Origin of the sequence: Isoptericola aurantiacus (assembly GCF_044769875.1) — a bacterium.
GTDB lineage: Bacteria > Actinomycetota > Actinomycetes > Actinomycetales > Cellulomonadaceae > Isoptericola > Isoptericola aurantiacus.
Genome location: NZ_JBJBAE010000003.1, coordinates 1 through 57671, shown reverse-complemented (window position 1 = coordinate 57671; position 57671 = coordinate 1). Strand labels below are relative to the sequence as shown.

41 protein-coding genes and 3 rRNA genes (1 of these 44 running past the window's edge) are annotated in these 57671 nt (G+C 71.8%); 31 read left to right on the top strand and 13 right to left on the bottom strand.

What is annotated here, in order from left to right:
- The 4 genes from nirB to ACIQLL_RS10260 form a co-directional block, all read left to right on the top strand.
- Nucleotides 1-782: the final stretch of a nitrite reductase large subunit NirB gene (nirB, locus tag ACIQLL_RS10275; RefSeq protein ID WP_402466403.1), read on the top strand. Its footprint begins 1897 nt before the window's first position; 782 of the gene's 2679 nt are visible here — the last part of the coding sequence; its start codon lies beyond the left edge, outside the window; its stop codon occupies nt 780-782.
- Between the two features lie 77 nt (nt 783-859).
- Nucleotides 860-1258: a nitrite reductase small subunit NirD gene (gene nirD, locus ACIQLL_RS10270; RefSeq protein WP_402467397.1), complete on the top strand. Its 399-nt coding sequence runs from the start codon at nt 860-862 to the stop codon at nt 1256-1258.
- Nucleotide 1259: 1 nt separating this feature from the next.
- Complete coding sequence (gene cobA, locus ACIQLL_RS10265) at nt 1260-2057, top strand: uroporphyrinogen-III C-methyltransferase (protein WP_402466401.1); 798 nt, start codon at nt 1260-1262, stop codon at nt 2055-2057.
- 31 nt (nt 2058-2088) lie between these two features.
- Nucleotides 2089-3186, top strand: coding sequence for a uroporphyrinogen-III synthase (locus ACIQLL_RS10260; RefSeq protein ID WP_402467394.1), 1098 nt, complete (start codon nt 2089-2091; stop codon nt 3184-3186).
- A 22-nt stretch (nt 3187-3208) separates the two neighbouring features.
- Here the strand turns inward: ACIQLL_RS10260 and ACIQLL_RS10255 are convergent, their stop codons facing one another.
- On the bottom strand, nt 3209-4531 hold the full coding sequence (locus ACIQLL_RS10255) for a sensor histidine kinase (RefSeq protein ID WP_402466398.1): 1323 nt from the start codon (nt 4529-4531) through the stop codon (nt 3209-3211).
- Nucleotides 4528-5184 (bottom strand): response regulator transcription factor, encoded by a 657-nt coding sequence (locus tag ACIQLL_RS10250; RefSeq protein ID WP_402466396.1) that lies wholly within the window; start codon nt 5182-5184, stop codon nt 4528-4530. The genes ACIQLL_RS10255 and ACIQLL_RS10250 overlap by 4 nt, the downstream gene beginning before the upstream one ends.
- A gap of 92 nt (nt 5185-5276) precedes the next feature.
- On the opposite strand from ACIQLL_RS10250, the gene ACIQLL_RS10245 reads away from it, so the two are divergent.
- The 3 genes from ACIQLL_RS10245 to ACIQLL_RS10235 are packed head-to-tail and all read left to right on the top strand — an operon-like array spanning nt 5277 to nt 8306.
- The gene (locus ACIQLL_RS10245) at nt 5277-6497 is read left to right on the top strand and encodes a LolA family protein (RefSeq protein WP_402466394.1); all 1221 of its coding nucleotides are present in this window, start codon (nt 5277-5279) and stop codon (nt 6495-6497) included.
- Complete coding sequence (locus ACIQLL_RS10240; protein ID WP_402466391.1) at nt 6494-7453, top strand: ABC transporter ATP-binding protein; 960 nt, start codon at nt 6494-6496, stop codon at nt 7451-7453. The genes ACIQLL_RS10245 and ACIQLL_RS10240 overlap by 4 nt, the downstream gene beginning before the upstream one ends.
- Nucleotides 7440-8306 (top strand): ABC transporter permease subunit, encoded by an 867-nt coding sequence (locus tag ACIQLL_RS10235; protein ID WP_402466389.1) that lies wholly within the window; start codon nt 7440-7442, stop codon nt 8304-8306. Before ACIQLL_RS10240 ends, ACIQLL_RS10235 begins: the two co-directional genes overlap by 14 nt.
- A 24-nt stretch (nt 8307-8330) precedes the next feature.
- Here the strand turns inward: ACIQLL_RS10235 and ACIQLL_RS10230 are convergent, their stop codons facing one another.
- From ACIQLL_RS10230 to ACIQLL_RS10215, 4 genes are read right to left on the bottom strand one after another with little or no spacing between them, the layout of a single operon-like run.
- Nucleotides 8331-9383 carry a sulfate/molybdate ABC transporter ATP-binding protein gene (locus ACIQLL_RS10230; RefSeq protein WP_402466386.1) on the bottom strand — a complete coding sequence of 351 codons (1053 nt, stop codon included), beginning with the start codon at nt 9381-9383 and terminating at the stop codon, nt 8331-8333.
- Nucleotides 9380-10225, bottom strand: coding sequence for an ABC transporter permease (locus ACIQLL_RS10225; protein WP_402466383.1), 846 nt, complete (start codon nt 10223-10225; stop codon nt 9380-9382). Before ACIQLL_RS10225 ends, ACIQLL_RS10230 begins: the two co-directional genes overlap by 4 nt.
- Nucleotides 10222-11013 carry a molybdate ABC transporter substrate-binding protein gene (gene modA, locus ACIQLL_RS10220; protein ID WP_402466380.1) on the bottom strand — a complete coding sequence of 264 codons (792 nt, stop codon included), beginning with the start codon at nt 11011-11013 and terminating at the stop codon, nt 10222-10224. The genes ACIQLL_RS10225 and modA overlap by 4 nt, the downstream gene beginning before the upstream one ends.
- Nucleotides 11010-11417, bottom strand: a complete 408-nt coding sequence (locus ACIQLL_RS10215) for a TOBE domain-containing protein (RefSeq protein ID WP_402466377.1) — start codon at nt 11415-11417, stop codon at nt 11010-11012. The genes modA and ACIQLL_RS10215 overlap by 4 nt, the downstream gene beginning before the upstream one ends.
- Before the next feature lie 129 nt (nt 11418-11546).
- On the opposite strand from ACIQLL_RS10215, the gene ACIQLL_RS10210 reads away from it, so the two are divergent.
- Nucleotides 11547-12221, top strand: coding sequence for an MBL fold metallo-hydrolase (locus tag ACIQLL_RS10210; RefSeq protein WP_402466375.1), 675 nt, complete (start codon nt 11547-11549; stop codon nt 12219-12221).
- A gap of 78 nt (nt 12222-12299) precedes the next feature.
- Here the strand turns inward: ACIQLL_RS10210 and ACIQLL_RS10205 are convergent, their stop codons facing one another.
- Nucleotides 12300-13166 carry an AraC family transcriptional regulator gene (locus ACIQLL_RS10205; protein ID WP_402466373.1) on the bottom strand — a complete coding sequence of 289 codons (867 nt, stop codon included), beginning with the start codon at nt 13164-13166 and terminating at the stop codon, nt 12300-12302.
- A 97-nt stretch (nt 13167-13263) separates the two neighbouring features.
- Between ACIQLL_RS10205 and ACIQLL_RS10200 the strand changes: the two genes are divergently transcribed.
- The 6 genes from ACIQLL_RS10200 (at nt 13264) to ACIQLL_RS10175 (ending at nt 19606) form a co-directional block, all read left to right on the top strand.
- The gene (locus ACIQLL_RS10200; protein ID WP_402466370.1) at nt 13264-14565 is read left to right on the top strand and encodes a molybdopterin molybdotransferase MoeA; all 1302 of its coding nucleotides are present in this window, start codon (nt 13264-13266) and stop codon (nt 14563-14565) included.
- On the top strand, nt 14562-15050 hold the full coding sequence (moaC, locus tag ACIQLL_RS10195; protein ID WP_402466368.1) for a cyclic pyranopterin monophosphate synthase MoaC: 489 nt from the start codon (nt 14562-14564) through the stop codon (nt 15048-15050). The genes ACIQLL_RS10200 and moaC overlap by 4 nt, the downstream gene beginning before the upstream one ends.
- Nucleotides 15047-16021, top strand: coding sequence for a molybdenum cofactor biosynthesis protein MoaE (locus tag ACIQLL_RS10190; RefSeq protein ID WP_402466365.1), 975 nt, complete (start codon nt 15047-15049; stop codon nt 16019-16021). The genes moaC and ACIQLL_RS10190 overlap by 4 nt, the downstream gene beginning before the upstream one ends.
- A 63-nt stretch (nt 16022-16084) precedes the next feature.
- Nucleotides 16085-17326: a cysteine desulfurase family protein gene (locus tag ACIQLL_RS10185; protein ID WP_402466363.1), complete on the top strand. Its 1242-nt coding sequence runs from the start codon at nt 16085-16087 to the stop codon at nt 17324-17326.
- A gap of 85 nt (nt 17327-17411) precedes the next feature.
- Nucleotides 17412-18572 carry a tRNA 2-thiouridine(34) synthase MnmA gene (mnmA, locus tag ACIQLL_RS10180; RefSeq protein ID WP_402466360.1) on the top strand — a complete coding sequence of 387 codons (1161 nt, stop codon included), beginning with the start codon at nt 17412-17414 and terminating at the stop codon, nt 18570-18572.
- Nucleotides 18569-19606, top strand: coding sequence for a uroporphyrinogen decarboxylase/cobalamine-independent methonine synthase family protein (locus tag ACIQLL_RS10175; protein ID WP_402466357.1), 1038 nt, complete (start codon nt 18569-18571; stop codon nt 19604-19606). Before mnmA ends, ACIQLL_RS10175 begins: the two co-directional genes overlap by 4 nt.
- Before the next feature lie 14 nt (nt 19607-19620).
- Here ACIQLL_RS10175 and ACIQLL_RS10170 read toward each other — a convergent pair whose 3' ends face one another.
- Nucleotides 19621-21816, bottom strand: a complete 2196-nt coding sequence (locus tag ACIQLL_RS10170; RefSeq protein WP_402466354.1) for a prolyl oligopeptidase family serine peptidase — start codon at nt 21814-21816, stop codon at nt 19621-19623.
- Between the two features lie 178 nt (nt 21817-21994).
- Here ACIQLL_RS10170 and ACIQLL_RS10165 point away from each other — a divergent pair, with 178 nt between their 5' ends.
- Genes ACIQLL_RS10165 through ACIQLL_RS10145 form a run of 5 tightly spaced genes read left to right on the top strand, consistent with a single transcriptional unit; the run spans nt 21995 to nt 26060 of the window.
- Nucleotides 21995-23455 carry an ATP-binding protein gene (locus tag ACIQLL_RS10165; protein WP_402466351.1) on the top strand — a complete coding sequence of 487 codons (1461 nt, stop codon included), beginning with the start codon at nt 21995-21997 and terminating at the stop codon, nt 23453-23455.
- Nucleotides 23452-23880, top strand: a complete 429-nt coding sequence (locus tag ACIQLL_RS10160) for a roadblock/LC7 domain-containing protein (protein WP_402466349.1) — start codon at nt 23452-23454, stop codon at nt 23878-23880. Before ACIQLL_RS10165 ends, ACIQLL_RS10160 begins: the two co-directional genes overlap by 4 nt.
- Nucleotides 23881-23891: 11 nt before the next feature.
- Entirely contained in the window at nt 23892-24248 is a 357-nt protein-coding gene (locus ACIQLL_RS10155) for a DUF742 domain-containing protein (protein ID WP_402466346.1), read from the top strand.
- Nucleotides 24229-24834, top strand: coding sequence for a GTP-binding protein (locus tag ACIQLL_RS10150; protein WP_402466344.1), 606 nt, complete (start codon nt 24229-24231; stop codon nt 24832-24834). Before ACIQLL_RS10155 ends, ACIQLL_RS10150 begins: the two co-directional genes overlap by 20 nt.
- Nucleotides 24831-26060, top strand: coding sequence for a cytochrome P450 family protein (locus tag ACIQLL_RS10145; RefSeq protein ID WP_402466343.1), 1230 nt, complete (start codon nt 24831-24833; stop codon nt 26058-26060). The genes ACIQLL_RS10150 and ACIQLL_RS10145 overlap by 4 nt, the downstream gene beginning before the upstream one ends.
- A gap of 66 nt (nt 26061-26126) precedes the next feature.
- On the opposite strand, the gene ACIQLL_RS10140 is transcribed toward ACIQLL_RS10145, so the two are convergent.
- A complete protein-coding gene (locus ACIQLL_RS10140) occupies nt 26127-27620 on the bottom strand; it encodes a flavin-containing monooxygenase (RefSeq protein WP_402466341.1) in 1494 nt (497 codons plus the stop codon).
- A gap of 96 nt (nt 27621-27716) precedes the next feature.
- Nucleotides 27717-28490 (bottom strand): hypothetical protein, encoded by a 774-nt coding sequence (locus ACIQLL_RS10135; RefSeq protein WP_402466338.1) that lies wholly within the window; start codon nt 28488-28490, stop codon nt 27717-27719.
- Nucleotides 28491-28572: 82 nt separating this feature from the next.
- Here ACIQLL_RS10135 and ligA point away from each other — a divergent pair, with 82 nt between their 5' ends.
- Nucleotides 28573-30909: an NAD-dependent DNA ligase LigA gene (gene ligA, locus ACIQLL_RS10130; protein ID WP_402466335.1), complete on the top strand. Its 2337-nt coding sequence runs from the start codon at nt 28573-28575 to the stop codon at nt 30907-30909.
- 2 nt (nt 30910-30911) lie between these two features.
- Here ligA and ACIQLL_RS10125 read toward each other — a convergent pair whose 3' ends face one another.
- Both ACIQLL_RS10125 and ACIQLL_RS10120 read right to left on the bottom strand, forming a co-directional pair.
- Nucleotides 30912-31583, bottom strand: a complete 672-nt coding sequence (locus tag ACIQLL_RS10125) for a ThuA domain-containing protein (RefSeq protein WP_402466333.1) — start codon at nt 31581-31583, stop codon at nt 30912-30914.
- Entirely contained in the window at nt 31580-32773 is a 1194-nt protein-coding gene (locus ACIQLL_RS10120; RefSeq protein ID WP_402466331.1) for an ROK family protein, read from the bottom strand. The genes ACIQLL_RS10125 and ACIQLL_RS10120 overlap by 4 nt, the downstream gene beginning before the upstream one ends.
- A 130-nt stretch (nt 32774-32903) precedes the next feature.
- Between ACIQLL_RS10120 and ACIQLL_RS10115 the strand changes: the two genes are divergently transcribed.
- The 8 genes from ACIQLL_RS10115 to ACIQLL_RS10080 all read left to right on the top strand — a co-directional run bounded on the left by ACIQLL_RS10115 (nt 32904) and on the right by ACIQLL_RS10080 (nt 50963).
- Entirely contained in the window at nt 32904-34424 is a 1521-nt protein-coding gene (locus ACIQLL_RS10115; RefSeq protein WP_402466329.1) for a sugar ABC transporter ATP-binding protein, read from the top strand.
- Nucleotides 34421-35476 (top strand): ABC transporter permease, encoded by a 1056-nt coding sequence (locus ACIQLL_RS10110; RefSeq protein WP_402466327.1) that lies wholly within the window; start codon nt 34421-34423, stop codon nt 35474-35476. The genes ACIQLL_RS10115 and ACIQLL_RS10110 overlap by 4 nt, the downstream gene beginning before the upstream one ends.
- A 76-nt stretch (nt 35477-35552) precedes the next feature.
- Complete coding sequence (locus tag ACIQLL_RS10105) at nt 35553-36620, top strand: substrate-binding domain-containing protein (protein WP_402466325.1); 1068 nt, start codon at nt 35553-35555, stop codon at nt 36618-36620.
- A gap of 114 nt (nt 36621-36734) precedes the next feature.
- Nucleotides 36735-37907, top strand: coding sequence for a Gfo/Idh/MocA family protein (locus tag ACIQLL_RS10100; RefSeq protein WP_402466322.1), 1173 nt, complete (start codon nt 36735-36737; stop codon nt 37905-37907).
- Between the two features lie 141 nt (nt 37908-38048).
- Nucleotides 38049-43964: a ThuA domain-containing protein gene (locus tag ACIQLL_RS10095; RefSeq protein ID WP_402466319.1), complete on the top strand. Its 5916-nt coding sequence runs from the start codon at nt 38049-38051 to the stop codon at nt 43962-43964.
- Nucleotides 43965-44188: 224 nt separating this feature from the next.
- On the top strand, nt 44189-44830 hold the full coding sequence (locus tag ACIQLL_RS10090; RefSeq protein WP_402466317.1) for a hypothetical protein: 642 nt from the start codon (nt 44189-44191) through the stop codon (nt 44828-44830).
- A gap of 64 nt (nt 44831-44894) precedes the next feature.
- Nucleotides 44895-45896 carry a sugar phosphate isomerase/epimerase family protein gene (locus ACIQLL_RS10085; RefSeq protein ID WP_402466314.1) on the top strand — a complete coding sequence of 334 codons (1002 nt, stop codon included), beginning with the start codon at nt 44895-44897 and terminating at the stop codon, nt 45894-45896.
- A gap of 255 nt (nt 45897-46151) precedes the next feature.
- Complete coding sequence (locus ACIQLL_RS10080; RefSeq protein ID WP_402466312.1) at nt 46152-50963, top strand: ThuA domain-containing protein; 4812 nt, start codon at nt 46152-46154, stop codon at nt 50961-50963.
- Between the two features lie 101 nt (nt 50964-51064).
- Here ACIQLL_RS10080 and ACIQLL_RS10075 read toward each other — a convergent pair whose 3' ends face one another.
- Nucleotides 51065-51631, bottom strand: coding sequence for a GNAT family N-acetyltransferase (locus ACIQLL_RS10075; protein ID WP_402466309.1), 567 nt, complete (start codon nt 51629-51631; stop codon nt 51065-51067).
- A gap of 594 nt (nt 51632-52225) precedes the next feature.
- Here ACIQLL_RS10075 and ACIQLL_RS10070 point away from each other — a divergent pair.
- The 3 genes from ACIQLL_RS10070 to rrf all read left to right on the top strand — a co-directional run bounded on the left by ACIQLL_RS10070 (nt 52226) and on the right by rrf (nt 57610).
- Nucleotides 52226-53751: ribosomal RNA gene (locus tag ACIQLL_RS10070) — 16S ribosomal RNA — on the top strand.
- A 490-nt stretch (nt 53752-54241) separates the two neighbouring features.
- Nucleotides 54242-57356, top strand: a 23S ribosomal RNA gene (locus ACIQLL_RS10065).
- 137 nt (nt 57357-57493) lie between these two features.
- Nucleotides 57494-57610: ribosomal RNA gene (gene rrf / locus ACIQLL_RS10060) — 5S ribosomal RNA — on the top strand.
- The 16S, 23S and 5S rRNA genes sit together here, the layout of an rRNA operon.
- Nucleotides 57611-57671 lie beyond the last annotated feature (61 nt).

Below are 57671 nucleotides of genomic sequence, written 5' to 3'. Positions count from 1 at the left end.
TCGACATGTTCGGCGCCCGCGTCGAGCAGCTCCCGGACATCTGGAAGCGCCTGGTCGACGCCGGCTTCGAGTCCGGGCACGCCTACGGCAAGTCGCTGCGGACCGTGAAGTCCTGCGTGGGCTCGACGTGGTGCCGGTACGGCGTGCAGGACTCGGTCGGCATGGCGGTCGAGCTGGAGCTGCGCTACCGCGGCCTGCGCAGCCCGCACAAGCTCAAGCTCGGCGTCTCCGGCTGCGCCCGCGAGTGCGCCGAGGCGCGTGGCAAGGACGTCGGCGTCATCGCGACCGACAAGGGCTGGAACCTGTACGTGGCCGGCAACGGCGGGCAGACGCCCAAGCACGCCCAGCTCCTGGCCGAGGACCTGGACTCCGCCACGCTGCTGCGCACCATCGACCGGTTCCTGATGTTCTACATCCGCACCGCGGACCGTCTGCAGCGCACCGCCCCCTGGGCCGAGGAGTACGAGGGCGGCCTGGAGGCGATCCGCCAGGTGATCATGGAGGACTCCCTGGGCATCGCCGACGATCTCGACGCCGCCATGGCCGCGCACGTCGGCGCCTACGAGGACGAGTGGAAGGCCGTCCTGGAGGACCCGGAGAAGCTGGCCCGGTTCGGCTCCTTCGTCAACGCCCCCACGACGCCGGACCCGGCGCTCGCCTACGTCCCGGAGCGCGGCCAGAAGCGTCCCGCCACGCCCGACGAGATCGCCGCCGGGACCGCCGAGCCGGCCCTCGCCGGTCCGGTGCTCGTCGCCGGACCGACGCTGGAGGTCCGCGCGTGAGCACCGTGGCGGAGACCACCCGCGCCCACACCGCCCCCGCGACCACCCGCACCGACGACCCGACCCCGGAGGCCACGATGACCGCGACCGAGCAGGACGCCGGGCCGGCAGAGCTCACCTGGAACCCCGTGTGCCGGCTGGACGCGCTCGTGCCCGAGCGCGGGGTCGCGGCCCTGCTGGAGCGCGGCGACGGCTCCACCGTGCAGGTGGCCGTCTTCCGGCTGCTGGACGATCGCGTGCACGCCGTGCAGCAGCTCGACCCGTACTCGGGGGCGAACGTCATGTCGCGCGGCATCGTCGGCACGCGGGGTGCGGAGGCGACCGTGGCCTCCCCGATCTACAAGCAGGTGTTCTCGCTGGCCTCCGGCGAGTGCCTCGAGTCCGGCGGCAAGACGCCGAAGGCGGGCCTGGGCACCCACCTGGAGCCGTTCGCCGTCGACGTGCGCGACGGCGTCGTGCACGTCGGGCTGAGCTGACATGACGTCTCACGCGGCGCCGGGCCAGGTCTCGCTCGTGGGCGCCGGCCCGGGCGCGGCCGACCTGCTCACCTACCGGGCGTGGCGTGCGATCGCGCGCGCCGACGTCGTGGTCCACGACCGCCTGGTGCCGCTGGAGGTCCTGGAGGACCTGGGCGACGACGTCGAGGTGATCGACGTCGGCAAGGCGCCGGGCCGGCACAAGGTGCCCCAGGACGAGATCAACGCCCTGCTGGTGCGGCACGCGCGGTGCGGACGGCGGGTGGTGCGCCTCAAGGGTGGCGACCCGTTCGTCTTCGGGCGCGGCGGCGAGGAGTACGCGGCCTGCGTGGCGGCGGGCGTGGTCGTCGACGTCGTCCCCGGCGTCTCGTCCGCCCTGGCGGTCCCTGCGCTGGCGGGCGTCCCGCTCACGCACCGCGGCACGACGACGGCGTTCCACGTCGTCACGGCGCACACGCGCACGGGGGAGCAGGAGCTGGACGACGTCGCCGTGGCCTGCGTCACCCGACGGGCCGCTACGCTGGTGATCCTCATGGGGGTGTCCTCCCTGCCGGCGATCGTCGCGCGGCTGCTGGACGCGGGCGCGGCCCCGGGCACCCCGGTGGCGATCGTGGAGCAGGGCTCGACGCCGGACCAGCGGGTGACGCGGGTGGCCCTCGACCTGGCGGCCAAGCGGGCCGACGAGCTCGGGGTGCGGGCACCCGCGGTGATCGTGATCGGAGACGTGGCGGCCGACGGACTGCTGGAGGGTGTGAGTGACCGAGGCGGAGAAGTCGTCCTGGGGGACGCGCGTGGCTGAGACCTCGACGAGGCCCGCACTCGGGCAGGTCATGGCGGGGTGCACCGTGCTGGTCACCGCGGACCGGCGCTCGGGCGAGCTCGCCTCCGCGCTGCAGCGTCGAGGCGCGGCCATCCGCCACGCGCCCGCCCTGAGCATGATCCCGCACGTGGACGACGACGCCCTGGTCTCCGCGACGGCCGCGCTCGTGGACGACCCGCCCGACGTCGTCGTCGCGACCACCGGGGTCGGGTTCCGCGCCTGGATCGAGGCCGCCGACGCCCACGGCCTGGCCGACGACCTGCTGCGGGTGCTCGACGGCGCCCGGATCGTGGCCCGCGGGCCCAAGGCGCGCGGTGCGGTCCAGGCCGCGGGGCTCGGCGCCGACTGGGTCGCCGAGTCCGAGACGTCGGCCGAGGTGGCCGAGGTCCTGCTCAGCGAGGGTGTCAGCGGTCAGCACGTCGCGATCCAGCACCACGGGGCAGGTGCCGACGGCCTCGACGAGGTGTTCGCCAAGGCCGGTGCCCGCGTGTCACCCCTGGTCGTGTACCGCTGGGGGCCGGCACCCGACCCGGAGGCCGTGGCGGCCTCCGCGCGTGCGGCCGCCGACGGCGAGATCGACGCGGTCGTGTTCACCTCCGCCCCCGGCGCCGAGGCCTGGATGGAGGCCGTGGAGTCCGCCGGGCTGCTCGACGACGTCGTCTCCCGGTTCGTCACCGGCGAGATGGTCGCGGCGTCGGTGGGGCCGATCACCTCGCGCCCGCTCGCGGGCCGGGGTGTGCCCACCCTGGAGCCCGAGCGCGGACGCCTCGGAGCCCTGGTGCGTGCGCTGGTGGGCCACTACGAGCACATCGAGTCCGTCGCCCTGAGCACCGTGGCCGGACCGCTGGTCATCCGGGCGCGGGTGGCGGTCCTCGACGGGCAGGTGCTGCCGCTGTCCCCCACGGGGGTGCAGGTGCTGCGGCTGCTCGCCTCCGCCGGCGGCGACGTCGTGGCCCGCGACCAGGTGCTCGACGTGCTGCCCGGTGTCTCGCGCGACGGTCACGCCGTCGAGGTCGCCATCGCACGGCTGCGGGAGGCCACCGGGCGCCGGGACCTGGTCAAGACGGTGGTCAAGCGCGGCTACCGCCTGGAGCTGGCGCACGGCTGACCGGGCGCACCGACCCGGCGGCTCAGACCGGCCGCCGGGCGGCCGTCGGCAGCGTCACCGTGGCCCGCAGCCCGCCGAGCGGACCGTCCGCCAGCGTGACGTCGCCCCCGTGCTCGCGGGCGATCTCGCGCGCGATGGCCAGGCCCAGCCCGGTACCTCCGGAGTCGCGCCCGCGTGCCGAGGAGAGTCGGGTGAACCGGTCGAAGACGCGGTCGCGGTCCGGTGCGGCGATCCCCGGGCCGTCGTCGTCGACCGTCACGACGCCGTCGCGCACCGTGATCCGGACCTCGCCCCGGGCGAACCGGCGCGCGTTGTCCACCAGGTTGCGCACCACCCGCTCGACGGCGGCCGGGTCGGCGACGGCCCGGCCCTCCCCGTGGACGTCGAGGTCCCCGGCGGCCGCGCGGGCGACCTCGGTCAGGTCGACGTCGTGCACCTCGAGCGGCGACGCCCCGACGCGGGCGAGGACGAGGAGGTCGTCCGCGAGCGCCTGCAGCCGGACCACCTCGTGGTGGAGATCGGCCAGGAGCTCGGCGCTCTCGTAGGCCTCGGGATGGGCGCGAGCCACCTCGATGCTCGTGCGCAGCGCGGCGACCGGGGAGCGCAGCTCGTGAGCGGCGTCCGCCACGAAGTCGGTCTGCCGCCGCGCGGAGGCGTCGAGCCGGTCGAGCATCGCGTTGAGCGTCCGCGCCAGCGCGGCGATCTCGCGGGGGCGGGGTACCGGCAGGGTGCCCGGCCCGCCCGCACCGCTGACCCGCGCGGCGCCGGCGCGCAGCTCCTCGACCGGCCGCAGCGCACGTCCGAGGAGCACCCACGTGACCAGGCCCAGCGTCAGGGTCAGCAGCGGGACGACGACCCCGAGCGAGAGGCGCAGCGCGTCGACCGCACCCTCGATCGTGGTCAGGGGCAGGGCGGCGACGACGCGGTCGCCGGTGGGCAGGGTGTCCACGTGCACCCGCACCGGCCCGGCACCGTAGGCGGAGTCCTGCCGGGTCGACGCGCCGTCGGGCGTCGTGCCGAGCACGGCGGGGGCCAGGACGGGCAGGGTCCGGCTCGCGTTCGGCGACGACGCGACGACCTGTCCCGAGGCGTCGACGAGCTGGACGACCTCTCCGGGTTCGTCGGCGGCCAGCACGTCGGGCAGGCGGTCCTCGGCGACGAGCGCCGCCACCTGGGCGGCCGTGCCGCGCAGGACGTCGTCGGTGGCGGCGATCCGGCTCTGGGAGACCACCGACGTCAGCGCGAACGCACCGAGGACGAGCGCGACGCCGGTCAGCCCGGCGGCGACGAGCGTGAGCCGCAGGCGCAGGGACCAGCCCTGCTCCGGCGTCTGACGGCCGGTCACCGTCCCACGACCCGGTAGCCGGCGCCGCGCACCGTCTCGATGGCGGCTCGGCCGAGCTTGCGTCGCAGGTACCCGACGTAGACCTCCACCACGTTGAGGTCGTCGCCGGCCGCGTCCCACACGTGGTCGCGCAGCTCGACCTTGGTGAGCACCTCGCCGGGGCGGCGCATGAGGTGCTCCAGGAGCGCCGTCTCGCGGGTGGTGAGGTCCACGGGCACGCCGTCCCGCCGCACCTCGCGGGTGGCGGGGTCGAGGCGCAGGGTCCCGACCTCCAGGACGGCGGGGCGCGGCGGTGCGCCGCGCCGCAGGAGCGCCCGCAGCCGGGCGACGAGCACGGTGAACGCGAACGGTTTGGGCAGGTAGTCGTCGGCGCCGACGTCCAGACCGCGGGTGACGTCGTCGTCGGTGTCCTTGGCGCTGAGGACGAGCACCGGCGTCCAGACCTCCTCGTGCCGCATCGTGCGCAGCACCTCGATCCCGGACCGCCCCGGCAGCATGAGGTCCAGCACGACGACGTCGTGGTCCCCCTCGAGCGCGAGGTGCAGACCGGTCTCGCCGTCGGGGGCGACGTCGACGGCGAATCCCTCCGCCTGCAGGCCGCGCCGCAGGGCGCGCGCGAGCACGGCCTCGTCCTCCACCACCAGGATGCGCACCACCGCAGCATGGCACCCGGGTCCGCGGCCTGCGTCCCCAGTCCCGGTGCGTTCTCAGCGTGGTCTCAGGAGCGCTCGGCCACAGTGGACCCATGGACACTCCACGCCGACTCTCTCCTCGAGCGCGGTGGACGGTCCCGGCGGTCGTCGCCGGCGTCGTCGCCGCCGCCTTCGCCGTGCCCGCCGCGGTCGGGGCGGTGGCCGGCGACGACCTGCCCGCCGTCACCGCCGACGAGCTGGTCGACCGCGTCGCGAACGCCGAGCCGGTCCCCGTCTCCGGGACCGTCGTCTACACCGCGCGCCTCGGTCTGCCGGACGTGACCGTCTCCGAGCTGCAGGGCGTCGGCCCGCTGGACCTGCTCGGCGGCAGCACGACGATGCGCGTGTGGTCCGACGGCGCGGAGTCCTCGCGCGCCGCGCTCCTCGGCGACGTCTCGGAGTACTCGGTGGTGCGGTCCGGCGCGGAGGCCTGGACCTACTCCAGCGCCGACGACGAGGCCGTGCACTACGTCGTCGCCCCGGAGGACCAGGAGCGGTACGACGAGCTGGCCGACCAGGCGGCCGGGCCGGACGTCGGCGGCGACGTGCCCACGCCGTCGGAGGTCGCGGACCTGGCGCTGGCGCAGGCGCGGATCGTCACCGACGTCACGACGACGGACCCTGTCGAGGTCGCCGGCCGTACCGCCTACCAGGTCGAGCTGACGCCGCAGACCGACGGCACGTTGGTCGACCGGATCCGCGTCGCCGTCGACGCCGAGACCTTCGTCCCGCTGCGCAGCCAGGTCTGGAGCGTCCAGGACACCGAGACACCGGCGCTCGAGGTCGGGTTCACCGACGTGTCCTTCGATGCTCCCGACGAGAGCGTGTTCGACTTCTCCGCCCCGGCCGGTGCCGAGGTTCGCGAGGTCGAGGTCCCCCTCCCGGAACCGGGCACGACCGGGCCGCCCAGCAGCTCCGCGTTCGGCGAGGACGCGGGTGTCGCGGTCTCCGGCACCGGGTGGGAGACGGTCGTCGAGCTCACGGACGTGGACGTCGAGGCGATCCTCGGCGCGACGGCCGAGGGCCGCTTGCCCGAGGGCAGCACCGGCTCCAGCGGTGCCGACGACCTGCTCCGGGAGTTCACGGACTCCGAGGACGGCGAGCTGCCGGGCATGCCGGAGCTCGACACGCAGGCGCTGTACGAGCAGCTGACGACGCCGGTGGACGGCGGGCGGCTGCTGACCTCGGCGTTGCTGTCCGTGCTCGTGACGGACGACGGCCGCGTGCTGGCCGGATCCGTCCCGCCCGAGTCCCTCGAGGAGCTGGCCGGATGACCGCTGGCGCGCCGGCCGCGGAACCCGCGGTCCGCACCCTCGGTCTGACGAAGCGGTTCCGGTCCGGGCAGGTCGGCGTCGACGGGATCGACCTGCTCGTCCCGCGCGGCGCCGTCTACGGGTTCCTCGGCCCGAACGGGTCGGGCAAGACGACGACGATCCGCATGCTGCTCGGCCTCGTGGCGCCCACTGCCGGGTCCGTGGACCTGCTCGGGACGGCGATGCCCCAGGGCGGGCCGGCGGTGCTGCCTCGCGTGGGGGCCCTCGTCGAGGGTCCGGCGTTCCACCCCTACCTGTCCGGGGAGGCGAACCTGCGGCGGCTGGACGCCGCGGACGCCACGGTGTCACCCGCGACCCGGGCGGGTCGGATCGCCGCGGCGTTGGAGCGGGTCGGGCTCACGGCGGCCGCGGGCAAGAGGTACCGGCAGTACTCGCTGGGCATGAAGCAGCGCCTCGGGCTCGCGGCGGCCCTGCTGCGCCCGCGCGACCTCCTGCTGCTCGACGAACCCACCAACGGGCTCGACCCGCAGGGCACGCGCGAGGTGCGGACGCTGGTGCGCGAGCTCGCCGACGCGGGGGCCACCGTCCTGGTCTCGTCCCACCTGCTCAGCGAGATCGAGCAGGTGTGCTCCCACGTCGGGATCATGAGCCGGGGCAAGCTGCTCGCCCAGGGGCCGCGCGCGGAGATCGCCGGCTCGGGGACCACCGAGGTGCGGGTCACGGCCCGTCCGGACCAGCGCGACCACGTGGTCCGGCTGCTCGCGGGGCTCGGCCTGGCGGACGTGCGCGTCGACGGCGAGGTGGTCGCCGCACCCCTGGGGAGCGTGGCGGTGGAGAAGGTCGCCCAGACCGTGGTCGGCGACGGCGTCGACCTGCTCGGCCTCGAGGTCCGGCGGCCCACGCTGGAGGACGTGTTCGTCCGGCTGACGGGGGAGGGGTTCGATGTCGCTCGCTGAGGCTCCCGTGGCGGAGGCGCCGGCGGCACCCGCCCGCGCGACGGCCCGCCTGCTGCGCAGCGAGCTGCGCCTGGTGTTCGGCCGCGTGCGCAACCTCGTGCTGCTGGCGGGCCTGGCGGCCGTCCCCCTGCTCGTCGGCACGGTCCTGTTCGTCACCCAGGACACGCCCGTGGCCGGGCAGGGGCCGCCCTTCCTCGACCGCGTGACCGGCAACGGGGTGTTCCTCGTCTTCGCCGCGCTCGTGAGCTGCCTGCCGTTCCTGCTGCCGCTGTGCGTGTCGATCGTGTCCGGTGACGCGATCGCGGGGGAGGCGTCCGCCGGGACGCTGCGGTACCTGCTGGTGGTCCCCGTGCCGCGCACGCGGCTGCTGCTGGCCAAGGCGGTCGCCGCGCTGACCTACGCGGGAGCCGCCGTCGCCGCGATCGCCGTCGTCGGACTGGTCACGGGGGCGGCGTACTTCGGCGTGGGTGACGTCGCGCTGCTCTCGGGGGACACGATCCCGCTCGCGGCGGGGATGCTCCGCACCCTCGGCGTGGTCGCCTACGTGATCGCCTCGCTGACCGGGCTGGTCGCCGTCGGCCTGTTCCTGTCGACGCTCACCGAGGTGCCGGTGGCCGCGATGGCTGCCACGGTGGTGGTGGCCATCGTCAGCGGCGTGCTCGACGCGCTGCCGCAGCTCTCCGCGATCCACCCGGGGCTGCTCACGCACCACTGGCTGGACTTCGGGGAGTTCCTGCGCCTCGAGGTGGACGGCTCGACGCTGCTGGCGGGGCTGGCGGTGCAGGCGGCGTGGGTCGCGATCTTCGGGACGCTGGCCTGGAGCCGGTTCACGACGGCGGACGTGTCGTCCTGACCCGTCGCGGTCTCGCGCGGCCGCTCACACCGGGTAGACGTCGACCTCGGCGGCCTTGACCGCCAGCCAGACCTCCCGGCCGGGCGCCAGCCCCAGCTCGGCCACGGATCCGGGCGTGACGTCGGCGGCGAGCCGGTCGGTGCGCACCCGGACGAGGTCGCCGTGGGGCGCGAGGGACCGCACCGTGGCGCGGAAGGTGTTGCGCGGCGAGCCGTGTGGCGCGGTGAGGTGGACGGCGACGGCCGCCGGGCGGCATACCGCCGTCATCGCGGCGCCGAGGGCGACGTCGGGGGCGCCGTGCCCGTGCACCACCTCGCCACCCGCGGTGGCGACACCGTCGGGCGTCCACGTCCCGGACAGCAGGTTGAGGCCGGCGATCGACGCCGCGAAGGCGCTCCGCGGGCGGGCCAGCACCTCCGCCGTCGGGCCGCGTTCCACCACCCGTCCGCCGTCGACGACGGCGACCTCGTCGGCGAGCAGCAGGGCGTCCAGGACGTCGTGGGTGGCGATGACCGTGGTCTGGTCGGCGAGCAGGTGCTGCAACCTCTGGCGCAGCGCCGGGGTGACGTCGACGTCGAGGGCCGCCATCGGCTCGTCCAGGAGCAGCAGCCGGGGCGCGGCGGCCAGCGACCGGGCGATCGCGACGCGCTGCGCCTGCCCGCCGGACAGCGCGGCGGGGCGGCGGTCGGCCAGGTCGGCCAGGTCGATCGCTGCCAGCCACCGGTCGGCCCGTGCGGCTGCCTCGCGGCGCCCGGTGCCCTGGGCGCGCGGTCCGAAGGCGATGTTCTCGCGCACGCTCAGGTGCGGGAACAGCATCGGGTCCTGGGCGAGCAGCGCGACCCGGCGGCGGTGCGGGGCCACCCACGCGGTGCGGCGGCCGTCCCGAGCATCGGCGAGCGTGCGGCCGTCCAGGGCGATCTCGCCGTCGTGCGGGCGGAGGGTCCCCGCCGCCAGGCCGAGGGCCGTGGACTTGCCCGCACCGTTGGGGCCGAGCAGTGCGAGCGTGCGACCCGCGGCGACGTCGAGGCGGACGTCGAATCCGCGCGAGGGCACGGTGGCCGTCAGGGTGAACGTCATCGCCAGGCACCGTGAGCGTCTCGGCGGTGCGTGGCGGCGATGACGACGACGGCGACGGCCACCAGCACCAGGGACAGCGCGACGGCGGCGTCGGGGTCGGTCTCGCGCTGCAGGTAGATCTCCAGCGGGAGCGTGCGGGTGACGCCCTCGAGGCTGCCCGCGAACGTGATCGTGGCGCCGAACTCGCCGAGCGCCCGGGCGAAGCACAGGACGGTGCCGGAGGACAGCCCCGGCCACACCAGCGGCAGGGTGACGCGGCGCAGCACGGTGGAGGGGCTCGCGCCGAGCCCGGCGGCGACGACCTCGTACCGTTCGCCGGCCGTGCGCAGCGCCCCCTCGAGGCTGACCACGAGGAACGGCAGGGCGACGAAGCTCTGGGCGAGCACCACCGCCGTCGTCGAGAACGCGATCTGCAGGCCGAGCACCTCCGTCGACTCCCCGAGCAGCCCGCGGCGGCCGAAGGTGGACAGCAGCGCGACGCCCCCGACCACGGGCGGCAGCACCAGCGGGACCAGCACCAGGGAACGCAGCAGGCGCTGACCGGGGAATCGCCCGCGGGCCAGCACCAGCGCCAGGGGGATGCCGAGCACCAGGCAGACGACGGTGCTCGCCGCGGCCGTCTGCAGACTCAGGACCAGCGCGGCGCGGGCCGACGCGCTGGTGATCAGGCTCCAGTAGCCCGTCCAGTCCACGCGGGCGGTGAGGGCGGCCAGCGGCAGCACCACGAACAGGCCGCCGACGGCGGCGGGCAGGTAGGCCCAGCGGGGGAGGCCGGCGGGGACCTCGGCCGGGTCACGCGCCGCGCGCGCGGCCGTGGCGCGGTCGGCGGTGGTGGGTGTCATGGTGCGGCGAACCCGAGGTCGGCGAGCACGTCCTGGCCGTCGGGGGCGAGGACGGCGTCGACGAACTGCCGGGCGAGGTCGGCCTGGTCCGTGGTCCGGCCGCTCCGGTCGACCGTGGCGACCGGGTAGGTGTTCACCGCGGCGTCGGACTCGTCGAACGCGATGCCCTCGACCTGGTCGCCCGCCCGGGCGACGTCGGTGACGTAGACGAGCCCGGCGTCGGCCTCGCCCGCGGTCACCTTGCCGAGGACGTCGGTGACGCTCTGCTCCTCGCTGACCGGATGCAGCGTCAGCCCGGCGTGGTCGACGACGGCGGTCGTGGCGGCGCCGCACGGCACCTGCGGCGCGCAGACCACCACGTCGGGGGCGGGGTCGGCGAGGTCCTGCAGCGACGTCACGCCGGCCGGGTTGCCGGGCGGGACGGCGATCTCGAGCGTGTTGGTGGCGAAGTCCTGCGGGGTCCCGACCAGGCCGTCCGTGACGAGCGTGTCCATGGTCGCCGTGTCGGCCGAGGCGAACACGTCGGCCGGGGCGCCCTGCTGGATCTGCGCCACCAGGCTGGACGAGCCCGCGAAGCTGAGCCGGACGTCGACGCCGGGGTGGTCGTCCTCGAAGTCCGTGGCGATCTGCTCGAAGGCCTCGGTCAGCGACGCGGCGGCGTAGACGGTCAGGGTGGTGTCCGTCCCGGCGGCGTCGGCGCCGCACCCGGCGAGCGCGACGGCGGCGCTCGCGGTGACGAGGAGCGTGGCGGCGGCGCGGCGCCCGCGGCGGGGGAGCGACGCCGTCATGCGTCGTCCCGGCCCGGTGTCTCGAGGACCACGTTCGTGGACTTGATCGTGGCCACCGCGACCGAGCCGCGTTCCAGCCCGAGGTCCCGGACGGCCTCGCTGCTCAGGAGGGACACCACGCGGAACGGGCCGCACTGCAGCTCGACCTGCGCCATGACGGTGTCGACCGTCAGGTCGGTGACCAGGCCGACGAACCGGTTGCGCGCCGAGCTCTTCATGCCGTCCGGCAGCCCGGGCGGCGTCGCGTGCTCGCGGGCGACCATCGCCACCTCGTACCCGTCGACGACCTTGCGGCCCGAGTCGTCGCGGTCGGCCGTGAGCTGCCCGCGGTCCACCCAGCGGCGGACGGTGTCGTCGCTGACGCCGAGGTAGACGGCGGCCTCACTGATCCTCATCTGCGGCATAAATATGATCATAGACCCGCGTTCACGGGTTCTGAGGAGCGGGGAACGGCTCGATCGGCAGCAGCAGACGCTCTCCGCTGTGAGCGGATCATGGTGGTGGCGGTCGCGTCGGATCCCTAGGGTCAGGTCATGACTGCCTCCACGTTGCGCCTCGTCAAACGGCACCACGCGTGCCTGGAGATCGTGTCCGACGAGGGCCGGATCCTCGTCGACCCCGGAACCCTCGGCCCCGCGCCCGATCTGGCGGGGGCCGACGGGGTGCTCGTCACCCACGAGCATCCCGACCACGCCGACATCGCCCTGCTGGACGCGGCGCTGCGCCGTGGTGTGCCCGTCCACGGCCCCGCCTCCGTGCGCGACGCCCTCGATGCCGCGACGGCGTCGCGGATGACGGTGCTCGCCGACGGCGACCGGCTCGCCGTCGGCGGTCTCGACGTCGTCGTGGGGGGTGGCGAGCACGCCTCGATCCACCCCGACCATGCCGGACCCGAGAACCTCAGCTACCTCGTGGCCGGCACCGTGCTCGTCACGGGGGACCGGCACACCCCGTGGGACGGCCCGGTCCCCGTGCTCGCCACGCCGGTCGACGCTCCGTGGCTGCGGGCGGTCGACCTGATCCGTTACGTCCGTGAGATCGCGCCGCACACGGTGATCGGCATCCACGACGGACTGCTGAACGACGCCGGTCTGGCGGTCGCCGACCGGGTGATGGCCTCCCTCGGGCGCGAGGGCGTCCGCCGGTCGGTGCGGCCCGGGGTCGGTGACGAGCTGACGATCCGGGTCGACGGAGCCCCGCAGGACTGACGACGTCACGCCTGCGGGGCGCTGCGCGAGCACGCGGTGCGGCCGGGACGGGACGAGCCCACGCCGCACCGCGGCCGGTCAGCTCCGTTCGACGGGCATCCACAGCTCGGTGGTGGCCGTGCTGAAGTCGGCGGCCCGCTCCAGGACCGCCACGATCGACGGTCCGGGCCGCAGCCGCCACGGGTTCGCCGGGAACCACTCCGTCGCCGAGGCCGCGTACGTCTCCTGCAGCACGGCCGGGTAGTCGCCGGAGCTGCGGAACACGACCCACGCCCCGGCGGCGACCTCGATGACGTCGAGGTCCTCCGGGGTCTCGGTGCCGGCGTCCAGCGCGACGCCGTGCAGGAAGGTGAGCTCGCTGCCCTCGGTGTGGTCCGGGTCGACGTCGGCGCTCACCTGCAGCAGGCCGGCGGGCTCGGTGTCCCCGAGCGCCTTGAGGCGCTCGTGCTCGGCGGCGGGCAGCGAGGCGACGTGCGCCCGGATGTGCGGGTTCACGCCCTCGTGGATCAGCGGCACACGGGCGGCGTGGCCGACGAGCCGGAAGGCGGGGCGGTCGGTGAGACGGGTGTCCATGGGGGAGCTCCCTTCGACGGTCAGGCGGAACCTGAGCTGTGGTTGTGACCGAAGGGGGCCGCCGTGCGCCCTGACGTCGGCGGGCCGGGAACCGTGCACGGCACGAAACGCTCGGCCGAACGCCTCGGCGGAGCCGTACCCGTAGCGGACCGCGACGTCGAGGACCGGGTCCCCGGCGGCGACGTCCGTCGCCGCGACGGTCATGCGCCGGCGCCGTACGTAGTCGGACAACGGCATACCGGCCAGCGACGAGAACATCCGCCGCAGGTGGTACTCGGTGGTGCCGAGGTCGGTGGCCAGGCGCGCGACGTCGATCTCGTCGGTGAGACGGCTCTCGACGAGGTCGATCAGGCGGTTGAGCTCGGTGATCACGGCGACTCCCTTCGCGACCCAGCCTGCGGCGGCGGTGCGCTGCTGCGCCCGATCATCGTGGACCGATCCGATCGGGGCGCGACGTAGGCTGCCTCGTGTGCACGCAGAGTCGAGGCGGCGGTCCGTCGACGTCCATCGTGAGGCGGTCCGGACGCTGATCGGACCGGCCCTCGCCGGTGCGCGCCGGATCGCCACGTGCGACCTGGCGGAGGTGCTCGCCGCCGCGGGGCGCGATGCCGTGGTCGGCACCCGAACCGTGGTGGCCGACGTCGTCGCCGCCGTGGGCCTGCCGGGCTTCGACAACTCCCAGATGGACGGCTACGCGGTCCGCGCCGCCGACCTGGCCGGGGCGACGCCGTCGGACCCGGTCGAGCTGCCGGTCGTGGCACCGGTGCCGGCCGGAACCCAACCGCCGCCGTTCGCGCCCGGCACGGCGGCACCGGTGATGACCGGCGCCCCGATCCCGGACGGCGCGGACGCGGTGGTGAAGATCGAGGACGCCGACCCGCCGGTGTTCCCCGAGCCAGGCGCCGCGGCGACGGTCCGCTTCACGATGCCGGTCGCGCCCGGCACGTTCGTCCGCCCCGTCGGGTCCGACGTCGCCGCCGGTGACGTCGTCGTGCCCGCGGGCGCGACGCTCGGGCCGGCACAGCTCGGCGTGCTGGTCGCGGCGGGCGTGACCGACGTCGAGGTCGCCCAGCCGCCGCACGTGCTGTTGATCTCGACGGGCTCCGAGCTCGTGGCCGCCGGCGAGGCGCTGGGCCCGGCCCAGATCTACGACGCCAACGGCGCCGCGCTGACCGCCGCCCTGGCCGCGGTGGGATGCCGCGTCACGCACCGCGTCGTCCCGGACGATCCGGCCGCCCTGCGCGCCGTCCTGGCCGACGCGCCCGACGACGTCGCGCTCGTCGTCACCAGCGGCGGCGTCTCCGCCGGTGCCTACGAGGTGGTGCGCCAGACCCTCACCGACGCCTGGTTCGGTCACGTCGCCGTGCAGCCCGGCGGGCCGCAGGGACTCGGCACCATCACGCTGGGCGAAGCCTCGGCGTCGGGGTCGGTGTCGCGCGACGTGCCGCTCGTCGCGTTCCCCGGCAACCCGGTCAGCGCCCTGGTCTCCTTCGAGCTGTTCCTGCGCCCCGTGCTCGCCGAGACCACCGGCGTGGTGCCCGCCCACCGGCCCCGCGGCCGGGCGCCGCTCGCCGAGGCGATCGACTCGCCCGAGCACCTGCACCAGGTGCGCCGCGGGCGCCTCGGCGCTGACGGCCGCGTCGAGATGGTCGGCGGGCCGGGATCCCACCTCCTGGCGCACCTCGCGGCGGCTACGCTCCTGGTGCACGTGCCACCCGGCGTCGCGCACCTCGACGAGGGCGACGACGTCGACCACCAGGAGATCCGATGAGCGACCTGTCCCACTATCGCGACGACGGCGCCGCCCACATGGTCGACGTCACCGCCAAGGACGTCACGAAGCGCCGCGCCACCGCTCGGGGCGTGCTGCGCACCCGCCCCGACGTCGTCGAGCAGATCGCGTCCGGCGACCTCCCCAAGGGTGAGGCGATCGCGACGGCCCGCATCGCGGGGATCCTGGGCGCCAAGCGCACCCCGGACCTCGTGCCGCTGTGCCACCCGCTGCCGATCTCCGGCGTCGAGATCGACGTCGTCCCGGCCGGCGACGGCTCCGGTACGGTCGAGATCACCGCGACCGTGAAGACCACCGGCCGCACGGGCGTGGAGATGGAGGCGCTGACCGCCGTCACCGTCGCCGGGCTCACGCTGTACGACATGATCAAGGCGGTCGACAAGGCGGCCGTGCTCACCGACATCGAGGTCGTGGCCAAGTCCGGTGGGAAGTCCGGCGACTGGACCCGGGAGGAGCAGTCATGAGGGCAGCCGTCGTCGTCGCGTCCGAGCGCGCGGCCGCAGGGGTCTACGAGGACCGGTCGGGACCTGCTGCCGCCGCATGGTTCACCGAGCGTGGCTGGACGGTCGACCCGGTCGTCGTCGTGCCCGACGGTGAGCCCGTCCGCGACGCCCTGCTCGACCTGGTCGACGGCGACGACGCCGCCCCGGACGTGATCATCACCTCCGGGGGCACCGGCATCGCGCCCTCGGACACCACCCCGGAGGCCACCCGTGCCGTGCTGGACCGGGAGATTCCGGGCATCGCCGAGCTCGTGCGGGCGCGGTCGCTCGCTCCGACCGACCCGGCCAAGCGGGCCGTCGCGGGTGCCGCGCTGTCCCGGGGGACGGCAGGCGTGGTCGACCACACGTTGATCGTCAACCTGCCGGGCTCGGCCGGGGGAGTGGTCGACGGGCTCGACGCCCTCGTCGACGTGCTGCCGCACGCGGTCGACCAGCTCGCCGGCGGCGATCACGACCGCGGCCACCACCACTCCTCGCGGACCGAGGGGGCCACCGTGCTGCGTGCCGACGTCATCGACGCCCCGCTCGACGCGCTGCTGGTCGAGCTGAGCGCCCTCGTGCGGGACGACTCCTGCGGTGCCGTGGCGACGTTCGTCGGGCACGTGCGCGACCACGACGAGGGTCGCGGCGTGGCGGACCTGCACTACGAGTCGCACCCGGACGCGGCCACGGTGCTGCGCGGGGTGGCGGAGCGGGTGGCCCGCCGCACGGCCGAGGCCACCGGCGACGCCGTCCGTGCCGCCGTCGTGCACCGTGTCGGCGACCTGACCATCGGCGACGTCGCCGTCGTCGTGGCCGTCGCTGCTGGTCACCGCCAGGCCGCGTTCACCACCGCGAGCGACCTCGTGGAGGAGCTCAAGGCCGAGGTGCCGATCTGGAAGCAGCAGGGCTTCACCGACGGCACCAGCGAGTGGGTGGCCTCGCTCGGCTGACACCGCCGACCCACCCGCCGGACGGCGGGAAGAGGATCGCGCCCCGCGTGGTTCGTAGACTTGATGACCGTGACACCCCCCGAGGCCCCCGGCGCCTACCTCGACCACGCCGCCACGACGCCCATGTCGCCGGCCGCGCTCGAGGCGTTCGTCGCCGAGGCAGGCCGCACCGGCAACGCCTCCTCCCTGCACTCGGCGGGCCGGGCCGCCCGCCGAGCGGTCGAGGAGTCCCGCGAGTCCGTCGCGGACGCGCTCGGCGCCCGCCCCAGCGAGGTCGTCTTCACCGCGGGCGGCACCGAGTCCGACAACCTCGCGATCAAGGGCATCTTCTGGGGGCGCCGCTCCCAGGACTCGCGCCGGCGTCGGGTGCTGGTCTCCGCCGTCGAGCACCACGCCGTCCTGGACCCGGCGTTCTGGCTCGCGGGGCATGCCGGGGCCGAGATCACGCTCCTGCCGGTCGACGCCGTCGGCCGCGTCGACCTGGACGCGCTGCGCGCCGAGCTGACCGCCCACGCCGACGAGATCGCCCTGGTCAGCGTCATGTGGGCCAACAACGAGGTCGGCACCGTCCAGCCGGTGAGGGACGTGGCGCGCCTGGCCCACCAGCACGGCGTCCCCGTGCACACCGACGCCATCCAGGCGGTCGGGCAGGTCGAGGTCGACTTCGCGGCCTCGGGCGTCGACGCCCTGACCGTGACCGGCCACAAGATCGGCGGCCCCGTGGGCGTCGGTGCGCTGCTGGCTCGCCGGGACCTGCCGCTGGAGGCCGTCTCCCACGGCGGCGGCCAGGAGCGCGGCGTGCGCTCGGGCACCCTGGACGTGCCTGCCATCCGCGCGTTCGCCGTCGCTCTGGCCGAGGCGGTCGCGCACCGCACCGAGCGGGCGATCGCGCTGGCCGGGCTGCGGGACGCGCTGATCGCCGGCGTCGCCCGGATCGCGCCCGACGCGGTGCTGCGCGGACCCGACCCGGCAGGTACGACGCCGTCGGGCGGTCCCGCGCGCCTGCCCGCCAACGCCCACCTCACCTTCCCCGGCGCCGAGGGCGACTCGCTGCTATACCTGCTCGACTCGGCGGGTGTCCAGGCCTCCACGGGTTCGGCCTGCCAGGCGGGCGTGCCGCAGCCCAGCCACGTGCTCCTGGCCATGGGGGTCGGTGAGACCGACGCCCGCGGCGCGCTGCGCTTCTCCCTGGGCGCCACCTCGACGCAGGCCGACGTCGACCGGCTGCTCGCCGCGCTGCCGGGGGTCGTCCGGCGTGCCCAGGCCGCCGGACTCGTCTCCGCCCGTCACGGAGGTGCCGCGTGAACGCGAGGAGGCCCGGCGCAGGCGCGCCGGGGGACGGGGTGCTCCGGCGCGAGGCACCGCAGGGACCGCGCACCGAGGAGGCGCTGTGAGGGTGCTCGCCGCCATGTCCGGAGGGGTCGACTCCGCCGTCGCCGCCGCGCTCGCCGTCGAGGCCGGGCACGACGTCGTCGGCGTCCACATGGCGCTGTCCCGCAACCGCGACCAGTTCCGCACCGGGTCCCGCGGCTGCTGCTCGATCGAGGACGCCGGCGACGCCCGCCGCGCCGCGGACGTCCTCGGCATCCCGTACTACGTGTGGGACCTGTCCGAGACGTTCGAGGAGACGGTGGTCGCGGACTTCCTGTCCGAGTACGCCGCCGGCCGCACGCCGAACCCGTGCGTGCGCTGCAACGAGCACATCAAGTTCACCGCGCTGCTCGACAAGGCCACGGCCCTCGGGTTCGACGCCGTCGCCACCGGGCACTACGCGCGCGTCGTGGACGGGGCGCGCGGACCTGAGCTGCACCGCTCGCCGAACGACGCCAAGGACCAGTCCTACGTGCTGGCCGTGATGGGGTCCGAGCGGCTGGAACGCTCGATCTTCCCCCTCGGCGGGTTCGCCACCAAGGACGAGGTCCGGGCCGAGGCCGAACGGCGCGGCCTGTCCGTCAGCGCCAAGCCCGACTCCTACGACATCTGCTTCGTGGCCGACGGCGACACCCGAGGGTTCCTGCGCGACCGGCTCGGTGCGCAGCCGGGGGAGGTCCGCGACGTCGACGGCACCGTGGTGGGCGAGCACCAGGGCGCGTACGCGTACACGATCGGGCAGCGCAAGGGTCTCGGGCTCGGACGGCCCGCGCCGGACGGCCGGGCCCGCTACGTCGTGGACGTGAACACCGAGGCCAACACCGTCGTCGTCGGCCCCGCCGAGCTTCTCAGCGTCGACCGCGTCGCCGGCGACCAGGCTGTCTGGCTCGCCGAGCCGCCCCAGGACTGGACCGGCTGCACCGTGCAGGTCAGGGCGCACGGTCGCGCCGTCCCGGCCCGGGTCCGGGCGGTGCCCGTGTCCGACGACGGCACCCCGGGCCTGGAGATCCGCCTCGGCGAGCTGCTGCGCGGCGTGGCCTCCGGCCAGTCGGTCGTCGTGTACGACGGCACCCGGGTGCTCGGTCAGGCCACGGTGGCGAGAGCCTGGCGCGGGACGCCGGACGGTGCGGGGCCGGACGCCGAGCGCCCGGCCCCCGCCGGCGCGACGGTACGCCCGTGACGGCGGTCAGCGGGCACGGGGCCTGGCCCGGTGGCGAGCGTGACGTCCTCGAGGCGCAGCAGACGGTGCTCGGCGACCTCGCCGACCTGCCCACCGGCGTCGACGCCGTACCGTTCCTCACCCAGCTCACCGCCCGGGGACCGGGCGCCGGGCCCACGGGCCGCACCGGCGCCCTGCTCGCCGGGATGCCCGTCGAGATCGGCCCGCACGGCTGGAAGCTTGCCGACCGTCCGGGTGCCGACCAGCGCCGTGCGGACGCGCTGCGAGGCGAGGACCTCGCGGCGCTCGCCGTCGCCGCCCACGGATATGCGGGTCCGCTGACGCTCGAGGTCACCGGGCCGTGGACGCTCGCGGCCGAGCTGTGGTCCGCCCGCGGCGACCGCGTGTTGGCGGACGTCGGCGCCCGTGGCGACCTGGCGCTGGCGCTCGCGGCAGGGATCGGGGAGCACCTCGCCGAGCTGCGTGCCCAGGTGCCCGGGGTCGACGCCGTCGTCCAGCTCGCCGAACCGTTGCTCGGACAGGTGCACGCCGGCGTGCTGCCCACGTTCTCGGGCTACTCACGGATCCGCGGCGTCGACGGGCCGGGCGTCGTCGACGGCCTGCGGCCCGTGGTCGAGGCCGTGCACGACGCCGGCGCCACGGCCGTGGTGCACCTCGGCGGCACCTGGGTGGGTATCCCGCCCGCGGTGCTGGCCGGGGCGGACGCCGTCGGGCTCGACCTGTCCGCCCTCGGGAACGGTGGCTGGAACGAGCGTGCCTGGGAGCTCGTGGCCCGTGCCACCGAGCGGGACGTGGCCCTCTGGGCGGGTCTGCCGCCGGCCACGGTCTCCCGGTGCGCCGGACCGCAGCTCGGCGAGCTCGTGCGGCTCGTCGCCGAGCCGTGGCGCCGGATCGGTCTGCCGGCCGCAGGGTTGACGGGCCTCACGCTGCTCTCTGCCCCGCGCACGTCCGCGGCGAGCGTCGACGAGCATCGCGCGGGACTGGCCAACCTGGGCCGCGTGGCCGAGAACCTCTCCGAGCGCGCCGCCGCCTGACCCCGGGGCGGCCGTCAGGCCAGACGCTGCCGCAGGAACGTCCAGGCCAGGGCCGCCATGTGGGCCGCCTGCGCGTTGTTCGCCGCCCCGCCGTGGCCGCCCTCGATGTTCTCGTAGTAGGTCACGTCCTTGCCCGCCGCCAGCATGCGCGCCGCCATCTTCCGGGCGTGGCCGGGGTGGACGCGGTCGTCCTTGGTCGAGGTCGTGAAGAGCACCGGCGGGAGGTCCTGCGCCGGGTCGAACCGGTGGTACGGCGAGAACGTCCGCAGGAACTCCCAGTCGTCGGTGTCCGGGTCGCCGTACTCGGCCATCCAGGACGCCCCCGCCAGGAGGTGCGAGTACCGCTTCATGTCGAGCAGCGGCACCTGGATCACCACCGCGCCGAACAGCTCGGGGTAGCCGGTCAGCATGTTGCCCGCGAGCAGGCCGCCGTTGGACCCGCCCTGGACCCCGAGGTGCTCGTGCGTGGTGATGCCACGGTCCACGAGGTCGCGGGCGACGGCAGCCAGGTCCTCGTAGGCACGGTGCCGGTTCTCCCGCAGGGCCGCCTGGTGCCAGGACGGTCCGTACTCGCCCCCGCCGCGGATGTTGGCCACCACGTGCACGCCGCCGCGGGACAGCCAGGCGCGTCCCACGGTCCCGGAGTAGCCGGGCAGCAGGGGGATCTCGAACCCGCCGTAGCCGTACAGCAGGGTCGGCGCGGTCCCGCCGTCGTTGCCCCGGACCAGGTCGGCGCGGCCCACGACGAAGTACGGCACCCGGGTGCCGTCGTCGGACGTGGCGAAGTGCTGCTGGGCGGCCATCCCGGAGGCGTCGAAGAACTCCGGCGCCGACTTGAGGGTCTCGGGGGCCGCCGGTTCGTCGCCGGGCCCGACGACGGTGGCGAGCGCCAGGGTGGCGGGCTGCAGGTAGCCCGTGGTCGTCACCCAGACGTCGTCGCTGTCGATCGCCGACGTGGCCCGGACGCCGATCGTGGCGAGACCGTCGGGGACGGGGAAGTCCGAGCGTGCCCAGGGGTCGCGGGCCCCACCCGAGCCGGCGAGGTCCGGGGGAGTGAGCACGTGCACCGCGTTCCTGACGTCGTCGAGGACGTTGACCACCAGGTGGTGGCGGGTCCACGTCGCCCCGACGAGCGACGTGGACGGTGTCGGGGCGAAGAGCACGGTCAGGTCGCGGGAGCCGGCGACGACGTCGTCGAGCACGGCCGCGAGCAGGGACCCCGCGCGGTAGGTGTGCCCGGACACCTCCCAGTCCTCGCGCAGCTCGACCGTCAGCCACTCGCGGTGCAGCCCCACCTCGGCGGACTCGGGCACCTCGAGGCGGACCAGCTCCTGGTCGGGGGTGCCGACGGCGTGCACCAGGTACGTCTCGGACCGGTAGAACGCGACACCGCGTCGCACGACGTCCCGCTCGAAGCCCGGCGTACGCAGTCGCATGCCCTGGATGTACAGGTCGTCCTCGGTGCCCTCGTACACGAGCGGCGCGTCGTCGATCGGGGTGCCGCGCCGCCAGAGCCGGACCGTCCGGGGGTACCCGGAGCGGGTGGTCGTCCCCGCACCGAGGTCGGTGTAGACGTACACGGTGTCCTCGTCCGCCCAGGACAGCCCGCCCTTGGCCAGCGGCCGGGAGAACCCGCCCTCGGACGGTGGGACGAAGCGCTTCTCGACGAGGTCCAGCTCCCGTGTGACGTCCGCGTCCGAGCCACCCGGGGACAGGTCGACCAGGGCCCGGCGCCACGGCTCGCCGGCGGCGAGCTGCTCGGGCGTGGGGCGCAGGACAGTGGCGCCGTGCCACACCCAGGACTCCCCCTCCTGGGCCGCCAGCGCGTCGAGGTCGAGCACCGTCTCCCAGGCGGGGTCCGCGGTGCGGTACGACTCGAGCGTGGTCCGCCGCCACAGCCCGCGCTCGTGGTCGGCGTCGCGCCAGAAGTTGTACAGGTGCTCGCCGATCCGTGAGACGTCCGGGATGCGGTCGTCGGAGTCGAGGACCTCGCGCACGGCGGACTCCGTGGCGTCCAGGTCGTCGCCCCCGACGGCGCGGTGCGCGGCATCGTTGCGTTCGCGCACCCACGCCAGCGCGTCCTCGCCGAGGACGTCCTCGAGCCAGGCGTGGGGATCGGTGTCCGCACCCGTCGCGGAGGCGGGCGCGGGGGCCGGAGAGGTGCCCTCGGAGAGGTCGGGATCGGTCGGCGGGAGGCGGTCGGCACTCATGCCGCCGACCCTAGCCGTCGGCGCGGACAACACTTCCCAGCGGGTGAAGCCTGTGATAGAACTCCTGGTCAGGGCCGCGAGCCCGCTCCAGCCATGCCAGTGCGGTTCACGGACGTGGTCGCCCCGCGCGACCGGTGCACGACGCCGTCGAACCCGACCTCACACCAACGGGGGTGCGGTGAGCACGACGACAACGGCCAGACCACGCGCGACGGGTCGTGCCCTGCCCTGGCTCTGCGTCGCCGCCATGGTGCTGTGCGTGGCAGCGCTCCCGCTCGTGGGCGGCGCGGACGGCGGCTGGCCCACCTGGGCCCTCGCATGCGCCGCCTTCCTCCTGCCCGTCGTGGCCGCGGTGCTCCTGGCGCGCGCGGCGCGTCGGGAGGACGAGGTGTTCGGCGCCCTGTCCCTCGAGCGCGACGGGCTCGCGGCGAGCCTGGCCGACACCACCCGCGCCCTGCAGGAGGCGACGACGGCACTCGTGGCCGAGCAGGAGGCGCGTGCCGACGAGCGGGTCGTCGTCGAGTCCGCCGTCGTCTCGCTGAGCCGCAAGGTCCAGGCCTCGGCCCACCGGGTGCAGGAGGAGGCGGCGCGCATGGTGCAGCGCCACCCCGCCGACCCGGACGTGCTGGAGAGCTCGATGCGCATCGACCACGCCGCGGCGCAGCACGCCCGGCAGGCGCAGAGCCTGGTCGCGCTGTGCGGGAGGCGGCCCGGCCAGACGTGGGACGAGCCGTTGCCGCTGCCCGACGTGGTCCACGCCGCGGCAGGTCGGATCACCGCCTTCGGGCGCGTCGAGGTCTCGGGCGACCCCGGTCTCGCCGTGGTCGGCCGCGCCGTCGAACCGCTCGTGCACGCCGTGGCGGAGCTGCTGGCCAACGCGACGCAGTGCTCCCCGCCCAACACCCGCGTGCTCGTCGTCCTCCGCCAGGTCCAGCGGGGGGCCGTCATCGAGATCGACGACTGCGGCGTCGGCATGGATGCCCGGGAGCTGGCCAGGGTGCGTGCCGTCGCGACCGGGGAGACGGTCGTCGGCATCGCCCAGCTCGGCGAGGTGCCGCAGACCGGGCTGGCGGTGGTCGGCACCTACGCGCGGTTCCTCGGCCTGCGCGTCGACCTGACCGAGTCCGTCTACGGCGGCGTGCGTGCCGTCGTCATGGTCCCCGGCGAGCTCACCGAGACGGCCGAGGCGACCCCGAGGACCCTCGCGGCCAGCGCCCACGAGGCCTGGGGGGAGTCCTCCGTGCCCTCCGTGCCCGCCGTGCCCGCCGGCCCGGCGAGCGGCGACACGGGCGACGGCGTCGGCGGCGAGCCGCGACGGGCCGACCCGGCCGTGCCGACATCCGCGCCGGACGGACCGCCGGTCCTGCCGCAGCGCCGTTCGCGCCGTCAGGTCATGGACCGGCCGGCGACCGCCGGGCACGGCGTGCCGCAGGTGCCGGACCCGGACCGGACGGCTACCGTCGGCGACGGCGGTCCGGCCGGGCGCCGATCGCCCGGTGCGGCCGCGCCCGACCAGACCGCCGAGGAGGCGGGCGCCTGGATCGGCGCGTTCTTCGCCGCCACCACCGAAGCCCTGCAGGACGATCCCCAGCCCAGCGAGCCGCCCGTGGCCGCGGACGGAACCTCGGAGGACCGATGACGACGCAGACCACCCCCACCCACGAATCGACGCCCGAGTCGGGCCACCCGGACAGCTGGATGCTCGACCTCGTCGCCGACGTGCGGGGTGTGCGGCACGCCGTCGTGCTCAGCTCGGACGGCCTGGTCAAGGTCCGCACGGACGTCACCGACCCCGACACCGCGGACAAGCTCGCCGCAGCCTGCGCGGGCCTCGTGGCCCTGGGGCTGAGCATGGGCCGGGAGTTCGGCGAGGACGACACGCTGCGGCAGGTCGTGGTCGAGTTCGGCGGCGGATTCCTCTTCGTGCGGGGCGCGGGCGACGGCTCCCGGCTCGCGGTGGTCACCGACGCGGGCGTCGACCCGGGCCTGGTGGCCCAGCAGATGCAGGCCCAGGTGCTGATGATCGGCGAGGGCACCCTGGGCACGGATCCGGTCGAGCGCTGAGGGGTGGTCCGATGCAGACCGAGGGATACCGCGACCACCCGGTCCGTTCCTACGTCCTGACGGGCGGGCGCGCGCACCCGTCCCGCAACACGCTGCGGCCGGAGACGTTGCTGTGCGTGTCGCCCGACGACCGCCGGGACCCCCAGGGCAGCGCCGGACGCCACGACCGCGCGGTGCTCGAGCTGTGCCAGGGGACCCTGGCCCTCGCCGAGCTCGCGGCCTACCTGCGCCTGCCCGTGAGCCTCGTCGCGGTGCTGGCCTCCGACCTGATCGACGACGGCCGCCTGACGATCCGCTCCAACCCGCAGCACGAGCTGCCCGGTACCGACCTGCTGGAGGAGGTCCTCGATGGGCTCCGCAACCTCTGAGCCCCCCGCCCGGCACCTCGCACCGAGCGTCGACGCGTCCGTCAAGGTGCTCGTCGTCGGTGCCTACGGCGTCGGCAAGACGACACTGATCGACTCCGTCAGCGAGATCCCGACCCTGCGTACCGAGGAACGGGTCACCACGGCGAGCGTCGGGGTGGACCCGCAGGTGGGGGACAAGGCCACGACGACCGTCGCGATGGACTTCGGCCGGGTCACGCTCTCGTCCGCGACCGCCCTGTACCTCTTCGGCACCCCGGGGCAGCGTCGCTTCTGGGAGCTCTGGTCGGGGCTGGCGGAGGGCGCGGTCGGCGTGCTCGTGCTCGTCGACACGCGGCGTCTCGAGGAGAGCTTCGAGGTGTTCGACCAGCTCGAGGAGAACACCCGGCTGCCGGTCGCCGTAGTCGTCAACCGGTTCCCCGACGCCCCGCGGCACCCCGAGGCCGACGTCCGAGCCGCGCTCGACCTGCCCGACGACACCCCCGTCGTCTCCGGCGACGTCCGGGAGCGGGACCAGGCCGCCGCCGCGCTGGTGACGCTCGTCGAGCACGCCCTGCGGTTGCGCACCGCCGGTCGGGTCGCTGCATGAGCCTCACCGCTGCCGGCCGGGCCGTGCGGCTCGAGGAGGTCGCGGACCGGCCGCTGCTCGCCGACCTCGCCGGGGCCCGCGACCCGCAGTCCCACTACGACGCGCTGCGGTCGAGATGGGGCACGGTCGCCCCGGTCGATCTCGAACCGGGTGTCCCGGCGTGGCTCGCCCTCGGGTACGACGAGGTCGCGACCGTGCTGCGCAACGAGGTCCTGTTCTCCCGGGACTCGCGCGACTGGCGCTACGAGTCCGAGCGGATCGTCGCCTGGAGGTCGCCCACCCGTGCCGTGGTGATGCAGCGCGACGCCGCGCACGACCGCGACGGCGACGAGCACCGCCGCCTCCGGGCGCCCCTGGACGACGCCCTCGCCGGCGTCGACGACAAGCGCGTCTCCCGGACGGTCTCGGTGGCGTGCACCTCGGTGCTCGACAAGCTGGCGGCCCGGGGGAGCGCCGACCTGGTCGCCGACTACGCGGCCGACGTCCCCGTGCGTCTGCTCGCCGACCTGCTGGGCATGACGCTGGGCGACGGCCGGCGGATGCACGAGCTCACCGTCGCGACGGGCTCCGGGACGCAGGACGCCTACCCGGCCGCCCTTGAGATGGAGAACCTTCTCGCCGGGTTCGTGGCGGGGCGCCGCGCCGAGCCCGGCGACGACCTGACGACGGCGCTGCTCGCCCATCCGGGCCATGTCAACGACCTCGAGGTCATGGGCGCCGTCGGCCTGCTCTTCCGCACCGCGCACGACGCCGAGGTCGCCTGGATCGCGACCGCCCTGCACCGCCTGCTGGCCGACGTCGACTTCGCGGCCCGGGTGCACGGCGGCCGGCTCTCCGTCGACGACGCGCTCACGACCGTCGCGCGGGAGTCGCCGCCGCTGCCGCACCTGCTGCCCCGGTACGCCCGGTCCGACGGGCGCCTGGGCGGGCAGGCCATCGCCGCCGGGGACGCCGTCGTCCCCGCCGTGGCTGCCGCCAACGGCGACCGGTCGGTGCGGCCCAGCGACCCCTGGGAACAGGTCGACTCCCGGTTCCATCTGACCTGGGGCACGGGATCGCACGGATGCCCGGCGCACCGCACGGCGCCGCTGATCACGCGGCTCGTCGTCGGGCACTTCCTGAGCCGCGTCGCCGAGATGGAGCTGGCGGTGGACCCGGAGCAGATCGGGTTCGTCCGCTCCGCCTGGAGCCGGTACCCCGCCGAGCTCCCCGTCCGGTTCCGCTGACGCGGTCGGATCCTGGGGGCCACGCGCGGGCCGGGGCTGTCGTGCTCGCCGGCCCGCGCGGCGTCGTCAGCCCGCGCTCACGCGCTGCTGCAGCCTCGCCGAGACCCCACGGTAGGCCGAGGGGTCGACGGGGAGCAGCCACTGCTTGGCCTGGGCCGGTCCGGAGAGGTTGAGGTCCAGGTCGTCGAGCATCTCGTCGATCTGGTGCATCGAGAACGGGATGACGTTGGTCCCGCGCGCGTGCTTGCCCTCGGTCCGCTTCTCCATCCAGTCGATGCGGTCCGCCACGTGCTCCTGGCGTACCGCCAGCGGGGGCAGGTCGATGGCATCAGCCAGCAGCGCGGCCGTCCAGACGGCGCCCATCTCGGCCGACAGCGGGCTGAAGAACGACGAGTTGTAGCCGGCGAACGTCAGGTGCGGCACGTCGTGGGGCAGGATCTGCCGGTAGAGCTGGAAGTTGCCGCGGTCGTCGAGCAGGCGTCGGGTGACGTCGTCGTCCAGGAACGGGACGCGCTGGTGGAAGCCCGTGCCGCACACCACGAGGTCGGCGCCCACCGTGGTCCCGTCGCTGAGGACAGCCAGCGGTGCGCCGTCGTCGCCGGCGGTGAACCGCTCGACCTCGGCGTCCCGGTGCACGGTGATGGTGCCGTCGGCGACCTGGTCGTAGAAGCCGTCGGTGGCGAGCGAGACCGTGGACCGCGCGATGTCCTCGAACCCTCCGCGCGGGACGAGCCCGAGCTCCTTGAGGCGCAGCTGCTTGGCCGACACGGCGCCGACGCTGGAGACCATCGAGCCCCGTACCGCGTTCCCGGGGCCGTGCAGGAACCTCTCCATCCCGCTGTCCAGGGTCTGGTAGCGGAAGAGCGCCTCGCCGAGGCGGGTGAGCAGCAGGTACTTGTAGTTGAGGGCCTTGCCGAGCTTCTTCGGCAGCTTCCACAGCAGCTGGCGCGCCACGACGGTCGTGCTCGCCGCGACGGGCCCGATCTCCGCGGCCACGTCGCAGGCGGACTTGCCGTAGCCGACCACGACGACGTTCTTGCCGCGGGCGGCCTCGAGGTCGGTGAGCTGGCTGGACGCGACGACCTTGCCGCCGGCCCGCATGAGCTCGGCGAGCCCCTCGAACGGGGGGATGACCGGGTCGGAGAAGATGCCGTTGGCGACCACGAGGTGGTCGTACGCCTCGGGGTCGCTGATCGCCTCGCCGGTGCGGCGCGCCGTGACGAGCCAGGCGTCCTCCGCCTCGGTGAGCTCGGCGCGCACGATCTCGGTGGACAGCCGCAGCGTCCCGGTCAGGTCGTGCTCGGCCACGTAGCGCTCGAGGTAGGCCTGCACCTGCTCCCCGCTGGGCCACTCGGGGTACTCCTTGGGCATCGGCAGGTCGCTGAAGGAGTAGGAGCCCTTGTTGTTCTGCGTGTACAGACCGGTGTAGCGGCGGGTGCCGCTCCAGACGCCGCCGACGTCCGGGGCCTTGTCGAAGACGGTGACCTGGTGGCCGAACTCGGTCAGGACCTTCGCGCTGGCCAGCCCGGCGAACCCGGCGCCCACGACGGCGATCTTCATCAGCGTCCCTGCTCTCGATCGATACGGTGGCAAACGGAAGAATCGTAGCGGTCGGGACATGTGGTGCGATAGAGGTCGGGTCGGCGAATCTCCTGGTCACGCGGGTGGCAGGTGCTCCAGGCCGGTCCGCCGGGTCATGCCGCGCTCCAGCAGCCGGGCGCGCACGCCCTCCCGCAGGTGCTCGTCCGCCGCGAGCCGGCGCGCCACGTCGCGGTGGTCCCCGCCACCGGCGAGCGCCGCCAGCGGGACGTCGGACCGCAGCAGCGCCCACAGCGACTCCTGCGTGCCGTGGGGCACGATCGTCCCGGCGTCGTCGGCGATCGCACCGAGCTGCGAGACGTACATCGTCCAGGTGCCCGCGTGGCCGGGCAGGTCGAGGTCGTCCCCGCCGACGCGGCGCGCATAGTTCTGCTCGGTCTCGTCGAGGGCGGCCGCCTGCTGCGGGGTGAGCAGCGAGACGACGACGGCGGACCGTGCGTCGCGCCGGGTGCGCGGCACGGCGGCGACGTACCCGGCCGGGTTGACCCGGGGGATGTAGGCGACGTCGATCCCGCGCAGGACGCCGTGCACCATGGGCACCGTGGTGCTGACCCCGAGCCGGGCGAACTTGCGGTGCACGACGGCGGGGGAGGCGTTGGAGCCGATGGCCACGACCGCCTGGCGCTCCGCCACGCCGTCGGCGCGGGACGCGTGCAGCAGCTCGTCGAGGCCGACGGCGTCCTCGTCGGTCCACGTGGCGCCGTCGTGCCGCAGGGGGCGGAACGTCCCGTCGTGCAGCAGGCCCGACGTCGGGGCCGCCGGGCCGGGGTAGTGCCACGGGGCGGTGCGCAGGTCGACGTCGATCCCGAGGTCGGCGAGCGTGCGGGACATGCCGTCCATGGTGCCGCACGGGGGCGGGGACGGCGCCCGCTGCCGGACGGCTCGTGTCGGCGCTCCAGGGCAGGATAGGACCGTGACCGACACGACCGATGCCACGGATCCCGCCCCGGCCGACCTGGACGAGTCCGCCGCCCAGCGCCGCTGGGCCGAGCTCGTCGCGCTCGTCGAGGAGGACCGCGCGGCCTACTACGAGCACGACGCCCCGAAGGTCTCCGACGCCGAGTACGACGCGCGGATGCACGCGCTGGAGGACCTCGAGGCGGCGCACCCGGCGCTGCGCACCCCCGAGTCGCCCACGCAGCGCGTGGGCGGCCAGGCGGCGGCCGGGTTCGCCACGGTCCAGCACGTCGAACGCATGTTGTCGCTCGACAACGTCTTCTCCGCCGACGAGCTGGCGGCGTGGTCGGCCCGGGTCCACCGGGACCTCGGGGTGGCCGAGGGCGACGCGGTGGGCTTCCTGTGCGAGGTCAAGATCGACGGGCTGGCGATCGCGCTGCTGTACGAGCGCGGCGAGCTGGTCCGGGCGGCGACGCGCGGTGACGGCCGCGAGGGGGAGGACGTCACGGCGAACGTCCGCACGATCGACGTGATCCCCACGCGGCTGGGTGGCGACCCGGCGACCCACCCCGACGTCATCGAGATCCGTGGCGAGGTCTTCATGGGCGTCGAGGACTTCGCGGCCCTCAACGAGCGGATCGTCGCCGCGGGCCAGGACCCGTACGCGAACCCCCGCAACACCGCCGCCGGCTCGCTGCGGCAGAAGGACCCCCGGGTCACCGCCGGTCGGCGCCTGCGGATGTACGCCCACGGGGTCGGCGCCCTGCAGTGGGACGAGGGCGAGCACGCCGCGCTGGAGCGGCAGTCGGACGCCTACGCCCTGTTCGAGCGGTGGGGCGTGCCCGTCTCGCCCCACAACCGGGTGGTCGACGCCTTGGACGACGTCCGGGGGATGATCGACCACTTCGCCGAGCACCGCCACGACATCGAGCACGAGCTGGACGGGATCGTGGTCAAGGTCGACGCCCTGGCCGACCAGCGTCGCCTCGGGACGACGAGCCGCGCACCGCGCTGGGCGATCGCCTACAAGTACCCGCCCGAGGAGGTCAACACCCGGCTCCTGGCGATCCAGGTCGGCGTGGGCCGCACGGGTCGCGCGACGCCGTACGCCGTCATGGAACCGGTCAAGGTGGCCGGGTCGACGGTCCGCCAGGCCACCCTGCACAACCAGGACGTCGTGCGGGCCAAGGGGGTGCGGATCGGCGACATGGTCGTGCTCCGCAAGGCGGGCGACGTCATCCCCGAGATCCTGGGCCCCGTCACCGCGCTGGCCGACGACGGCTACCCGCGCGAGGACTTCGTCATGCCCACCGCGTGCCCCGAGTGCGGCACACCCCTGCGCGCCATGAAGGAGGGCGACGTCGACCTGCGCTGCCCGAACGCCGAGTCGTGTCCGGCCCAGGTCCGCGGGCGGGTGGAGCACGTCGGCTCACGCGGCGGGCTGGACGTCGAGGCCCTGGGCGAGGTGACCGCGGCGGCGCTCACCCAGCCGCTGGAGCCGAAGGAGCCCCCGCTGCGCACCGAGAAGGACCTCTTCGACCTCACGGTGGAGCAGCTCGAACCGATCCGCGTCGTGGTGCGCGACTCCGAGACGGGGCTGCCGCGCGAGTGGGACGGGCGCGGCGAGTCGGCGGAGCTGACCATGCCCGACGGGTCGACGGCGGTGGTCAAGGTCGTCCGGCCCTTCCAGAAGAAGCGCAAGCTGTCGAAGGCCGCCGAGCGCGAGGCGCTCGAGGCCGGTGAGTCGCTCTACGAGCCCTCGACCCAGGCGACCAAGCTCCTCGACGAGCTGGAGCGGGCCCGGACCAAGGACCTCTGGCGGATCCTGGTGTCCCTGAACATCCGGCACGTCGGTCCGGTGGCGGCAAGGGCGCTCGCGGACTGGTTCGGGTCGCTGGACCGGATCCGCGGTGCGTCGCGGGAGGAGCTGGCCGCGGTCGAGGGCGTCGGGCCGGTGATCGCCGACGAGCTCCTGGCCTGGTTCGAGGTCGACTGGCACCGCGAGATCGTCGAGACGTGGGCGGCCGCCGGCGTCCGGTTCGCGATCCCCGACCACCCCGGACCCGCCGTCATGGCGGAGAAGGCCGCCGAGGGACCCACGGGCCCGCTCGCCGGGCTGACCGTCGTCGTCACCGGCTCCCTGGAGGGCTACACGCGCGACGGGGCCAAGGAGGCCGTCCTGGCCGCTGGTGGCAAGGCCTCCGGATCGGTCTCGAAGAAGACGGACTACGTCGTGGTGGGGGAGAACGCGGGCTCCAAGGAGACCAAGGCGCGCGACCTCGGGCTGACGATCCTCGACGAGGACCAGTTCACGCGGCTGCTCGACGGCGGGCCGGGGGCGCTCGAGGCCTGAGGTCAGGCGGCGTCCCGCGCGGCCCAGACCAGTCCGCGGCCGATGATCGCGCTGACGTCGGGGTGGCGCAGCTCGTCCACGCCGTGCCCCACGGTGCAGGCGAACACCTTCCCGCGGCCCCAGCGCCGGGTCCAGACCGCCGGGACGGTCACCGGCTCGTCCCACGGGACGTCGTCGCGCGGCGCGTGGGTGGTGGTGACCAGGACGTCGCACAGGGGGTCGGTCTGGACCCAGTACTGCTCGGTGGTCAGCCGGATGCGGGGCCCGATACCGGCCACGACGGGGTGGTCGGCCCGCTCCGGGCGCACCGCGATCTCGTGGTCGACCATGTCGTCGGGGTGCGCCACGAACTGGCCGCCGACGATGTGCTGGTAGTCGGTGGCGCCACGGAAGGCGTCGAGCAGCCCGCCGTGCCACCCGGCCAGCCCGGTGCCGTTCTCGACGGCCAGGCGCAGCCCGTGCATCTCGTCGGCGAGGATCTCGCCCATGGTCCAGTTCTGCACCACGAGGTCGGTCCCCGCCATGACGGACTCGTCGGCGTAGACCTCGAGCGAGTCCTCGACGGTGACGTCGAACCCCGCGTCGGCCAGCACGGGCAGGAACAGGTCGGTGGTGGCGACGGGGTCGTGCCCCTGCCATCCCCCGCGCACGACGAGGGCGGTGCGGTCGGTCACGTGTCCTCCTTGACGGTGATGAGCGCGTCGACCGAGTGTGCCGCGAGGAAGCGGTCGGTGACCAGTGTCGCGGCGCCGATCACTCCGGCCTGCGCCCCGGCCTGCGAGGTGACGATCCGCAGGTGCTGCGTGGCCAGCGGCAGGGAGCGCTGGTAGACGACCTCGCGGATGCCGGCGATCAGGTGCTCGCCGGCGCCGGCGAGGATGCCGCCGATGATGATGCGGGACGGGTTGAGCAGGCTCACCGACGCCGCGAGCACGGTGCCGATGTCCCGCCCGGCCTGCCGGACGGCCTGGCTCGCCGCGACGTCGCCGGCGCGGACCAGGTCGACGATCTCCTGGGTGGTCTCGGCGTGGGAACCGGCGGCGGCCAGGGCGTTGGCGATGGCGAGCCCGCCGGCGACGGCCTCCAGGCAGCCGGTGTTGCCGCAGCGGCAGGGCGTGTCGGCGCCGGTGACGGCGACGTGGCCGAGGTCCCCGGCGGCGCCCTGGGCGCCGCGGCGCAGCTCGCCGTCCATGACGACGCCGGCGCCGATCCCGGTCGCGACCTTGACGAAGAGCAGGTCCTGCTCGTCCGGGCAGGCGGTCCGGTGCTCTCCGAGGGCCATGACGTTCACGTCGTTGTCCACCACGACGGGGGCGCCCAGGTGCCGGTGCAGCACGCCGGGGACGTCCGCGCCGTCCCAGCCGGGCATGATCGGGGGGTTCACGGGGCGCCCGTCGGCGTGGTCGACGGGGCCGGGCAGCCCGATCCCGATGCCGGCGAGCTCGGACACCTGGCGTCCGGACTGCGCGACGAGCTTCGACCCGATCTCGGCGACCCAGGAGAGCACGTGGTCGGGGCCTTCGGCGATCGCGAGCGGTTCGTCCGCCGAGGCGAGCGGGGTGGCGGCCAGGTCGGTGACGGCGAGCCGCGCGTGGGTGGCGCCGAGGTCGACGCCGAGCACGATACGGGCGGAGGGGTCGAACGCGAAGGTGGACGGCGGCCGCCCGCCGGTGCTGGTGGCCTCGCCGGCCGGCGCGAGCAGCCCGACGGCGGTGAGCGCCTCGATGCGTGCGGCGACGGTGGACCGGGACTGGCCGGTCTCGGCGACGAGGGACGCGCGGGTGTGCGGCGTGCCGTCCCGGAACAGCTGGAACATCTCCCCGGCACCCGTCGGGCGCGGCGGGAACTTCCTGAGCCCTTCCATGAGCACAGTGAACCACGCACCCTTCGATGTCCGCCTTCTGCCGCCCGATGTCTATCACGAGCGGGTAACGATGCCAAAGTACCCGAACTTTTGATTGACGAACAGCAGAAGTGCCTCTAGGTTCAGTCACATGGTCACCGCAGACCCCACAGCACCGCTGCTGCAGATGCAGGGCATCGTCAAGACGTTCCCGGGAGCCCGAGCGCTCGACGGCGTCGACCTCGACGTCCTGCCCGGCGAGGTCCACTGCCTCCTCGGTCAGAACGGCGCCGGCAAGTCCACGCTCATCAAGGTCCTCGCCGGGGCGCACCAGCCGACCGCGGGCACGATCCTCATGGACGGCCGGGAGATCCAGATCCCCCACCCGGTGGCGGCGCTCGAGCACGGCATCGCGACGATGTACCAGGAGCTCGACGTCGTCGACGGACTCACGGTGGCGGAGAACATCTACCTGGGTCACGAGCTGGCGTCCGCGGGCGTCACCCAGCGGCGCGAGGCCGCGAGCCGCACGCGCGAGCTCATGGCCCGGCTGGGCCACCCGGAGATCTCGCCGCACCGTGAGGTCGGCACGCTCTCGGCGGCCGGCAAGCAGACCGTCTCGATGGCCCGCGCCCTGTCCCGCGACGCCCGGGTGATCGTCATGGACGAGCCGTCGGCGGTCCTGGACTCGGGGGAGGTCGACAACCTCTTCCGGGTCGTCGACGAGCTGACCTCCCAGGGCATCGCCATCGTCTACATCTCCCACCGGCTCGAGGAGATCCGCCGGATCGGCGACCGCATCACCGTCCTCAAGGACGGGCGGACCGTGGGCCGCAACCTGGACGTGGAGTCCACGTCCACGGCGGACCTGATCCATCTGATGACCGGCAAGGACGTCGAGTACGCGTTCCCCGAGCGCCCCGGTGTCCCCGAGGACGCCCCGGTGCGGCTCGAGGTCGAGAGCCTCGCCCTCGCGGGGGTCTTCTCGGACGTGTCGCTGTCGGTCCGCGCCGGCGAGATCGTCGGGCTCGCCGGTCTGGTCGGCTCGGGACGGTCCGAGATCCTCGAGACCCTCTACGGCGCGCGGCACGCCACCCACGGCCGCGTGACCCTCGACGGCAAGCCGCTGCGACGGGGCTCCGTGGCGGCGGCGGTCTCGGCCGGCATCGGGCTGGCCCCGGAGGAGCGCAAGAGCCAGGGACTGGTCCTCGACGAGCCGGTCTACCGCAACATCACGCTGTCGACGTTCGCGCGGAGCGCCCGCGCCGGCTGGCTCGACGAGCGCGCCGAGAAGGAGGCCGCGAGGGAGCAGGCCACGGCGCTGGACCTGCGGCCGCCGGACGTCGAGCGGGCGATCCGCACCCTGTCGGGCGGCAACCAGCAGAAGGCGATGCTCGCCCGCTGGTTGGTCCACGGCTGCGAGGTGCTGCTCCTGGACGAGCCCACCCGCGGCGTCGACGTCGGCGCGCGGTCCGAGATCTACGCCCTCGTGCGCCGGCTGGCCGACGCCGGGACCGCCGTCCTGGTGGTCTCCAGCGAGATCCCCGAAGTCCTGGGCCTGGCCGACCGCGTCCTCGTGATCTCCGAGGGACGGGTCGTCCACCAAGGGCCCGCCGAGTCGATCGACGAGCACACGGTGCTCGACATGGTCATGGAAGGAAGTGTCGCGTGAGCGAGCAGCAGACGCCGTCGAACCCGGGGGCGGGCACCACGGCCCCGGGGGCGGGCACCGCGAGTCCGACGGCAGGACGCCGCCGCGGGTTCAGCAGCCTGTCCGGCACCACGGTCCGCAACCTGGGCCTCGTGGTCGCCCTCCTCCTGCTCTGCCTGGTCGGGTTCCTCACCGGCGGCGAGCGGTTCGCCAGCCTGACGAACCTGACGATCATCCTGAGTCTCGCCTCGGTCACCGGGGTCATGGCGATCGGCATGACCTTCGTCATCACCACCGGCGGCATCGACCTGTCGGTCGGCTCGGTGCTCGGTCTGACCACCGTGTGGGCCTCGACGCTGGCCACCCAGAACATGGCCGACCAGTACGGCTGGATCGTCATGGTCGGCTGCGCGCTCCTGGTCGGCCTCGCCGCGGGGCTCGTCAACGGCGTGGTCATCGCCTACGGCAAGGTCGTCGCGTTCATCGCGACGCTGGCCATGCTCGTCGCCGCCCGCGGCCTGGCCGAGCTCATCGCGAACCGTCGCACGCAGATCGTCGACGTGCCCTCGTTCGAGAACACCTTCCAGGGCGACCTCCTCGGCGTGCCGAAGATCGTCTGGATCTTCGCGCTCGTCGTCGTCGCCGGCTGGTTCCTGCTCAACCGCACGACGTTCGGCCGCCGCACGGTCGCCGTCGGCGGCAACCCCGAGGCGGCGCGCCTGGCGGGCATCAAGGTCAAGCGCCACCTCATGTACGTCTACGGGCTCTCGGGCCTGACGGCGGGCGTCGCCGGGGTCATGCTGCTCGCCCGGACCGGGGCGGGCTCCTCGACCAACGGCCTGCTCCTCGAGCTCGACGTCATCGCCGCCGTCGTCGTCGGCGGGACACTCCTGGCGGGCGGTCGCGGGACGATCGTCGGCACCGTCATCGGCGTCCTCATCTTCGCGACGCTGACCAACGTCTTCATCATCAACAACATCGACAGCTCGGTGCAGCAGATCGCCCGTGGCGCGATCATCGTCGGCGCCGTGCTGCTCCAGCAGCGCATCTCGTCGCCGTCGAGATCGAGCTGACCCCCACCCACCCGTCCAGAACCGCACCACCAGCACCACCGACCCAGCACGACCGGACCGAATCGAGGAAGATCCCATGTCCGCACGTATGAACCGCCGGCACCGTCTGCTCACCGTCCCTGCTGCCCTGGCCGCCTCGGCGCTCCTGCTGACCGCCTGCGTCAGCAACGAGCCCGCCGAGGAGGAGGGCGAGTCGACATCCGAGGACGGCGGTGGCTCCGAGGCCATGTCCGACAACGACGCCCCCGGCGACGAGGTCGTCATCGGCTTCTCCGCCCCGGCAGCCGACCACGGCTGGATGGGCGCGATCACCTCGGCCGCGGAGGCCGAGGCCGAGAACTACGAGGACGTCGAGCTGCGCGTCGCCGAGGGCACCAACGACGTCAACGTCCAGATCAGCCAGATCGAGGGCTTCATCGCCGACGGGGTGGACGCCATCGTGCTCCTGCCGTTCGACGGCGCGGCGCTCACGGACGTCGCGACCGAGGCCATGGAGGCCGGCATCCCGGTCATCAACGTCGACCGCGAGTTCTCCGACCCGTTCGCCGCCCGCACCACGGTGCTCGGCGACAACTACGGCATGGGCGTCTCGGCCGGCCAGTACATCTGCGAGCAGCTCGGCGACCAGCCGGACGCCGTCGTCGCCGAGATCCAGGGCATCGCCTCGCTGCCGCTCACCCAGGACCGCAGCCAGGGCTTCGAGGACGCGCTGGGCGACTGCGGCCTGGACGTCGACAACCAGGTCGCGGCCGAGTTCACCGTCCAGAGCGGTGAGTCGGTGACGGCGAACCTCCTGCAGGCCGCCCCGCAGATCGACGCCATCTGGAACCACGACGACGACCAGGGTGTCGGCGTCCTCCAGGCGATCGAGAACGCCGGCCGTGACGAGTTCTTCCTCGTCGGGGGCGCCGGCTCGGCCAACATGATGCGGGAGATCGAGAGCGGCGACTCCGTCGTCCAGGCCACCGTCATCTACCCGGCCACGCAGGCCGCCGACGGCATCAAGCTCGCCCGGCTCGTCGCGCACGAGAACAACATGAGCGACCTGGCGTCGTCGAGCGTGCCCCGCACCGTCCAGCTCTACGCGCCGGTCGTCACGTCCGACAACGTCGACCAGTACCTGCCCAACGCGTTCGAGTCCTGACCGGACGCCACCACGACCCGGCGGCGGGGCGAGACACGCATCCGCCCCGCCGCCGCGGCCGCTGCTGCCCCCGGGCGGGCGGTGGCCGCGACCACGACCGGAAGGACCACAGACATGGGTGACGCACCTGCGCGCCTCGGCGTCGGGATGGTCGGCTACTCGTTCATGGGTGCCGCTCACTCGCAGGCGTGGCGCACGGCCCCCCACTTCTTCGACCTGCCGCTGCACCCCGAGATGACCGCCGTCGTCGGCCGCGACCGCGACCGCGTGACGGCGGCCGCCGCCCGGCTCGGCTGGGACTCGGCCGAGACGGACTGGCGGCGCCTGCTCGAGCGGGACGACGTCGACCTGGTCGACGTCTGCACCCCGGGGGACACCCACGCCGAGATCGCGATCGCCGCGCTGCAGGCCGGCAAGCACGTGCTGTGCGAGAAGCCGTTGGCGAACTCCGTGGCCGAGGCCGAACGGATGGTCGAGGCCGCCGAGCGTGCCGCGACCGACGGCGTGCGCGCGATGGTGGGGTTCACCTACCGTCGGGTGCCCGCGATCCAGCTCGCACGGCAGCTCGTCGCCGACGGTCGTATCGGCCAGGTGCGGCACGTCCGGGCCCAGTACCTGCAGGACTGGCTCTCCGACCCCACCAGCCCGTTGACGTGGCGGCTGGACAAGGACAAGGCCGGCTCGGGCGCGTTGGGGGACATCGGCGCCCACATCGTCGACCTGACGCAGTTCATCACCGGCGAGCAGGTCGTCGGCGTCACGGGGATGCTCGAGACGTTCGTGACGGAGCGGCCCCTGGCCACGGCGTCGGCCGGGCTGTCCGCCACCGGCGGGGACCGGACCGGGCCGGTGACGGTGGACGACGCCGCGTGCTTCCTCGCGCGGATGTCCGGCGGCGGGCTCGGCGTCTTCGAGGCCACGCGGTACGCCCAGGGCCGCAAGAACGCCATCCGCATCGAGATCAACGGCTCGAAGGGCTCGCTCGCCTTCGACTTCGAGGACATGAACGTCCTGCACCTGTACGACGCCGAGGAGTCGGGCCGGACGGCCGGCTTCCGCCGGATCGTCGTCACCGAGGCCGACCACCACGCCTACGTCGCCGCCTGGTGGCCGCCGGGGCACGGACTCGGCTACGAGCACGCGTTCACGCACCAGGTCGTCGACCTCGTCGGGGCGATCGCCGCGGGGCAGGACCCCGCGCCGTCGTTCCGCGACGGGCTCGGCGTCCAGCGGGTGCTGGACGCGGTCGAGCGCAGTGCCGAGAAGGGCACCTGGCTCGACGTCTGACCTGTTGCACGACACCCAGGGGAGGAGACCGAGGGCAGCCGACCAGTACCGACCGGTACCACCACGTCCGGGCCGACGTGAACGGGCACCGCGGAGCGCATCCTGCATCAGCACCACTGACCCAGACCGAAGGAGTTCCTGGTGAGTACAGTGCTCAGAGCACGCTCGCGCGCTGCGAGGCGAGGTGTCGCCGCCGCAGTGGCGGCCGCCGTCGTCCTGCCGCTCTCGTGGGCCGGCGCCGGCGCCGCGCAGGCGGCCGACGCCGAACCCGAGCCTGCCGCCGAGGTGGCGGCTGCCGAGGAGTTCGACCTCCTCGTCTTCTCCAAGACGGCGGGTTTCCGCCACGGCTCGATCCCGGCCGGCATCTCGGCCATCCAGCAGCTCGGTGCCGACAACGGCTTCACCGTCACGGCGACGGAGGACGCCGGCGCCTTCACCACCGAGAACCTCGAGCAGTACGAGGCCGTCGTGTTCCTGTCGACGACCGGTGACGTGCTCGACGACGGCCAGCAGGCCGCGTTCGAGGAGTACATCCAGGCGGGTGGCGGCTACGCCGGCATCCATGCCGCCTCCGACACCGAGTACGAGTGGCCGTGGTACGGCGAGCTGGTCGGCGCCTACTTCAACAGCCACCCCCAGAACCAGGACGCCACGGTGAAGGTCGAGGACGGCGTGCACCCGTCGACGTCGCACCTGCCGGCGCGCTGGGACCGTTTCGACGAGTGGTACAACTTCCGCACCAACCCGCGTGACACGGTGCACGTGCTGGCCAGCCTCGACGAGTCGAGCTACTCGGCGGGCTCGGGCGCGATGGGTGCCGACCACCCGACCGCGTGGTGCCAGGTGTACGACGGCGGCCGGTCCTGGTACACCGGTGGCGGCCACACCGACGCGTCCTACGCGGAGCCGGAGTTCCTGGCGCACCTGCTGGGCGGGATCCAGACCGCCGCGGGCGTGGTGGACTCCGACTGCGCCGCGACGCAGAGCGCCAGCTACGAGGCGGTGACGCTCGACGACGACACGGCGAACCCGATGATGCTCGAGGTGGCGCCGGACGGCACGGTGCTCTACGTCGAGCGTGACGGCCGGGTCCGGGTGATCGACCCGGACACCAACGTCACGACGACGGCGGCCACGCTGGACGTGACCCAGTCGAACGAGGACGGGCTCACGGGCATCGTGCTCGACCCCGACTTCGCCTCCACCGGCTGGCTGTACCTGTTCTGGTCGCCGTCCGACGTCGGCACGGACGGTCCGCACAACCGGGTCTCGCGCTTCACCTACGCCGACGGGTCGATCGACCTGTCGACGGAGGAGAAGGTGCTCGTCGTGCCGACGCAGCGGCAGACCTGCTGCCACGCGGGCGGCGACATGGTGTTCGACGCGAACGGCGACCTCTACGTCGCGACCGGTGACAACACCAACCCGTTCGAGTCGGCGGGCTACGCACCGCTCGACGAGCGCAGCGGCCGGGAGAACTACGACTCCCAGCGCACGTCGGCGAACTCGAACGACCTGCGCGGCAAGGTCCTGCGCATCCACCCGGAGGACGACGGGTCGTACACGGTCCCCGAGGGCAACATGTTCGCCCCCGGGACGCCGGACACGCTCCCCGAGATCTTCGCCATGGGCTTCCGCAACCCGTTCCGCATCGGGCTCGACCCGGTCTCGGGCAACGTGCACGTCGCGGACTACGGTCCCGACGCGGGCAGCGCCAGCGCGACACGTGGCCCCGCGGGCACCGTGGAGTGGAACGTCGTGAGCGAGCCCGGCTTCTACGGCTGGCCGTACTGCACGGGGTCCAACAACGCCTACGTCGACTACGACTTCGCCACCGGTCAGTCGGGCGACTCCTTCGACTGCGCCGGGGGTGTGGTCAACGACTCGCCGCACAACACCGGGATCGCGCAGCTCCCCGGCGCCATCGAGGCCGAGGTCTGGTACGGCTACTCCACGAACCCGCTCTTCCCGGAGATCGGTGGTGGCGGTGCGCCGATGGGCGGCCCCGTCTACTCCTACGACGCCGACCTCGACTCCGACGTCAAGTGGCCGGAGTACTGGGACGGCAAGGCGTTCTTCGGCGAGTGGAACCAGGGACGGATGTACTCGTTCCAGCTCACCGGCGACGACCGCGACGACCTGGTCGACATCAACCGGGTGCTCCCGCAGATCTTCGACCCGAGCGCGGGCTTCGACCGGCCGATGGACTTCGAGTTCGGGCCGGACGGCGCGCTCTACATGGTCGACTGGGGTTCCGGCTTCGGCGGGAACAACGACTCGTCGGGCATCTTCAAGGTCAACTACGTGCAGGGTGACCCGGCACCGATCGCCCGGGCGTCCGCGGACGTCACGAGCGGGCCGGCGCCGCTGGAGGTGCAGTTCTCCTCGGAGGGCTCGCGGCACCCGAACGGTGACCCCATCACCCTGCAGTGGACGTTCGGCGACGGTTCCGAGCCCAGCTCGGAGGCGAACCCGACGCACACCTACACCGAGGAGGGTTCCTACACGGCCCAGCTCACGGTGACGGACGACGGCGGTCAGACGGGCGTCGCGAACGTGACGATCGTCGTCGGGAACGAGGCACCGACCGTGTCGATCACGTTCCCCGAGAACGGCGGCTTCTTCGAGTGGGGCGACCAGGTCGCCTACGAGATCGCCGTGGACGACCCGGACGGCGAGGTGGACTGCGCCGACGTGCGGCTGTTCACGTCGCTCGGCCACGACTCGCACGCCCACCCGTTCGACGAGCTCACCGGCTGCGAGGGCGTCATCCAGACGGCCCGCGACGAGGGCCACGGCATCGAGTCGAACATCTTCTGGGTGATCGAGGCGATGTACACGGACGACGGCGGTCCCGCCGGCGTGCCGCTCACCGGCAACGACCTGCAGGTCCTGCAGCCGAAGCTCGTCCAGGCGGAGTTCTTCACCTCGACGGGCCGTCTCGACGGCTCCACGAGCTCCGGCGACGCCGGGGTGCAGCGTGAGGACACGGGCGACTCGGCAGGCGGCGGCCAGAACATCGGCTACATCGAGGCCGACGACTGGTGGGCCTACGACCCGATCAGCCTGACGAACGTCGAGGGTCTCTCCCTGCGTGCCGCCTCGGCGAGCGCGGGCGGCGAGGTCTCGGTGCGCTGGGACGCTCCGGACGGTCCGGAGATCGGCCACCTGAGCATCCCCGCGACGGGCGACTGGCAGGTCTACGAGGAGGTGTCGACCCCGCTCACCGGGGTTCCTTCCGGGACGGGCGCGCTGTACTTCGTGCTCGAGTCCGGGGGGATCAACGTCAACTGGTTCGAGATCGACGGCCGCGGCGTGACCGCCAACGAACGTCCCGAGCTGGACCTCGAGGTCTCGCCGCTGGAGGGGCTCGCCCCGCTGACGGTGACGGGCACCGCGACGGCCACGGATCCGGACGGCGACGACGCCGAGCTCACCTATGCGTGGGACGTCGGCCTCGGTGACGGGTACGCCGACGGCGGCCCCACGCTGGAGCACACGTACACCGAACCCGGTACCTACCGCCTCCAGGCGCGGGTCACGGACGGTGGCGGCGCCTACGTCGACGAGTACGTGACGGTCACGGTGACCACCGAGACGGTCGAGCCGACGCTCTGCCTGCAGGGCCGGTCGGACGACTTCCTCGGCACCGAGATCGACGCGGACCGGTGGGACGTGCTGAACCAGGACCAGGGTCTGGTCGTGGCGGACGGGGTGCTCACGCTCCCGGCGACGGTGACCGACTTCTACGGCACGGACAACGTCACGGTGCCGAACCTGGTGCTGCAGGACCTGCCGGACGGCCCCTTCACCGCGACGGCGAAGGTGACGATCCCGGCGGACGCGCAGTACCAGCAGGCGGGTCTGCTCATCTACGGAGGTGACGACGACTACGCGAAGATGGTGATCCAGGGCCGGTCGGCCCCGGCGGACCCGGCGACGCGCATCTTCCAGTTCATCCGTGAGGAAGCGGGCGCGCCGAACGAGGTCGGCGACTCGAACACGGCGGCGCTGGGGGCGGACTACCCGTCCACCGTCTACGTGCGGTTCACCAGCACCGACGGGACGGACCTGCGGGCCTCGTACTCGGCGGACGGCGTGGAGTTCACGCAGATGCCGCAGACGAAGTCGCTCGACGGGATCACGGACCCGCAGATCGGCCTCGTCTCCCTCGCGGGGACCGGGTCGGCCGCACCGGTGGTGGATGCCGAGTTCGACTGGTTCCACCTGACGCCGGACGACTCGGTCTCGACCGGGCCGGACGACGAGTTCGACGGTGACGCGCTGGACACCTGCCGGTGGACCGGGATCGTCCGCGAGGACGAGTCGGGCTACCGGGTGGCGGACGGCTCGCTGGAGATCGACACCACGGCGACCGACATCTACACCGGGAGCAACACCGAGGTGCCGAACATCATCCTCCAGGACCAGCCGGAGGGTGACTGGACCGTCGAGACGAAGGTCGACGGCTCGCAGTTCTCGGAGCAGTACCAGCAGGGCGGTCTGATCCTCTACGGGGACGACGACAACTACGTCAAGCTGGACTTCGTCGCGGACAACGGCGCCGGTGACCCGGTCACCACGCGGCTCGAGCTGCGCTCGGAGGTGGACGCCACCGTGGTGGACCCGCAGCCGAACGCCTCGGACCTCTCCGACGACGTCTGGTACCTGCGCCTGGCCAAGGAGGGCACGACCTTCACGGGTTCGTACTCGACCGACGGTGAGACGTGGGAGTCGTTCGGCGAGCCCGTCGAGCACGCCGGGCTGTCGGAGGCAGGCATCGGTCTCTTCGCGCTCGGCGCGTCGCAGACCACGTCGGCGACGGCGTCGTTCGACTACTTCCGGGTGCTCGGTGACGACGTCGAGCCGTTGGCGGTGACCGGGTCGCTCGACCCGGCCGAGCCCGACGGCGAGGACGGCGCGTACACGGGACCGGTGACGGTCACGATCGACACGACCGGTGGTCCCGAGGGTGAGCTCGTGTACCGCGAGTACAACCTCGACGACGCCGGCTGGGCCGAGTACACGGCACCGGTGGAGGTCACCGAGCCGGGGGAGCACACCGTCCAGGTGCGCGCCTCGGCCGGCGGTCAGGACGCCGTGGGCGAGACCCTGACGTTCACCATCGCGGCACCCGACGCCACCCCGGTGACCCCGGCCGTCGAGGTCGTCGAGGCGACCTGCACGTGGGCACCGGACGGGTCCTACGACGTCACCGGCGGGGCCATCGTCACGACCGAGGTGGAGGGCGTGCGCTACGTCGTGCGGCCGGTCACCGAGGACGGCACGGGACCCCGGGTCGACGACCTGGGTGATCTGCCGCCGGGCACCTACCGGGTGGCCGCTCGTCCGGCCGACGGCTACGTCGTCGAGCCGGGTGCCGGCTGGCGGGTGAACGCCAGCGGCATCGGCGTGCTGAAGGTGACGATCGACGAGCCCGACTGCCCCGAGCCGACCCCGGTGACCCCGGCGGTCGCGGTGGTGCAGGCGAGCTGTGACGTCGACTCCGACGGCGAGAACGTGCGGATCGGCGGTTCGCTGACCGGTGTCGCCGTCGACGGCGTCAAGGGGTACGTGGTGCACAACTGGGTGGACGGGGACCTGAACGACGGCAAGCCGTCGGACCTCGGGGACCTCGCTCCGGGCCAGTACCACGTCATCGCGACGCCGGACGTCGGGTACGAGCTCGACGTCGACGGCGACTGGAGGCTGAGCCCGTCGGGCAAGGCCACCCTGGTCGTCACGATCGGCGGCTACGGCTGCGACCGGGTCCCGGAGGTCGAGCTCGTCCAGGCCATGTGCACGGGCGGCACGCTGGTGCCGGCCTCGCTGAGCCCGGTCGACGTCGTCGGCGTCAAGGGGTACGTGGTGCACCACTGGGTGGACGGCAAGGCCAAGGGCAAGCCGGCCGACCTGTCCGAGCTCGACGCGGGCGAGTATCGCGTCATCGCGAGCCCGGAGCCGCGCACCGAGCTCGAGGTCGAGGGTGACTGGGAGCTGAGCCCGTCGGGCAAGGCGAAGGTGATCCTGACCGTCGAGGAGGTGACGTGCGGCTGATCTGACCGCGGGGGCCGCGCCCTGAGTGCGCGGCCCCCGCCACGTCGCCGCTGGACCGGACGCCGGTTCCTCCGTCGGAGGATCCCGGCCCGGGGCACCTCCGTCGGACGGCGTCCCACCAGCGGTACCGCCGGTCCTCGGACCGGCAGCCCTCGGCACAGGACGGTGCGCTCCGCTCCTGTGCCGGGGGCCCCATCGGACCAGAGCACGAAGGAGCACCGGACATGGACACGCGACGTGGCGTGCGGCAGAGCACGACGGCGGCCAGGGCGGTCCTGGCGGTCGCGCTCGCGCTGCTGGTCATGATGTGCGCGGTGCCGCGGGCGTCCGCGCACGGCGGCGAGCTGCAGATCGAGGTCGGTACGGACGGTTCCGGCGGCATCGACGCGGTCGTCGTCTGGGCGGGTGACGAGCACCCGGTCGAGGAGACCGTGGACGTCACCGTCAAGGCCGTCTCCGACGACGGCGAGAAGGTCGGCCCGATCCGGCTGCAGTCCGCCTCGGAGGGGGTCGGCTGGTACACCTCGGAGCCCGGTGTGCTGGGTGAGGGCCACTGGACCCTGACCGTCCGGACCACCGAACCCGTCACGCACCGGACGACGACCGAGATCGACGTCGTCGCACCGCCCACCCCCGAGGCCGAGGAGTCCGCAGCGGCCGATGCGAGCGAGGACGGCGCGCAGGCGGCCGAGGGGCCGGCCGACGTCGACGCGGAGGCCGCAGCCGACGGGGCACCCGACCAGGCCGACGACGTCGCGGGATCCGGCTCGGCCGCCGGCGTCCCGTGGGGATGGCTGGCCGCAGCGGCCGTGGCGATCGCCGTGGCCGCCGTCGCCGTCGTCCTGCGTCGACGCTCCACCCGCTAGATCCTGCCCCCCAGCGGCACGACGAGAACCACGCCCGCCCGGGCTCATCACGGAAGGAACCGACATGACTCGACCGATCAGTCTCTTCACCGGCCAGTGGGCCGACCTGCCCCTGGAGGAGGTGGCGGGCCTCGCGGCCGGCTGGGGCTACGACGGCCTCGAGCTGTGCTGCTGGGGTGACCACCTCGACGTCACCCGGTGGGACGACGCGGAGTACGTCCAGGGCCGCAAGGACCTCATGGAGCGCCACGGTCTGCGGATCGTGGCGATCTCGAACCACCTGACCGGGCAGGCCGTCTGCGACGACCCGATCGACCAGCGGCACGAGGACATCCTGTCGCCCGAGGTCTGGGGCGACGGCGATCCCGAGGGCGTGCGGCGGCGCGCCGCCGAGGCCATGAAGGACACGGCACGGATGGCCGCGAAGCTGGGCGTGCGGACCGTCGTCGGGTTCACCGGCTCGTCGATCTGGAAGACGGTGGCGATGTTCCCGCCCACCCCCCAGTCGATGGTCGACGCCGGTTACCAGGACTTCGCCGACCGCTGGAACCCGATCCTCGACGTCTTCGAGGAGGTCGGCGTGCGGTTCGCCCTGGAGGTGCACCCCAGCGAGATCGCCTACGACTACTGGACGGCGAAGCAGACGCTGGAGGCGATCGGGCACCGCGAGTCCTTCGGGCTCAACTGGGACCCGAGCCACATGGTGTGGCAGGACCTGGACCCGGTCGGCTTCCTGTGGGACTTCGCCGACCGGATCTACCACGTGCACTGCAAGGACACGAAGAAGCGCCTGAACGGCCGCAACGGTCGGCTCTCGTCGCACCTGGCCTGGGCTGACCCGCGGCGCGGCTGGGACTTCATCTCCACGGGGCACGGGGACGTGCCGTGGGAGGACGCGTTCCGCATGCTCAACGCCATCGGGTACGACGGCCCGCTGTCGGTGGAGTGGGAGGACGCCGGGATGGACCGGCTGGTCGGTGCGCCGGAGGGGCTGGCCTTCGTCCGGCGCCTGGCCTTCGACGGCCCGGACGCCGCGTTCGACGCCGCCTTCTCGTCCACGGACTGACCACCGTCCCGTACAGCCCGCCGTGGGGTCGGGGCAGTCGCTCCGACCCCACGCGTCCACCCGGCCCTCCCGTGGGGCCGGTGCTCGGCCCTGAGGTTTGCGGCGGGGCGATCGGCACGACCTGACACCACTTCTCGATGGAGAGATGCCATGCGAATCCCTGTCCGGAGAGCGCTTGCCGCGGTCGCGGCTGCCTCAGTCTCCCTCGTCGGCCTCGCGGCGTTGCCCGCCAGCGCCCACGAGGACCCGCACATCATGATCTTCTCGAAGACGGAGGCCTTCCGGCACTCGTCGATCCCGACCGGCGTCGCCGCCGTCGAACAGCTCGCCACGGCGAACGGCATGACCTTCGAGTCCACCGAGGACGCCACGGCCTTCACCCCGGAGAACCTCGACCACTTCGACGCCGTCGTCTTCCTCTCCACCACCGGTGACGTGCTGGACGACACGCAGCAGGCGGCCTTCGAGGACTACATCCGGTCCGGCGGCGGGTACATGGGTATCCACGCCGCGAGCGACACCGAGTACACCTGGCCCTGGTACGGCGGCCTCGTCGGCGCCTACTTCTCCGGGCACCCGGAACAGCAGACGGCGGACGTCCACGTGGCGGACCGGAGCCACCCGTCGACGGAAGGCCTTCCGGAGGTCTGGACTCGCTTCGACGAGTGGTATAACTTCCAGGAGAATCCGCGTGGCGACGTGCACGTTCTCGCGACGCTCGACGAGTCCACCTACGAGCCGGGTGGCGGCGCGATGGGCGAGGACCACCCCATCGCCTGGTGCCAGTACTATGACGGTGGTCGGTCCTGGTACACCGGTGGTGGGCACACCGAGGACAGCTTCTCGGAGGACCTGTTCGTCGACCACCTCGAAGGCGGCCTCCTGTGGAGTGCGGGTCTCGAGGAGAACGACTGCGGCGGCACGAAGCACTCCAACTACCAGAAGGTGGTCCTGGACGACGAGGTCGCCAGCCCCATGGGGCTGCAGATCGCCCCTGACGGCCGCGTCATATTCATCGAACGGGCCGGCCAGATCCGCGTGATCGACCCCGAGGACAGCACGACCTCCACAGCCGGCACCCTGGAGGTGCACGACGCTCAGGAGAACGGCCTGCTCGGGATCGAGCTCGATCCCGCGTTCGCGACGAACGGCTGGGTCTACCTCTTCTACACCCCGGACTCTGACACCGTTCCCGCGCCCGTGCAGAGGCTCTCGCGCTTCACGATGGAGGGCGACACGCTGGACATGGCGTCCGAGTCGATCGTGCTCGAGTTTCCGCACCAGCGCCAGGAGTGCTGCCACTCTGGCGGGCACCTCGACTTCGGTCCGGAGGGCGACCTGTGGATCTCAACCGGCGACGACACGTCGCCGGGCGGTGCTCCGGGCGGCTATGCCCCGATCGACGAGCGCGAGGGCAACGAGCCCTTCGACGCCCAGCGCAGCGCGGCCAACACCAACGACCTGCGCGGCAAGCTGCTGCGGATCACTCCGACGGAGGACGGCGGCTACACCGTGCCTGACGGAAACTTGGTCGACACCGAGTGGGCCGCCGGTCAGGACACCGACCTGATCCGTCCGGAGATCTACGCGATGGGTCTGCGCAACCCCTTCCGTTTCTCCGTCGATCCGGTGGACTCGACCGTCTACCTGGCCGACTACGGCCCTGATGCCAACACGCCCGACCCGGACAAGGGTATCGACGGGCGGGTCGAGTGGAACATCATGACCCGACCCGGCAACTACGGCTGGCCGTACTGCCACGGCACGGGTGCGTACATCGACTACGACTACGCAACCGGTACCGCCGGCGGAGAGTTCGACTGCGACGCCCCCGTCAACGACTCGCCGAACAATACTGGCCTGCAGGTGCTGCCGCCGAGCATCGACCCGCAGGTCGAGTACGGTCGCTTGCTGTCGCACCCTGTGGTGGGCCGCAGCGGGGCCCCGATGGGCGGGCCCGCCTACCAGTACGACCCGACTCTCGAGTCGGAGCGCCAGTGGCCCGAGTACTACGACGGCGTGCCGATCTTCTACGAATGGGGCCAGAATCGCCTCTACGAGACGCACCTCGGTCCGGACAAGGAACTGCTCGACGTCGTCCCGATGCTGGACGGCGCCATCGACATGACCCGTCCGCACGAACTGGTCTTCGGCTCCCACGACGGTGCTCTGTACGGCATCGAATGGGGCTCCGGATTCGGCGGCAACAACGCCGACTCCCAGGTGGTGCGTATCGACTACACGGGTGGCAACACCAACCCGATCGCCAACGTCGCCGCCACGCCACGCTCCGGCGGTGTCCCGCTGACGGTCGAGTTCTCCAGCGCGGGTACGTCCCACCCTCAGGGTGGCGACCTGACCTACACCTGGGACTTCGGTGACGGAGCCACCTCGACCGAGGAGAACCCGACGCACGAGTACACCGAGGAGGGCGACTTCACTGCGATCCTGACGGTGACCGACGCCCAGGAGCGGACGGGAACCGCCAACGTCACCATCGCCGTCGGCAACACCGAACCGGACGTCGAGATCCAGTGGCCCGCGAACGGCACCGTGTTCACCTACGGCGACACCGTCGGCTTCGCCATCGCGGTGGACGACGTCGAGGATGGTACGACCGGCGACGGCGACATCGACTGCTCCGAGGTCGACGTCGAGCTCATCCTGGGGCACGACGACCACGGGCACCCCATGCAGGCCACCACGGGGTGCGAGGGATCGTTCGTCCTCGAACCCGACGGTGGTCACGTCGACACGGACCGCATCACCTACGCCCTCGAGGCGCGGTACACCGACGGTGGGTCGCCGGAGGGCACCGTCGAACCTCTCGAGGGACGCGACGTCGTCGCCATGCAGCCGAGCCGCAAGCAGGCCGAGCACTACGACGTCGGCGACGGCGTGCGCTCGGAGGAGACCGAGGACCCGGAGGGCGGGCTCCTCAACATGGGCTTCATCACGGACGGCAGCTCGATGGTCTACGAGGACTTCAACTTCGCGAACATCGACGCGATGCGGTTCCGCGTGGCCGCATCCAGCGACGGGAGCAGGATCGAGGTCCGTCAGGACTCCGTGGACGGACCGCTGCTCGGCACCGCGCAGGTGTCGGACACCGGTGGCTTCCAGAGCTGGGAGTTCGTCGAGACCGAGGTCGACGCGCCCGACGGCACGTTCGACCTGGTCCTGTCGTTCCGTGGAGGCTCTGGCTACCTGCTCAACCTCAACTGGTTCGACTTCGTCGGCGAGGGTGCGGCCGGTGGCCGGCCCGAGGTGATCGAGGTACCGACCGCGACGGTCGACCCCTCCGATCCGAACGGATCCGACGGGTGGTACACGGATCCGGTGACCGTCACGCTGAACGCGACTGACGGCGATGCGGTGGAGTACCGGCTCGACGGCGGTGAGTGGCAGGACTACCTCACGCCGATCGAGCTGTCCGAGGATGGTGTCCACAACCTCGACTACCGTGCGGTGCGCGGTGACGACACGTCGAACCGCGACACCTTGGAGGTTCGGGTGGACGGTACCGAACCGACCACCGAAGCCGACCCCCGGGGCGTCGTCGCAGACGGTGCGTTCGCCGGTGACGTTCGGGTGAGCCTCATGTCCGAGGACACGACCTCCGGCGTCGCCGCCACCGAGTACCGACTCGACGGTGCCGAGGAGTCCGTGTACGACGCGCCGTTCGTGGTGACCGGCGACGGCGAGCACGTCGTCGAGTACCGGTCGATCGACGTCGCAGGCAACTCCGGGCCGTGGCGGACGCTGACCTTCGCCGCGCCGACGGGGACGCCTCCGTCGCTGGATGTCCGCGATCCCTCGATCGGGGGGGTCGTGGCGTTCGGCGACGGCGTGCCGTTCGATGTCGTCGTGGACGACAGCGTCGACGTGGACTGTCAGCACGTCAGGTCGCGACTCGTCGTGACCGACGGTGACCATGTCCATGCCGGCGACGCGGTGGCCGGCTGCTCGGGCACGGTTCCGATGGAGCTGCCTGAGGAGCACAGCACGGACGACCGGCTCCGGTACGAGCTGGAAGTCGACTACGTCCGTGGCGGTCACGACGCCGAGGTCCGCAGCCTGGCGGCGGCCACCGAGTCGGTCCGACTCCGGCCGACGCTCGTCCAGGCCGAGCATCACGACCCGCAGGAGGACGTTCGCTACGAGGAGGCCGGGGATCCGCTCGGCGGCGGCCGCAACATCGGCTACATCCGCGACGGGTACGAGTTGCAGTACTCCGACGTGAACCTCGAGGGCGTGGACAGCCTCCGGTTCCGACTTGCCAGCAGCACCGTCGGAGGCACGCTGGAGATGCGCCGGGGTGGCGCGGACGCGGACGGTGAGTTGATCGGAACGACGGAGATCACCAGCACCGGTGGATTCCAGGCCTACGAGTGGTTCGACGCTCCGGTCGATCAGGCGCCCGACGGCCCGTTCACGCTCAGCCTGGTGTTCCGTGCGGACGGCAGCCATTTCATCGCGAACATCAACATGTTCGAGTTCGTCGGAGACGGTATCGGCATCGAGGCGCCGGTGCAGCTGGTGGAGGTGACGCCGGTGCGTCCGGTGTGGTCGGACGAGTGTGGTCCGGGGAACGTCACGGGTGCTCCGCTGCCGGTGGTCGAGGGCGTCGAGTACGTCGAGTCCCGCAAGAACGACGGCGGGGTGAAGGTCGTGGCCACGCCGCTGGAGGGCTACGTCTTGAGCGACAAGCCGTCGTCGACAAAGAACCCGGACTCGTGGACCTGGACGAAGGGCGACTCGGACGAGGACTGCCTGCCGGTGTGGGACGGCGCGTCCGTGTACACGGCGGAGGACCGGGTCTCGTTTCAGCAGACGACCTGGGAGGCGACGTGGTGGACGCGTGGCGACGAGCCGGGTGCTTCGCCGTACTCGTCGTGGCAGGAGATCGCCAAGACCTCCGAGGGCGTCGCGGTGTGGACGCCGTCGCGGATCTTCACCGCGGGTGACGTCGTCGTCCATGACGGTGAGACGTACACCGCGAGGTGGTGGACCCGGAACCAGGTCCCGGGTGGCTCGCCGTGGGGCCCGTGGGAGGTGACCTCCTGATCACTCTGCTATGACGCCGTGGGCGCACGCGCCTGGGTCGCGAGCCGCCACCAGGGTGGCACCGCGGGCCAGGAAGTGCGCCCACAGCGTCGCGGGAGTGGTCACGAGTGGCGCAGCATGACCAGGTCGTCGTGCTGCACGCCCCCGACGTCGTAGGTGCGGTGGCCCACGACCTGAAACCGGTGCTTGCGGTAGAAGGCTTGTGCCCGGGCGTTGCGGCCGTTGGTGCCGAGCCAGAGCGGTCGGCCGGGGGCCAGCTCCTCCGCGGCCTGCACGGCGGCGGTCATCAGCGCGCCCGCCGTGCCGTCGCCCTGGTGGTCCGGGTGGACGTAGATCTTGGACAGCTCGACGTACGGTCCGGGACCGACGGAGTCGGTCAGCGCGGCGCGCTCCGGCGCTCCGGAGGGCTCGCCGCGGACCAGCAGCACGTACCCGCCGGGCTCGCCGGCTCCGTCGTCCTCGGTGCCTGCGCCGGCGACGAGGAGCGCGCACCGGGGGTCGAGCGCCCAGCGCGCGAAGTGCCGGGGAGTCAGGTGCGTGGCGACGTGGGCGGCCATGGTCGCCACCGGCGTGCCGGGCGGGCACGCCAGCGGGAAGGTCAGGGCGGCCAGCCAGGCGATCTCGGCGGCCTCGTCGGGACGAGCGGGGCGGACGACGGCGGTGGTCACGCCGTCGAGACTAGCCCGGACGCGGACACGGCCGAGGGCGGGACCCGGGCGCCACGTGTCCTGCCAGGAGTGGACGCCTCCGGGCGTCCGACCCGTCAGGACACCGTCGCCGCAGGTGCCCCGCGACCTGCACGGAGGCGGTGTGCGCCGGGTCACGCCCGTCGGACTTGGAGCGACGGCCAGGGGCGTGTAATGTTCTGGACATCAGCCCGACAGGGAACGGACACCGCACGGTGGCCGCCGGGGCTGGAACTCACACCACAAGGTTGCCGAGTGCTTCGTGCGCTCCGATGCCGGACGGGTGGGGCCGAGCTCGACGAGCCGGCCGCCAGGAACGCGAGAGCGGGACTGGACGGAGCGGATCAGATCGGGTAAGGTTGAAGGGTTGCCCCGGAGGGGCCGAGGCGGTGAGTTTCGGTCGTTGATGGTGTGCGTCGGTTGTTTGAGAACTCAACAGTGTGCTTGATAGTCAATGCCAAATTTTGAACCTTTTTGGTTCCTTTGGACTGGATTGAACAGCTAGTCTGTTTGGTCTGGCCAGTATCGATAGGCGACTGGCTTCCTCGTTGTGGGGTTGTTGGTTGTTTTCTCTCTTTTACGGAGAGTTTGATCCTGGCTCAGGACGAACGCTGGCGGCGTGCTTAACACATGCAAGTCGAACGGTGAAGCCCAGCTTGCTGGGTGGATCAGTGGCGAACGGGTGAGTAACACGTGAGCAACCTGCCCTCCACTTCGGGATAAGCCTTGGAAACGGGGTCTAATACCGGATATGAGCGCCTGCCGCATGGTGGGTGTTGGAAAGTTTTTCGGTGGGGGATGGGCTCGCGGCCTATCAGCTTGTTGGTGGGGTGATGGCCTACCAAGGCGTCGACGGGTAGCCGGCCTGAGAGGGCGACCGGCCACACTGGGACTGAGACACGGCCCAGACTCCTACGGGAGGCAGCAGTGGGGAATATTGCACAATGGGCGAAAGCCTGATGCAGCGACGCCGCGTGAGGGATGACGGCCTTCGGGTTGTAAACCTCTTTCAGCAGGGAAGAAGGCCTTCGGGTGGACGGTACCTGCAGAAGAAGCGCCGGCTAACTACGTGCCAGCAGCCGCGGTAATACGTAGGGCGCAAGCGTTGTCCGGAATTATTGGGCGTAAAGAGCTCGTAGGCGGTTTGTCGCGTCTGGTGTGAAATCCTCAGGCTCAACCTGGGGCGTGCATCGGGTACGGGCAGACTAGAGTGCGGTAGGGGAGACTGGAATTCCTGGTGTAGCGGTGGAATGCGCAGATATCAGGAGGAACACCGATGGCGAAGGCAGGTCTCTGGGCCGCAACTGACGCTGAGGAGCGAAAGCATGGGGAGCGAACAGGATTAGATACCCTGGTAGTCCATGCCGTAAACGTTGGGCACTAGGTGTGGGGCTCATTCCACGAGTTCCGCGCCGCAGCTAACGCATTAAGTGCCCCGCCTGGGGAGTACGGCCGCAAGGCTAAAACTCAAAGGAATTGACGGGGGCCCGCACAAGCGGCGGAGCATGCGGATTAATTCGATGCAACGCGAAGAACCTTACCAAGGCTTGACATGCACCGGACGCTGCCAGAGATGGTGGTTCCGCAAGGTCGGTGCACAGGTGGTGCATGGTTGTCGTCAGCTCGTGTCGTGAGATGTTGGGTTAAGTCCCGCAACGAGCGCAACCCTCGTCCCATGTTGCCAGCGGGTTATGCCGGGGACTCATGGGAGACTGCCGGGGTCAACTCGGAGGAAGGCGGGGATGACGTCAAATCATCATGCCCCTTATGTCTTGGGCTTCACGCATGCTACAATGGCCGGTACAGAGGGCTGCGATACCGTAAGGTGGAGCGAATCCCAAAAAGCCGGTCTCAGTTCGGATTGGGGTCTGCAACTCGACCCCATGAAGTCGGAGTCGCTAGTAATCGCAGATCAGCAACGCTGCGGTGAATACGTTCCCGGGCCTTGTACACACCGCCCGTCAAGTCACGAAAGTTGGTAACACCCGAAGCCCATGGCCCAACCGGTTCTCCGGGGGGAGTGGTCGAAGGTGGGACTGGCGATTGGGACTAAGTCGTAACAAGGTAGCCGTACCGGAAGGTGCGGCTGGATCACCTCCTTTCTAAGGAGCACATACCGTCTGCTGGTGTCCTTCGGGGCCTGGTGGGTGGTCATGCACAGCCGCTGTGGGCGCCGAACGTGCGTCCGGTGGTTGCTCTGGGTGGAACATTGACTGTACAGCTCGCCTGGTGGTGGGCCGTTCGCTAGTACGCCGTCGTTCCCTTCGGGGTGCGGTGGTGGGAACGCGAGGGGTTCGTGCCGGGGGGTTGGTGAGCACACTGTTGGGTCCTGAGGCAGCCGGCCGCGTGGTCGGGGTCTTGATGGACACGGGTCGTCGGTGGTCGGTAGACCGCTTCCCTGGTTGCTCGTCCCTTGGGGTGGGTGCTGGTGGGGGTGGGTGCTGGTCGTGGCCGGCGGGTTCGTCCGTTGCTTGAGAACTGCACAGTGGACGCGAGCATCCCAGATGTTCAATGCACTCTTTTGCCCTCGAGGGTTTTGCTCTCGGGTGGTGGGGAGTGTTTCTTGGACTCTGTAGCAATATTTGTAGTGTGTGTCGAAGTTTTTTAGGGCACATGGTGGATGCCTTGGCACTAGGAGCCGAAGAAGGACGTGGTAGCCTGCGTTAAGCCTCGGGGAGCTGGCAAACGAGCTGTGATCCGAGGGTGTCCGAATGGGGGAACCCGGCCAGGGTCATGCCTGGTCACCCGTACCTGAATACATAGGGTGCGGGAGGGAACGTCGGGAAGTGAAACATCTCAGTACCGACAGGAAGAGATATTCCGTGAGTAGTGGCGAGCGAAAGCGGATGAGGCCAAACCGTGCGTGTGTCAAGCTGTCAGGCGTTGCACGTGCGGGGTTGTGGGACCTTCTTCCAGGATCTGACAGTCCTGGGACCAGTAAGAAAGCCGTGTCATAGTCGAACCGTATTGAAAGACGGACCGTAGAGGGTGTGAGTCCCGTAGACGAAATGGTGTGGCCTGGTGGAAGGGATCCCAAGTAGCACGGGGCCCGAGAAATCCCGTGTGAATCTGGCAAGACCACTTGCTAAGCCTAAATACTACCTAGTGACCGATAGCGGACAAGTACCGTGAGGGAAAGGTGAAAAGTACCCCGGGAGGGGAGTGAAATAGTACCTGAAACCGTGTGCCTACAATCCGTCGGAGCCTCCCTAGCAGGGGTGACGGCGTGCCTTTTGAAGAATGAGCCTGCGAGTTAGTGCTCGGTGGCGAGGTTAACCCGTGTGGGGAAGCCGTAGCGAAAGCGAGTCCGAACAGGGCGATTCAGTCGCCGGGTCTAGACCCGAAGCGAAGTGATCTAGCCATGGGCAGGTTGAAGCGCCGGTAAGACGGCGTGGAGGACCGAACCCACTTAGGTTGAAAACTGAGGGGATGACCTGTGGTTAGGGGTGAAAGGCCAATCAAACTTCGTGATAGCTGGTTCTCCCCGAAATGCATTTAGGTGCAGCGTCACGTGTTCCTTGCCGGAGGTAGAGCTACTGGATGGCCGATGGGCCCTACCAGGTTACTGACGTCAACCAAACTCCGAATGCCGGCAAGCCAGAACGTGGCAGTGAGACTGCGGGGGATAAGCTTCGTAGTCGAGAGGGAAACAGCCCAGACCACCGGCTAAGGCCCCTAAGCGTGTGCTCAGTGGGAAAGGATGTGGAGTTGCCCAGACAACCAGGAGGTTGGCTTAGAAGCAGCCACCCTTGAAAGAGTGCGTAATAGCTCACTGGTCAAGTGATTCCGCGCCGACAATGTAGCGGGGCTCAAGTACACCGCCGAAGCCGTGGCACTCACACAGTACCCAGCATCCCCTTGAGGGGTGTTCAGGTGTGTGGGTGGGTAGGGGAGCGTCGTGTGGGCAGTGAAGCCGCGGAGTGATCCAGCGGTGGAGGCCACACGAGTGAGAATGCAGGCATGAGTAGCGAAAGACGGGTGAGAAACCCGTCCGCCGAATGACCAAGGGTTCCAGGGCCAGGTTAATCCGCCCTGGGTAAGTCGGGACCTAAGGCGAGGCCGACAGGCGTAGTCGATGGACAAGGAGTTGATATTCTCCTACCGGCGAAGAACCGCCCATACCGAGCCCGGTGATGCTAACCACCCCGGACCACCACCGTCACCTTCGGGTGACACCGGTGCGATGGCGTGGGACCCGAACCGGTAGTAGGTAAGCGTGTTAACAGGGGTGACGCAGGAAGGTAGCCCGGCGTGGCGATGGTTGACCACGTCCAAGGCCGTAGCCCGTCTCGTAGGCAAATCCGCGAGACATCCAGGGTGAGAGTCGACGGTGACCGCGTATGCGGGAATCGGGTGATCCTCTGCTGCCAAGAAAAGCCTCGACGCGAGGTTCTAGCCGCCCGTACCCCAAACCGACTCAGGTGGTCAGGTAGAGAATACCAAGGCGATCGAGCAAATCGTGGTCAAGGAACTCGGCAAAATGCCCCCGTAACTTCGGGAGAAGGGGGGCCTGGACCGTGAACCCACCAGCTGGGGAAGCGGAAAGGGCCGCAGAGACCAGGGAGAAGCGACTGTTTACTAAAAACACAGGTCCGTGCGAAGTCGCAAGACGATGTATACGGACTGACGCCTGCCCGGTGCTGGAAGGTTAAGAGGACGGGTCAGCCCCTCGGGGCGAAGCCCAGAATTTAAGCCCCAGTAAACGGCGGTGGTAACTATAACCATCCTAAGGTAGCGAAATTCCTTGTCGGGTAAGTTCCGACCTGCACGAATGGCGTAACGACTTCTCCGCTGTCTCGACCACGAACTCGGCGAAATTGCACTACGAGTAAAGATGCTCGTTACGCGCAGCAGGACGGAAAGACCCCGGGACCTTTACTACAGCTTGGTATTGGTGTTCGGTGCGGTTTGTGTAGGATAGGTGGGAGACTATGAACCCCGCGCGCCAGCGCGGGTGGAGTCGCCGTTGAAATACCACTCTGACCGCATCGACCATCTAACCTCGGTCCGTGATCCGGATCAGGGACAGTGCCTGGTGGGTAGTTTAACTGGGGCGGTTGCCTCCCAAAATGTAACGGAGGCGCTCAAAGGTTCCCTCAGCCTGGTTGGCAATCAGGTGGCGAGTGCAAGTGCACAAGGGAGCTTGACTGTGAGACCGACAGGTCGAGCAGGGACGAAAGTCGGAACTAGTGATCCGGCGGTGGCTTGTGGAAGCGCCGTCGCTCAACGGATAAAAGGTACCCCGGGGATAACAGGCTGATCTTCCCCAAGAGTCCATATCGACGGGATGGTTTGGCACCTCGATGTCGGCTCGTCGCATCCTGGGGCTGGAGTAGGTCCCAAGGGTTGGGCTGTTCGCCCATTAAAGCGGCACGCGAGCTGGGTTTAGAACGTCGTGAGACAGTTCGGTCCCTATCCGCTGCGCGCGCAGGAAACTTGAGAAGGGCTGTCCCTAGTACGAGAGGACCGGGACGGACGAACCTCTGGTATGCCAGTTGTTCCGCCAGGAGCACCGCTGGTTCGCTACGTTCGGAACGGATAACCGCTGAAAGCATCTAAGCGGGAAGCCCGCTTCAAGATAAGGTTTCCAACAGAACTTTTCTGTGAAGGCACCCAGCTAGACCACTGGGTAGATAGGCCGGAAGTGGAAGACAGGACCAAAGACTGTCGCAGCTGACCGGTACTAATCAGCCGACAACTTCACACACACCACCTTGCATGCACGCGTCCACTGTGCGGTTCCCGAGAAACGGGCACCACCACACACCCCCCGCACCACCCCCCACACGGGGCACGGTGACACCGGGGAACCAGGTGTGTGGCACCCCGACAACTCGACACAGTTACGGCGGCCACAGCGAAGGGGAAACGCCCGGTCCCATACCGAACCCGGAAGCTCAGCCCTCCAGCGCCGATGGTACTGCCCTCGAGAGGGGGTGGGAGAGTAGGACGCCGCCGGACACCCTTCACAACAGGCCCCCCAACCACCGGTTGGGGGGCCTGTTGCACACCCCCACCCACC

What these genes read in the sequence shown, in the direction of transcription:
- ACIQLL_RS10170 (WP_402466354.1), bottom strand. Translation starts at nt 21,816, where the DNA reads ATGAGTGCCGACCGCCTCCCGCCGACCGATCCCGACCTCTCCGAGGGC.
- ACIQLL_RS10230 (WP_402466386.1), bottom strand. Translation starts at nt 9,383, where the DNA reads ATGACGTTCACCCTGACGGCCACCGTGCCCTCGCGCGGATTCGACGTC.
- moaC (WP_402466368.1), top strand. Translation starts at nt 14,562, where the DNA reads ATGAGCGACCTGTCCCACTATCGCGACGACGGCGCCGCCCACATGGTC.
- ACIQLL_RS10190 (WP_402466365.1), top strand. Translation starts at nt 15,047, where the DNA reads ATGAGGGCAGCCGTCGTCGTCGCGTCCGAGCGCGCGGCCGCAGGGGTC.
- ACIQLL_RS10115 (WP_402466329.1), top strand. Translation starts at nt 32,904, where the DNA reads ATGGTCACCGCAGACCCCACAGCACCGCTGCTGCAGATGCAGGGCATC.
- ACIQLL_RS10100 (WP_402466322.1), top strand. Translation starts at nt 36,735, where the DNA reads ATGGGTGACGCACCTGCGCGCCTCGGCGTCGGGATGGTCGGCTACTCG.
- ACIQLL_RS10090 (WP_402466317.1), top strand. Translation starts at nt 44,189, where the DNA reads ATGGACACGCGACGTGGCGTGCGGCAGAGCACGACGGCGGCCAGGGCG.
- ACIQLL_RS10235 (WP_402466389.1), top strand. Translation starts at nt 7,440, where the DNA reads ATGTCGCTCGCTGAGGCTCCCGTGGCGGAGGCGCCGGCGGCACCCGCC.
- ACIQLL_RS10135 (WP_402466338.1), bottom strand. Translation starts at nt 28,490, where the DNA reads ATGTCCCGCACGCTCGCCGACCTCGGGATCGACGTCGACCTGCGCACC.
- ACIQLL_RS10215 (WP_402466377.1), bottom strand. Translation starts at nt 11,417, where the DNA reads ATGCCGCAGATGAGGATCAGTGAGGCCGCCGTCTACCTCGGCGTCAGC.
- ACIQLL_RS10155 (WP_402466346.1), top strand. Translation starts at nt 23,892, where the DNA reads ATGCAGACCGAGGGATACCGCGACCACCCGGTCCGTTCCTACGTCCTG.
- ACIQLL_RS10120 (WP_402466331.1), bottom strand. Translation starts at nt 32,773, where the DNA reads ATGGAAGGGCTCAGGAAGTTCCCGCCGCGCCCGACGGGTGCCGGGGAG.
- modA (WP_402466380.1), bottom strand. Translation starts at nt 11,013, where the DNA reads ATGACGGCGTCGCTCCCCCGCCGCGGGCGCCGCGCCGCCGCCACGCTC.
- ACIQLL_RS10150 (WP_402466344.1), top strand. Translation starts at nt 24,229, where the DNA reads ATGGGCTCCGCAACCTCTGAGCCCCCCGCCCGGCACCTCGCACCGAGC.
- ACIQLL_RS10080 (WP_402466312.1), top strand. Translation starts at nt 46,152, where the DNA reads ATGATCTTCTCGAAGACGGAGGCCTTCCGGCACTCGTCGATCCCGACC.
- ACIQLL_RS10260 (WP_402467394.1), top strand. Translation starts at nt 2,089, where the DNA reads ATGGCGGGGTGCACCGTGCTGGTCACCGCGGACCGGCGCTCGGGCGAG.
- ACIQLL_RS10225 (WP_402466383.1), bottom strand. Translation starts at nt 10,225, where the DNA reads ATGACACCCACCACCGCCGACCGCGCCACGGCCGCGCGCGCGGCGCGT.
- ACIQLL_RS10145 (WP_402466343.1), top strand. Translation starts at nt 24,831, where the DNA reads ATGAGCCTCACCGCTGCCGGCCGGGCCGTGCGGCTCGAGGAGGTCGCG.
- cobA (WP_402466401.1), top strand. Translation starts at nt 1,260, where the DNA reads ATGACGTCTCACGCGGCGCCGGGCCAGGTCTCGCTCGTGGGCGCCGGC.
- ACIQLL_RS10185 (WP_402466363.1), top strand. Translation starts at nt 16,085, where the DNA reads ATGACCGTGACACCCCCCGAGGCCCCCGGCGCCTACCTCGACCACGCC.
- ACIQLL_RS10240 (WP_402466391.1), top strand. Translation starts at nt 6,494, where the DNA reads ATGACCGCTGGCGCGCCGGCCGCGGAACCCGCGGTCCGCACCCTCGGT.
- ACIQLL_RS10210 (WP_402466375.1), top strand. Translation starts at nt 11,547, where the DNA reads ATGACTGCCTCCACGTTGCGCCTCGTCAAACGGCACCACGCGTGCCTG.
- ACIQLL_RS10085 (WP_402466314.1), top strand. Translation starts at nt 44,895, where the DNA reads ATGACTCGACCGATCAGTCTCTTCACCGGCCAGTGGGCCGACCTGCCC.
- nirD (WP_402467397.1), top strand. Translation starts at nt 860, where the DNA reads ATGACCGCGACCGAGCAGGACGCCGGGCCGGCAGAGCTCACCTGGAAC.
- ACIQLL_RS10105 (WP_402466325.1), top strand. Translation starts at nt 35,553, where the DNA reads ATGTCCGCACGTATGAACCGCCGGCACCGTCTGCTCACCGTCCCTGCT.
- ACIQLL_RS10140 (WP_402466341.1), bottom strand. Translation starts at nt 27,620, where the DNA reads ATGAAGATCGCCGTCGTGGGCGCCGGGTTCGCCGGGCTGGCCAGCGCG.
- ACIQLL_RS10245 (WP_402466394.1), top strand. Translation starts at nt 5,277, where the DNA reads ATGGACACTCCACGCCGACTCTCTCCTCGAGCGCGGTGGACGGTCCCG.
- ACIQLL_RS10160 (WP_402466349.1), top strand. Translation starts at nt 23,452, where the DNA reads ATGACGACGCAGACCACCCCCACCCACGAATCGACGCCCGAGTCGGGC.